46 protein-coding genes and 2 pseudogenes (2 of these 48 running past the window's edge) are annotated in these 57,671 nt (G+C 71.7%); 34 read left to right on the forward strand and 14 right to left on the reverse strand.

From position 1 onward, the window contains the following. Window positions 1-719: the 3' portion of a glycerophosphodiester phosphodiesterase family protein gene (locus ACVJ1F_RS09680; RefSeq protein WP_456885812.1), read on the forward strand. It extends 274 nt beyond the left edge of the window; 719 of the gene's 993 nt are visible here — the last part of the coding sequence; its start codon lies off the left edge, out of view; its stop codon occupies window positions 717-719. 80 nt (window positions 720-799) lie between these two features. Further along, complete coding sequence (locus ACVJ1F_RS09685; protein WP_456885814.1) at window positions 800-3,220, forward strand: ATP-dependent helicase; 2,421 nt, start codon at window positions 800-802, stop codon at window positions 3,218-3,220. Here ACVJ1F_RS09685 and ACVJ1F_RS09690 read toward each other — a convergent pair. Then, window positions 3,217-3,645: an FHA domain-containing protein gene (locus ACVJ1F_RS09690; RefSeq protein ID WP_456885816.1), complete on the reverse strand. Its 429-nt coding sequence runs from the start codon at window positions 3,643-3,645 to the stop codon at window positions 3,217-3,219. The genes ACVJ1F_RS09685 and ACVJ1F_RS09690 overlap by 4 nt on opposite strands. 501 nt (window positions 3,646-4,146) lie before the next feature. On the opposite strand from ACVJ1F_RS09690, the gene ACVJ1F_RS09695 reads away from it, so the two are divergent. From ACVJ1F_RS09695 to ACVJ1F_RS09720, 6 genes are all read left to right on the forward strand, one after another. Beyond that, the gene (locus ACVJ1F_RS09695; RefSeq protein ID WP_043594286.1) at window positions 4,147-4,440 is read left to right on the forward strand and encodes a WXG100 family type VII secretion target; all 294 of its coding nucleotides are present in this window, start codon (window positions 4,147-4,149) and stop codon (window positions 4,438-4,440) included. A gap of 80 nt (window positions 4,441-4,520) precedes the next feature. Then, complete coding sequence (locus ACVJ1F_RS09700; RefSeq protein ID WP_056043422.1) at window positions 4,521-4,817, forward strand: hypothetical protein; 297 nt, start codon at window positions 4,521-4,523, stop codon at window positions 4,815-4,817. Continuing rightward, entirely contained in the window at window positions 4,814-6,082 is a 1,269-nt protein-coding gene (locus ACVJ1F_RS09705; RefSeq protein WP_456885818.1) for a putative T7SS-secreted protein, read from the forward strand. The genes ACVJ1F_RS09700 and ACVJ1F_RS09705 overlap by 4 nt, the downstream gene beginning before the upstream one ends. A 571-nt stretch (window positions 6,083-6,653) precedes the next feature. Further along, window positions 6,654-7,397: a hypothetical protein gene (locus ACVJ1F_RS09710; RefSeq protein WP_456885820.1), complete on the forward strand. Its 744-nt coding sequence runs from the start codon at window positions 6,654-6,656 to the stop codon at window positions 7,395-7,397. A 34-nt stretch (window positions 7,398-7,431) separates the two neighbouring features. Beyond that, on the forward strand, window positions 7,432-8,034 hold the full coding sequence (locus tag ACVJ1F_RS09715; protein ID WP_456885822.1) for a hypothetical protein: 603 nt from the start codon (window positions 7,432-7,434) through the stop codon (window positions 8,032-8,034). Next, a complete protein-coding gene (locus ACVJ1F_RS09720; RefSeq protein WP_456885824.1) occupies window positions 8,031-12,464 on the forward strand; it encodes an FtsK/SpoIIIE domain-containing protein in 4,434 nt (1,477 codons plus the stop codon). Before ACVJ1F_RS09715 ends, ACVJ1F_RS09720 begins: the two co-directional genes overlap by 4 nt. Before the next feature lie 35 nt (window positions 12,465-12,499). Here the strand turns inward: ACVJ1F_RS09720 and ACVJ1F_RS09725 are convergent, their stop codons facing one another. The 3 genes from ACVJ1F_RS09725 to ACVJ1F_RS09735 form a co-directional block, all read right to left on the reverse strand. Beyond that, complete coding sequence (locus ACVJ1F_RS09725; RefSeq protein ID WP_456885826.1) at window positions 12,500-14,440, reverse strand: thioester domain-containing protein; 1,941 nt, start codon at window positions 14,438-14,440, stop codon at window positions 12,500-12,502. Between the two features lie 155 nt (window positions 14,441-14,595). Continuing rightward, window positions 14,596-14,829 carry a hypothetical protein gene (locus ACVJ1F_RS09730; protein WP_056043406.1) on the reverse strand — a complete coding sequence of 78 codons (234 nt, stop codon included), beginning with the start codon at window positions 14,827-14,829 and terminating at the stop codon, window positions 14,596-14,598. A gap of 43 nt (window positions 14,830-14,872) precedes the next feature. Further along, window positions 14,873-15,283, reverse strand: coding sequence for an ester cyclase (locus ACVJ1F_RS09735; RefSeq protein WP_056043403.1), 411 nt, complete (start codon window positions 15,281-15,283; stop codon window positions 14,873-14,875). Between the two features lie 212 nt (window positions 15,284-15,495). Here ACVJ1F_RS09735 and sucC point away from each other — a divergent pair, with 212 nt between their 5' ends. From sucC to ACVJ1F_RS09775, 8 genes are all read left to right on the forward strand, one after another. After that, the gene (gene sucC, locus ACVJ1F_RS09740) at window positions 15,496-16,659 is read left to right on the forward strand and encodes an ADP-forming succinate--CoA ligase subunit beta (protein WP_056043401.1); all 1,164 of its coding nucleotides are present in this window, start codon (window positions 15,496-15,498) and stop codon (window positions 16,657-16,659) included. A gap of 15 nt (window positions 16,660-16,674) precedes the next feature. Then, window positions 16,675-17,562 carry a succinate--CoA ligase subunit alpha gene (gene sucD, locus ACVJ1F_RS09745; RefSeq protein ID WP_043594275.1) on the forward strand — a complete coding sequence of 296 codons (888 nt, stop codon included), beginning with the start codon at window positions 16,675-16,677 and terminating at the stop codon, window positions 17,560-17,562. Window positions 17,563-17,739: 177 nt separating this feature from the next. Next, on the forward strand, window positions 17,740-19,113 hold the full coding sequence (locus ACVJ1F_RS09750; RefSeq protein ID WP_456885829.1) for a cell division protein PerM: 1,374 nt from the start codon (window positions 17,740-17,742) through the stop codon (window positions 19,111-19,113). Between the two features lie 67 nt (window positions 19,114-19,180). Next, on the forward strand, window positions 19,181-19,774 hold the full coding sequence (purN, locus tag ACVJ1F_RS09755) for a phosphoribosylglycinamide formyltransferase (protein ID WP_054147430.1): 594 nt from the start codon (window positions 19,181-19,183) through the stop codon (window positions 19,772-19,774). Then, entirely contained in the window at window positions 19,771-21,435 is a 1,665-nt protein-coding gene (gene purH, locus ACVJ1F_RS09760; protein WP_456885831.1) for a bifunctional phosphoribosylaminoimidazolecarboxamide formyltransferase/IMP cyclohydrolase, read from the forward strand. The genes purN and purH overlap by 4 nt, the downstream gene beginning before the upstream one ends. A gap of 430 nt (window positions 21,436-21,865) precedes the next feature. Continuing rightward, window positions 21,866-23,701, forward strand: a complete 1,836-nt coding sequence (locus tag ACVJ1F_RS09765; protein ID WP_456885833.1) for an ABC transporter ATP-binding protein — start codon at window positions 21,866-21,868, stop codon at window positions 23,699-23,701. Then, a complete protein-coding gene (locus tag ACVJ1F_RS09770) occupies window positions 23,698-25,623 on the forward strand; it encodes an ABC transporter ATP-binding protein (protein WP_456885835.1) in 1,926 nt (641 codons plus the stop codon). The genes ACVJ1F_RS09765 and ACVJ1F_RS09770 overlap by 4 nt, the downstream gene beginning before the upstream one ends. A gap of 57 nt (window positions 25,624-25,680) precedes the next feature. Beyond that, entirely contained in the window at window positions 25,681-26,469 is a 789-nt protein-coding gene (locus tag ACVJ1F_RS09775) for a GNAT family N-acetyltransferase (protein WP_456885837.1), read from the forward strand. A gap of 109 nt (window positions 26,470-26,578) precedes the next feature. Here ACVJ1F_RS09775 and ACVJ1F_RS09780 read toward each other — a convergent pair whose 3' ends face one another. Together ACVJ1F_RS09780 and ACVJ1F_RS09785 are read right to left on the reverse strand one after the other, a co-directional pair. Then, complete coding sequence (locus ACVJ1F_RS09780; protein ID WP_456885839.1) at window positions 26,579-26,977, reverse strand: MGMT family protein; 399 nt, start codon at window positions 26,975-26,977, stop codon at window positions 26,579-26,581. Window positions 26,978-27,002: 25 nt separating this feature from the next. Further along, a complete protein-coding gene (locus ACVJ1F_RS09785) occupies window positions 27,003-27,473 on the reverse strand; it encodes a GNAT family N-acetyltransferase (RefSeq protein ID WP_043594266.1) in 471 nt (156 codons plus the stop codon). A gap of 99 nt (window positions 27,474-27,572) precedes the next feature. Here ACVJ1F_RS09785 and ACVJ1F_RS09790 point away from each other — a divergent pair, with 99 nt between their 5' ends. From ACVJ1F_RS09790 to ACVJ1F_RS09810, 5 genes are all read left to right on the forward strand, one after another. After that, entirely contained in the window at window positions 27,573-28,847 is a 1,275-nt protein-coding gene (locus ACVJ1F_RS09790) for an ROK family transcriptional regulator (RefSeq protein ID WP_402752722.1), read from the forward strand. A gap of 216 nt (window positions 28,848-29,063) precedes the next feature. Continuing rightward, a complete protein-coding gene (locus ACVJ1F_RS09795; protein ID WP_456885842.1) occupies window positions 29,064-30,452 on the forward strand; it encodes an extracellular solute-binding protein in 1,389 nt (462 codons plus the stop codon). Between the two features lie 4 nt (window positions 30,453-30,456). Further along, entirely contained in the window at window positions 30,457-31,443 is a 987-nt protein-coding gene (locus ACVJ1F_RS09800) for a carbohydrate ABC transporter permease (protein ID WP_056043381.1), read from the forward strand. A gap of 2 nt (window positions 31,444-31,445) precedes the next feature. Beyond that, complete coding sequence (locus ACVJ1F_RS09805) at window positions 31,446-32,282, forward strand: carbohydrate ABC transporter permease (RefSeq protein WP_043594260.1); 837 nt, start codon at window positions 31,446-31,448, stop codon at window positions 32,280-32,282. Window positions 32,283-32,376: 94 nt separating this feature from the next. After that, entirely contained in the window at window positions 32,377-35,451 is a 3,075-nt protein-coding gene (locus ACVJ1F_RS09810; protein WP_456885844.1) for an alpha-mannosidase, read from the forward strand. Between the two features lie 145 nt (window positions 35,452-35,596). Here ACVJ1F_RS09810 and ACVJ1F_RS09815 read toward each other — a convergent pair whose 3' ends face one another. After that, window positions 35,597-36,523 (reverse strand): ROK family protein, encoded by a 927-nt coding sequence (locus tag ACVJ1F_RS09815; protein WP_159825065.1) that lies wholly within the window; start codon window positions 36,521-36,523, stop codon window positions 35,597-35,599. Between the two features lie 339 nt (window positions 36,524-36,862). On the opposite strand from ACVJ1F_RS09815, the gene ACVJ1F_RS09820 reads away from it, so the two are divergent. The 8 genes from ACVJ1F_RS09820 (at window position 36,863) to ACVJ1F_RS09855 (ending at window position 46,751) form a co-directional block, all read left to right on the forward strand. Next, window positions 36,863-38,095 (forward strand): ROK family protein, encoded by a 1,233-nt coding sequence (locus ACVJ1F_RS09820; protein ID WP_456885846.1) that lies wholly within the window; start codon window positions 36,863-36,865, stop codon window positions 38,093-38,095. A 201-nt stretch (window positions 38,096-38,296) separates the two neighbouring features. After that, a complete protein-coding gene (locus ACVJ1F_RS09825) occupies window positions 38,297-39,619 on the forward strand; it encodes an extracellular solute-binding protein (protein ID WP_456885848.1) in 1,323 nt (440 codons plus the stop codon). A 106-nt stretch (window positions 39,620-39,725) separates the two neighbouring features. Beyond that, entirely contained in the window at window positions 39,726-40,727 is a 1,002-nt protein-coding gene (locus ACVJ1F_RS09830) for a carbohydrate ABC transporter permease (protein ID WP_200412434.1), read from the forward strand. Next, window positions 40,724-41,677 (forward strand): carbohydrate ABC transporter permease, encoded by a 954-nt coding sequence (locus ACVJ1F_RS09835; protein ID WP_199736328.1) that lies wholly within the window; start codon window positions 40,724-40,726, stop codon window positions 41,675-41,677. Before ACVJ1F_RS09830 ends, ACVJ1F_RS09835 begins: the two co-directional genes overlap by 4 nt. Window positions 41,678-41,681: 4 nt before the next feature. Further along, window positions 41,682-43,403 carry a beta-N-acetylhexosaminidase gene (locus tag ACVJ1F_RS09840; RefSeq protein ID WP_456885851.1) on the forward strand — a complete coding sequence of 574 codons (1,722 nt, stop codon included), beginning with the start codon at window positions 41,682-41,684 and terminating at the stop codon, window positions 43,401-43,403. A 22-nt stretch (window positions 43,404-43,425) separates the two neighbouring features. Beyond that, a complete protein-coding gene (gene nagB, locus ACVJ1F_RS09845) occupies window positions 43,426-44,211 on the forward strand; it encodes a glucosamine-6-phosphate deaminase (protein WP_056043373.1) in 786 nt (261 codons plus the stop codon). Window positions 44,212-44,281: 70 nt separating this feature from the next. Beyond that, window positions 44,282-45,976, forward strand: a complete 1,695-nt coding sequence (locus ACVJ1F_RS09850) for an N-acyl-D-amino-acid deacylase family protein (protein ID WP_456885853.1) — start codon at window positions 44,282-44,284, stop codon at window positions 45,974-45,976. A gap of 148 nt (window positions 45,977-46,124) precedes the next feature. Next, a complete protein-coding gene (locus tag ACVJ1F_RS09855; protein WP_456885855.1) occupies window positions 46,125-46,751 on the forward strand; it encodes an NAD(P)-dependent oxidoreductase in 627 nt (208 codons plus the stop codon). 174 nt (window positions 46,752-46,925) lie between these two features. Here ACVJ1F_RS09855 and ACVJ1F_RS09860 read toward each other — a convergent pair whose 3' ends face one another. After that, complete coding sequence (locus ACVJ1F_RS09860) at window positions 46,926-47,330, reverse strand: RidA family protein (protein ID WP_056043363.1); 405 nt, start codon at window positions 47,328-47,330, stop codon at window positions 46,926-46,928. Between the two features lie 150 nt (window positions 47,331-47,480). Here ACVJ1F_RS09860 and ACVJ1F_RS09865 point away from each other — a divergent pair, with 150 nt between their 5' ends. After that, window positions 47,481-48,956, forward strand: coding sequence for an alanine racemase (locus ACVJ1F_RS09865; protein WP_456885858.1), 1,476 nt, complete (start codon window positions 47,481-47,483; stop codon window positions 48,954-48,956). A gap of 91 nt (window positions 48,957-49,047) precedes the next feature. Here ACVJ1F_RS09865 and ACVJ1F_RS09870 read toward each other — a convergent pair whose 3' ends face one another. Both ACVJ1F_RS09870 and ACVJ1F_RS09875 read right to left on the reverse strand, forming a co-directional pair. Then, on the reverse strand, window positions 49,048-49,929 hold the full coding sequence (locus ACVJ1F_RS09870; protein ID WP_456885860.1) for a hypothetical protein: 882 nt from the start codon (window positions 49,927-49,929) through the stop codon (window positions 49,048-49,050). A gap of 102 nt (window positions 49,930-50,031) precedes the next feature. Beyond that, window positions 50,032-51,543, reverse strand: a complete 1,512-nt coding sequence (locus tag ACVJ1F_RS09875; protein WP_456885861.1) for a hypothetical protein — start codon at window positions 51,541-51,543, stop codon at window positions 50,032-50,034. 171 nt (window positions 51,544-51,714) lie between these two features. Here ACVJ1F_RS09875 and ACVJ1F_RS09880 point away from each other — a divergent pair, with 171 nt between their 5' ends. After that, on the forward strand, window positions 51,715-51,963 hold the full coding sequence (locus ACVJ1F_RS09880) for a DUF4287 domain-containing protein (RefSeq protein ID WP_277959935.1): 249 nt from the start codon (window positions 51,715-51,717) through the stop codon (window positions 51,961-51,963). 45 nt (window positions 51,964-52,008) lie between these two features. Here the strand turns inward: ACVJ1F_RS09880 and ACVJ1F_RS09885 are convergent. Together ACVJ1F_RS09885 and ACVJ1F_RS09890 are read right to left on the reverse strand one after the other, a co-directional pair. Then, window positions 52,009-52,119: pseudogene (locus tag ACVJ1F_RS09885) on the reverse strand (DivIVA domain-containing protein); the annotation flags it as partial. A 45-nt stretch (window positions 52,120-52,164) separates the two neighbouring features. After that, window positions 52,165-52,395, reverse strand: a pseudogene (locus ACVJ1F_RS09890) (DivIVA domain-containing protein); the annotation flags it as partial. Between ACVJ1F_RS09890 and ACVJ1F_RS09895 the strand changes: the two are divergent. Further along, window positions 52,351-52,881: an SRPBCC family protein gene (locus ACVJ1F_RS09895; protein WP_456885864.1), complete on the forward strand. Its 531-nt coding sequence runs from the start codon at window positions 52,351-52,353 to the stop codon at window positions 52,879-52,881. The pseudogene ACVJ1F_RS09890 and the gene ACVJ1F_RS09895 overlap by 45 nt on opposite strands. A 69-nt stretch (window positions 52,882-52,950) precedes the next feature. Here the strand turns inward: ACVJ1F_RS09895 and ACVJ1F_RS09900 are convergent, their stop codons facing one another. Then, on the reverse strand, window positions 52,951-53,892 hold the full coding sequence (locus ACVJ1F_RS09900; protein ID WP_456885866.1) for a hypothetical protein: 942 nt from the start codon (window positions 53,890-53,892) through the stop codon (window positions 52,951-52,953). Window positions 53,893-54,023: 131 nt separating this feature from the next. Here ACVJ1F_RS09900 and ACVJ1F_RS09905 point away from each other — a divergent pair, with 131 nt between their 5' ends. Together ACVJ1F_RS09905 and ACVJ1F_RS09910 are read left to right on the forward strand one after the other, a co-directional pair. Further along, the gene (locus tag ACVJ1F_RS09905; protein WP_456885868.1) at window positions 54,024-54,692 is read left to right on the forward strand and encodes a response regulator transcription factor; all 669 of its coding nucleotides are present in this window, start codon (window positions 54,024-54,026) and stop codon (window positions 54,690-54,692) included. Next, the gene (locus tag ACVJ1F_RS09910) at window positions 54,689-56,419 is read left to right on the forward strand and encodes a sensor histidine kinase (protein ID WP_456885870.1); all 1,731 of its coding nucleotides are present in this window, start codon (window positions 54,689-54,691) and stop codon (window positions 56,417-56,419) included. Before ACVJ1F_RS09905 ends, ACVJ1F_RS09910 begins: the two co-directional genes overlap by 4 nt. Before the next feature lie 377 nt (window positions 56,420-56,796). Here ACVJ1F_RS09910 and ACVJ1F_RS09915 read toward each other — a convergent pair whose 3' ends face one another. Then, window positions 56,797-57,671, reverse strand: the 3' portion of a protein-coding gene (locus tag ACVJ1F_RS09915) for an NAD-dependent epimerase/dehydratase family protein (protein WP_456885872.1). Its footprint extends 106 nt past the window's final position; 875 of the gene's 981 nt are visible here — the last part of the coding sequence; its start codon lies off the right edge, out of view — the gene reads right to left on this strand; the stop codon is at window positions 56,797-56,799.

Consider the following 57,671-nt stretch of genomic DNA (forward strand, 5'->3'; position numbering starts at 1 on the left):
GGGACGAGCTCAGCACGCTGCGCATCCGCGAACGGCTGCCCGAGCTGCGGCCCGAGAGTGCGGCGCACGACGGCGAGGGGCGCATCCAGCGGCTGGGCGACCTGCTCGACCTGCTCGACGCCGCCGATCGCCCGGTCGGGCTCGTCGCCGAGGTCAAGCACGCGACCTACTTCGACTCCATCGGCCTGCCGCTCGGCGAGCTGCTCGCCGACGAGCTGCGGCAGCGGCGCTGGGTCGACGACCCGCGGCTGACCATCGAGTCGTTCGAGCAGACCGTGCTCGGTCGCCTGGCCGACCAGCGGCTCGGGGCCCGGCTCGTCTACCTGCTCGAGAAGGCGGGCGTGGCGGCCGACCTGGTCGCGGCGGGGCGGACCTCGGTGGGCTACCGCGACCAGCTGCACGCCGAGTCGCTCGAGTCGTTCGTCGACGCGGGGTTGCACGGCGTCAGCCTCGACAAGCACACGCTCGTCGACGCGCAGGGGGCGACCGACGGCCGGGTCGTCGACCGGGCGCACGCGGCCGGCCTCGACGTCTTCACCTGGACGCTCCGCGCCGAGAACGCCTTCCTGGCCAAGGCCCACCGCGGCCCCGGCGGCAAGGCGGCCTTCGGCGACTGGCAGGCCGAGTTCACCTCGCTCATGGCGCTCGGCGTCGACGGGGTCTTCGCCGACCAGCCCGAGCTCGCCGAGGAGGCGCGGGTCGCCTTCGCGTCCCGCTGACCCCGCGCGACGCCGCCTGCGACCGTGGTCGCCCCGCACCCTCTCGCCATGTCGGTGGTCGCGCTTAGACTCGACGGGCCATGACGATCGTGCTCGAGCCCTCTGACGCTGCCGGCGGTTCCGGCGACCCCCTGACCGCCGGTCTCAACCCCCAGCAGAAAGAGGCGGTCGAGTACCGCGGGCAGTCGCTGCTGATCGTGGCCGGTGCCGGCTCGGGCAAGACCAGCGTGCTGACCCGCCGCATCGCGGGCCTGCTGGCGACGCGTGAGGCGTGGCCCAGCCAGATCCTCGCCATCACCTTCACCAACAAGGCCGCAGCCGAGATGCGCGAGCGCGTGGCGCACCTCGTCGGTCAAGCAGGCGAGGGCATGTGGATCAGCACGTTCCACTCGGCGTGCGTGCGAATCCTCCGGCGCGAGGCCGAGCAGTTCGGCTTCACCAAGAGCTTCACGATCTACGACTCCGCCGACTCGAGGGCCCTGCTCAAGCGCATCCTGAAAGAGCTCGACGCCGATCAGCTCGGGCTGACGGTCAGCATGGCCTCGGGCAAGATCTCGAAGCTCAAGAACGAGCTCAGCGACGTCGAGTCGTACTCGCGCCAGATCAACATGAACGACCCGCAAGAGGTCATGTTCCTCGAGATCTTCCGGCAGTACACCCGCGAGCTGCAGCGGGCCAACGCCTTCGACTTCGACGACCTCATCGCCCAGACCGTGTACCTGTTCCGCGCCTTCCCGCACGTGGCCGCGCAGTACCAGCGGCGGTTCCGGCACATCCTCGTCGACGAGTACCAAGACACCAACCACGCGCAGTACTCGCTCATCCGCGAGCTGACCCGGCCGGTGCAGGCCGACCTCGTCGACGAGCTCGAGAGGGGTGGCCAGTTCGTCCAGTCGATGCGCGACGGCAGTGGCGGCATCCCCGGGGCGTCGCTCACCGTGGTGGGTGACTCCGACCAGTCGATCTACGCGTTCCGCGGCGCCGACATCCGCAACATCGTCGAGTTCGAGCGCGACTTCCCGAACTCGAAGGTCATCCTGCTCGAGCAGAACTACCGCTCGACCCAGAACATCCTCGACGCCGCCAACGCGGTCATCTCGAACAACTTCGACCGTCAGGCCAAGAACCTGTTCACCACGGTCGGCGCCGGCAGCAAGATCGTCGGGTTCACCGGCTACACCGGTCACGACGAGGCCCAGTTCGTCGCGGACGAGATCGCGGCGCTGCACGAGTCCGGCACCGACTACAAAGACATGGCCGTCTTCTACCGGACCAACTCGCAGACGCGTGCGCTCGAAGAGATCTTCATCCGCTCAGCGATCCCGTACCGCGTGCTCGGCGGCACGAAGTTCTACGAGCGTGCCGAGATTAAGGACGCCATGGCGTACCTGATCACCGTCGCCAACCCGGCCGACCCGCTCGCCCTGCGACGCATCATGAACGTGCCCAAGCGCGGCATCGGTCCGGCGACCGAGACCGCGATGCAGCGCTGGGCCGACACCAACGAGGCGCCGCTGCGTGACGCGATGCGCAACGCCGACCAGCTCGGCCTCGGGCCGAAGGTCACCGGTGCGATCACGGGCTTGGCGAAGCTGCTCGACGACGTGCAGGCCACGGCGGCGACCGCGCCCGTCCACGAGATCCTGTCGGCCCTGATCGCGGGCAGCGGCCTGGTCGAGGTGCTGCGGGCATCGCGCGACCCGCAAGACGAGGCCCGCGCCGAGAACATCGACGAACTCGTCGCGGTGACGAAGGAGTTCCAGAAGAACAACCCCGACGGCACGCTGCTCGACTTCCTCACCGAGGTCACGCTGGTCGCGGCCGCCGACGACCTCGACGACACGAGCGGCACCGTCTCGCTGATGACGCTGCACACCGCCAAGGGGCTCGAGTACGAGGCGGTGTTCCTCACCGGCGTCGAAGAAGACCTGTTGCCGCACCGCATGTCGGCGAACGAGCCCGGCGGTCCGTCCGAAGAGCGACGACTGTTCTACGTCGGCATCACGCGTGCGCGACAGCGGCTGTTCCTGTCGCTCGCGATGACGCGGGCGCAGTTCGGCGAGGTCAACGTGGCGATGCCGTCGCGGTACCTGCAAGAGATCCCCGTCGAGCTCATCGATTGGAAGCAGTCGCCCGGCATGGCCACCAGCCGCGGGGGCACTCAACCGCGGGCGCTCAACGCCCGTCGCGAGGGTGGCGACGGCAACCGCGGTGCGACGCCGCGAGCGTCGGGTGGCTATGGCTCGGGCAGTTACGACCGGGCCACGGCGGCGGCGAAGACGAAGCCGAAGACCGAGTGGGCGAACCGGGTCACGGGCACGGTCCGCGACAACGGCGACATGGAGCTCGAGGCCGGCGACCGCATCTCGCACGTCGACTTCGGCGAGGGCCGTGTCATGGCCGTCACCGGCATCGGCGCCCGCCGCATCGCCGAGGTGCTGTTCGACGGAGCCGGCCGCAAGAAGCTGCTGATCAAGGTCGCGCCGATCGAGAAGGTCTAGCGCCCTTCCGCGTTCTCGCGAGAGGTCGTGTCGTGTGTCCTGGAAGGCAGGAGGGCGTCGGTCATGTCGCTCTCGGGTCGGTGCCGGACGACCGTCACGCTGTGGTCGCCGATCGACAGCAGCGATCCGACCCGGGCGCGCGCCGGGGTGTAAGCCTCGAGTTCGGTGACCTCGCCGGTGGTCGCCACGAGGGTGGTGCCGTTTCCCGAGCCGAGATCGGTGACCCAGACGGCCGCGTCGGCCCCGATCGCGATCGAGACGTGATGGCGAGACAACGATCGGCCGGCGTCGTCGAGCGCCACGACATCCGCGTCGGTCGGAACGGGCAGGGGGCGGTCGGTGCGACGCCCGACGACGATCGCGCGCCGTGTGACGGGGACGACGCTCTCGTCCGGCAGCCGCAGGCCGTAGTGCCGAGGGCGCACCGTCGTCGCCTCGAGATCGGGAACGGGTGGCACCGCGTCACCGCCGGCCGGCTGATCGGGGGCTGACCGCCTCGGGGTGGTGGCGGCAAACCGCGGCGCGTGAGGGATCGCGGCGGCGAGGGGCGCGAGGGGTGCGACCGCGGACGGTGCCGTGCTCTCCGGAATGACGGGAGCGCGCTGCGCCGACTCGCTTCGACGCTCCTCGACGACGAACCCCGAGGAGGCGCTGGTCGGCGGGGGAGGGGACGTCACGATCGGCGCGGGCGGCTGGAGGGGCAGGGTGGTGACGCGCGAGAGCAGCCCTGCGGCACGCTGCTCACGAATCGTCTCGGCGGTGATCACCGGCGGTGGCGTCGGGTGTTGCTCGCGCCTCCTGGGCTTGTCCTTCTTGCGACGCATGTCGACTCCGATCTGTGGAGAACCGTTACGCAAACTATCAGGCATGACATATTGGTCGAGTCCGACCGACCGGTCGGCACCACCAACGAGAGGGACCACCTCATGGCCAATGTCACCGTCACCTACGACGACCTGCGCACGCAGGCCACCCAGCTGCGCAACGGGCAGCGTGCGATCGAAGACCAGCTGGGTCAGATGAAGTCGCAGATCGACAACCTCGTCGGCTCGGGCTACGTGACCGACAAGTCGTCGAAGGCATTCGACGCGACGTACACCGAGTTCACGACCGGGGCGTCGAAGACGATCTCGGCGGTCGAGAGCATGGCGACGTTCCTCGAGAACGCGGCCAGCACCCTCGAGGGCGCCGACCAGCAGCTCGCCAGCAGCCTGGGCTGACCGACCACACACAGGGACGGCCGGGGCGGGTCGCGGTGAGACGCGACGCGCTCCGGCTTCCGGCACGAGGGGAGGACCTCATGGCTCGAACGAGCCTCAACATCGACGGTGCGGGTCTCGAGGCGTTGCTCGCCGACCTGGCCACCGTGAAGACCGAGTTCGAGTCGAACGACTCCTCGGTGTCGGCCACGGCCGAGGCTTGCGGGCACGTCCGGCTGGCGGCGAAGGTCACGTCGTTCGCGACGAACTGGAACGACCGGCGGGCGAAGCTCGCCGAGCAGATCACCGAGCTGGGCACGGCGTTGTCGACGATCGACGAGACCTTCACCGAGGTCGACGGAGAACTCGAGGGCGTCTTGGTCGGGGGCGACAGATGACGGCCGGCACGCTCGCCGGTGTGGCGGCCGATTCGCTGGTGGGGGTGTCGGGCGACCCGGTGCTGTTGAACTCCATGGCGAGCCATTACGAGTCGGTGGCGGCCTCGATCCGAGGTGCGGCAGCGAAGCTGCGATCGCTCGAGACGGGGTCGTCGTCCAGCGACGCCCTGGATGCGTTCGTGGTCAAGGCCGAGGAGGTCTCCGCGAGTCTCGGCAAGGCCGAGGGACGATACGGAGAAACGGGGGCTGCGCTCAAGGCGTACGCGTCCGAATTGTCGCTGGCCCAAGAGGCAGCTGCGCCGGCCCTGGCGAACCACCGAGACGCCGTCGACGACCTCGCCGCAGCCGAGAAGCTGGTCGAGCGGTACGAGCACTTCGCGCTCGTGGCCGTCGACGACGTGACGAAGCAGGAGCACCTCGACCAGGCCGCGGCGCAGCGCACGAAAGCCGAGGAGGCGCGGGGCCGGGTCGCCCTCTACGCGCGCCGCCTCACCGACGCACACACGTCCGTCGAGACCGCCGCGACGGCTGCCATCGCGAGGATCGACGACGCCACCGACGACGGCCTCGCCGACACCCTCTGGGACGATCTCGGGGGCGCATGGGACGCCGGCTTCGCCGCCTTCCAGAAGTGGATGGAGGAGAACGACTCGTGGATCAGCGAGCTGATGAATGGGCTCACGATCGTCGGCGGATTACTAGCCGCTCTGGCCTTCATCGTTCCTGGTTTGAATATCGTCGCGGCAATTGTGGCCGTCCTGGCTTTCGCCATCACGGCAGCTCGAGCGAGCGCAGGCACAGCCACTCTTGGAGATGTCCTTCTGGCCGGGTTGTCCTTGGCGACCATGGGGATAGGAGGTGCTGCGGTCGCCTCGGCTCGCGCAGGGATCAAAGGCATCGCTGCCGCGCGAGCCGCGGGCCTCGTGTCCCACAGCGGAGTTTCTCGTAGATCTGCGATGGCGTGGGTTAGTAGGAGTTGGTCGAGAGCTCAACCTGGGTTGGGGGATTGGACCCTCGTGAAAGCGCTTGGCGACAGTGAAGTGGCAAGGATGTTGCACTTCCTTCGGACCAGCAGGCCGGGCGCATTCGCGGATGACGCCGATGAAGTCGCTCGCATCATGCGCAGGTTGAACGTCGCGCGCGCCGTCCAGGCGCTTGACCACGCTCTGACGGCACACGGACTTGCGGGGGTGGGAGTTTCCCGTGTGACATCTCGGGAATCGAACACTGCGACCTGGTCGACTGCTGCTGGGGGTGCCCTTTGAGCTCCGGCCGCCGCGCTGCTCCGGTTTCGTACCGATCCCTGGCTTTGAGGGGTCTTCCTCTCTTCGCTGGGATCGCCGGGATCGCATCGCCGCTTTACATGCAGTTGTCACGACTTGTCTTCGGATCTCTGGCTTTACCCAAGGGAGGGGGGTTTCGAACAAACCCTGCGGGTGATGTTCTCTTCCAAGCCAGTGAGGGGTGGCCCCCGTTCGTCTTGCCGTCCGGCATCTTTTGGTTGGTGAGCGCAGCGATGCTGACCTTGGTCGTGATCGTGTACCGAAAGAGAACGGAATCACTCGACTTCGCACTTCAACCTTGGGTGTTGGCGTTCTGGTGCGGACTAGCTGCTTTCTACGGCTGGCTTCATTCGCGGTTCTTCATCGAGCTCGCGGAGTGGCCGCGCGATTCGTTCGCTGCAGCGCTCGTGCTGGCGGCCGAGTGTCTCGCATTCTTCGCGTTAGGAGCCAAAAGGGCGGTCCGATCCATCGTCGTTCGGCGCGAACTCAAAGCTGCTCAGAGAGGTGACGGCCCCCGTCTTGCGAGGGCCGGGCTTCGCCCCGAGGACCAGTCATGAGCGGCCCGAGGCACGTGGGGCGGACGGCCGGGACGGTGGCGGCGTCGTATTCGATCGTCGTGCCTCCGGGGTTCGTCCGGGTGCCGGGTGGAATGGACGCGCCTGACGCAGCGGCGTTCGTCGCCGAGCAGCTGGGAGACGAGCCCGCACCCGGAACCGGGACGGCCCCCGACGACTGGCGGCTGCGGTTCGGGTCGGCACTCGGGCGTGCGCTCGCGGCCGACGTCAACGGCCGTGTGCTCGACTCCTACCTCAGTGCGGGCCCGCTGCCCGGCACCGACATCGTGTGCTCGATCGTCGTCGCGTCCGTGCCCGTCACCCGGTCCGCGCTTGCCGACCTCGACCGGCTGCTGCTGCGACGCGTCGCCACCCACGGGGCGGCTCCGATCGTCCTCGCCGGCGACCCGGCCGTTGTCTGGACCGACCTCGCAGCTGAAGCCCCGGCACAGGACGGCCATGCCGCACCCGACGAGGTCGCCGACCTCACGCCTCTCCGCCGTCGGACCGTCCTCACACGAGTCGCCGGTCATGACGACCGGCTGCTCACCCTCGCCCTCACCATCAGTTCAGCGACCGATGCGTCGGCCGCACCGGGCGACGCCGACGCCGACACCGGGTCCGACATCGACGCACGAACCCGCATCGTCGACGCCGTCAGCGACGTCTTCGACGCCATGCTCAGCACCTTCCGCTGGCGTGACGCCGAAGGGCGCCTCGTCACCGACCGGCCCCTCGCCTGAACCCCCTCGACCGCCACAGAAAGCGACCTGCGCCATGACCGAAACCGACACCGATGCCACCACCGACTTCGACATCCTCATCGGGCACGACCCCGAGACCTGGGTGGCCCTTCCGACCTCTTGGCCGCATGACGGTCACCGCGCGCCGCGATCGTGGATCAAGGCGACCGTGCGTACCGTGGCCGAGCGGTCCGAGGTGTCGACCCGCGCCTCCCGGTCCTGGCTGACGGAGGTGCTCTCGGCCCTCGCGCGCTGGTCGCCCGAGGACGAACGCCGGTACCTCTACCTTCCGGACATCGCGACCCCTCCGTCGCTGCTGCGCGTCCAGTACGGGTTCGTCGAAGGCGATCGTGATGTCGCCCTCCGGGCCATGGTCTTCGACAGCGACGTGGCCGCGGTCGAGCCTCCCGTCGTCGAGCAGGCCGAGGCGAGCGGTCTCGGGCAGGGGCTCCGAGGCGTGCGGTACGCGGCCGTCGACGGCGACGCCGGCCTCCACGCCACGCTCGTCTACGCCTTCCGGGCCGAGCCGTACGACCTCCGCGTCACCTGCCAGGTCGGCGGGCCGGAGGGCGTCCTCGGCATGATCGACGAAGTCGACGTGTTCGTGGACGACATCAGCGTGGTGCCCGCCGCGTGAGGCTGAGCGTCACCGTCCTGCACGTCCCGACGGGCCACCGGGCGGACCGCTCGGTCCTGGTCGATCCGGACACCACCGTCGACGCCGTGGCGCGGCACCTCGCGTCGTCACTGGGTCACTCGGGTCACGCCCCGCCCGCTGAGCCCCGGAGCATCACGGTCGACGGGGTGCCGGTCGACCCGACCGCGCGCATGAGTTCGGGAGTCCTGCTCGACGGCGCCGTCGTCGGCTTCGGCGGCCCGGCGACGCACCTCCGTTCGCCTGCCGATCTGCCCACCATCCGCATCATCGGAGGCCGCGGGGCAGGGACGATCCACGTCGTCGACGTCGGGCTCGTCCACCTCGGAAGCGGTCCCGACGCAGGCGTGAGGCTGGACGACGTGCGGGTGCCGCCGATCGTCGCGACGATCGAACTCGACGGCGCCGGGCGCTTCACGCTGACCCCCACGGCCGACGCCTTCCCCGAGTCCGACGACGAGGCTCGCGGGCCACTCGTGCTCGTCGACCGCGTTCCCGTCCGAGGTACGGCCGCCGTGGACGAACACTGCGTCATCACCGTCGGCGACACCCTCCTCGCCGTCGCGCCGGCCGGGCACCCGTCCGCCGCGATCACCGTGAGCGAGGGGGGAGGCACCCTCGACCACGCACGCCCACCGCGCCTCCTGCCGGAACCGCCGACCACGACGTTCCGGTTCCCCGCCGAACCCCAACAGGGTGCGAAGCGGCCCCTGCCGATCGTCGCGGCGCTGGCGCCGATGCTGATGGCCGTCGTCATGGTCAGCGTGTTCGGGAACGTCGCCTTCCTCGCCTTCGGGCTCATGTCGCCGGTGGTCATGATGGGCAACCACCTCTACGACAAGCGCAACGGGAAGGTCTCGCACCGGCAACGCCTCGCCGACCATCAGGCCACGAAGGAGGCGGTGGCGGCGGATGCCGAGAGCGCCGTGCGGCAGCTGCAGCGCGAGTTGCGACACCTCAGTCCCGACGCCGCCACCGTGCTCGACATCGCCGCCCGGCGTCGCTCACGGTTGTGGGAACGCCGTCGTGACGATCCGGACCACCTGCGCGTCAGGATCGGCACGGCGGATCTGCCCTCGGGTGTCACCATCGAGGACCCGGCCGAACTCGAGCACCGTCGGACCGTCGCTCGCCCCGCGGTCGACGTGCCCGTCACCGTCGATCTGGCCGACCACGGGGTCGTCGGGGTGGCAGGACGATCCGAACACGCCAGACCTCTCGTCGCGTGGATGCTGGCTCAGCTCGCCGTCGCACAGAGCCCCCGCGACGTGCGGTTGGTCGTCCTGACCGAACACGCTGCGGGCGACGACTGGTCCTGGCTGGCCCATGTCCCCCATGCCCGTCCCGAGAACGGTCGTCCAGCCGCCGCCTGGGTCGGCAACGACGCCGAGACCGTCGCCCGCCGCATCGCCGAGCTCGGGGCCGAGATCGACTCCCGCCGGCGGGCGGTGCGGGAGTCGCAGGGGACCCTCCGTGCGGCCACCGACATCGTCCTCGTCGTCGACGGTGCGCGGCGGTTGCGGGCACTGCCCGGGCTCGTCCGCGTCCTGCGGGACGGGCCCTCCGTCGGCGTGTACGCCGTGTGCGTCGACGCCGAACGCCGATCCCTTCCCGAGGAGTGCGTCGCCGTCGTCACCTGCGGCCTCGCGCGGCATTCCCTCGACGTGCACCGCACCGCCGACGTGCGCGAGGTCAAGGCCGACCTGCTGCCCGCCGGTTGGTTCGAGGCCGTCGCCCGGGCCGTCGCCCCGGTGGTCGACGTCGACGACGGCGGCGGAACGGGCGGGCTCCCGGCGCGTTCCCGGCTGCTCGACGTGCTGCAGCTCGAACCCCCCACCGCCGAGGCCGTACTCGACCGATGGGCTCGCACGGGCCCCACGACCGAGGTCGTCATCGGAGAGAGCCTCGACGGCCCGTTCGCGTTCGACCTCCGCAGGGACGGTCCGCACGGTCTCGTGGCCGGCACGACCGGCTCCGGCAAGTCCGAGTTGCTGCAGAGCATGGTCGCGTCGCTCGCCGCCGCGAACACCCCCGAGTCGATGACGTTCGTCCTCGTCGACTACAAGGGTGGTGCCGCGTTCCGGGACTTCGCGCCGCTGCCCCACACCGTCGGGATGGTCACCGACCTCGACACGCACCTCGTGGAGCGGGCGTTGCACTCGCTCGGGGCCGAGCTGCGACGCCGCGAGCACCTCCTCGCCGACGCCGGAGCGAAGGACCTCGAGGACTACGTGGAGGGCGCGGTCGGTGCCGATGCGAGGCCTCCGTTGCCACGCCTCCTGATCGTGATCGACGAGTTCGCCAGCATGGTCCGCGAGTTGCCGGACTTCGTGACCGGCCTCGTCAACATCGCCCAGCGCGGGCGTTCTCTCGGAATCCACCTCGTGCTCGCGACGCAGCGGCCGACGGGCGTCGTCACCGGCGACATCAGGGCGAACACGAACCTGAGGATCGCCCTTCGCGTGACCGATGCAGGTGAGAGCAGCGACGTCATCGACGCGGGTGACGCGGCCGGCATCTCCAAGTCGACACCGGGTCGCGCCTTCGTCCGATTGGGGGCCAGTGCACTCGTCCCGTTCCAGGCAGGCCGTGTCGGTGGCCGACGCCCCGGGGCGGTGGCCGAGGTCGTGCCCGAGGTGTGGTCGAGTCCGCTCGACTGGCGGGACCTCGGGCGGGTCGTGGCCGAGCCGCCGCCACGGACGACGACCGAGTCCGTCGGTCGCACCGACCTGGCCGAGCTCGTCGATGCGCTCGCCGCGGCCTGCACCCGTCTCGGGATTCCTCGCCCCCATCGTCCGTGGCTCGACGCCTTGCCCGACAGGCTCGTGCTCGACGACCTGGCAGGGTCCCGGACGGGCTCGGACGTCGACGCGTGCGTCCCCGGCGACGTGGCCGTGCTCCCCTTCGGTCGGCAGGACTTCCCGGCCGAACAGCACCAGGCCCCGGCCGCGCTCGACCTGCAGACCCTGGGGCATCTCTTCGTCGTCGGCGCCCCGCGGACGGGACGCTCGCAGGTGCTCCGCACGGTCGCGGCCTCCCTCGCCGACCGGACGAGCTGCGCCGACGTGCACCTCTACGGCATCGACTGCGGCAGCGGTGCCCTGTTGCCGCTCGAGAGCCTTCCGCACGTCGGAGCCGTCGTCCAGCGGACCCAGCTCGACCGGGTCCGGCGCCTGCTGACGAAGCTCGTCGACGAGACCTACCGGCGGCAACAGGTGCTCGCAGCGGGAGGACATGCGGGAGCGGTCGAGCAGCGACGAGCCTCTCCCGAGGGGGACCGCCTGCCGCACCTGGTCGTCATGATCGACCGGTGGGAAGGGTTCACGGGCAGCTTCGCCGAGATCGAGCACGGCAAGCTCGTCGACCAGGTGGGGGTGCTCTTGCGTGAGGGTGCCGCGGTCGGGCTCCACGTGCTCGTCACGGGTGACCGGCAGCTCGTCGCGGGCCGGCTCGCCGCCCTGGTCGACGACAAGCTGCTCCTGCGCCTGACCGACCGGGCCGACTACGCCCTCGCCGGACTGAACGCGCGGGCCCTGCCCGACGTCCTGCCCCCGGGGCGGGGCTTCACCGCCGAGACCTCGATCGAGACGCAGGTCGCCTTGATCGATGCCGAGGCCACGGGGCAGGCGCAGGCCGAGGCGCTGAGACGGCGGGCGGCGTCGGCGGCTCACCGTGACCGTGATGTCCCTACCGCCCGTCGGCCCTTCCACGTCGACGAACTGGCGGGCCCCATCTCGTTCGACGACGCCTGGTCCCGCCGGGGAGCGGCTGACCCGGCGAGCGTCTTCGCCTTGATCGGGGTCGGTGGCGACGACCTCGTTCCGTGGGGTCCCGACCTCGCCGACGGCCCGGGCAGCTATGTCGTGACGGGCCCCCCGAAGAGCGGGCGCAGCACCGTCCTGGTTGCCGTCGTCCGGTCGCTCACGGCCCAGCGCATCGGAGTGGTCGTCGTCGCCCCACGGCGATCGCCGCTGCGGGCGCTCGAGGGGTTGCCCGGCGTGGTCGCGGTGATCACGACCCGGACCGTCGAGGAGGCCCTCCTCGCGCCCTTCTTCGCAGACGCCGACGGCCCTCGCGTGCTCGTCATCGACGACGGCGAACACCTCAAGGACTGCCCCGCGGGCGAGTGGCTCGCGGAGTTCCTCAGGTCGTGCCCCGACACCGGTCGCGCACTCGTCGTGGCCGGGACGACCGGCGAGGTGTTGTCCGGGTGGGCCGGCTGGCAGGTCGACGTGAGGAACAACCGGTGCGGCGCCGTGCTCAGCCCACAGCTGCCCAACGAAGGTGACCAGGTGGGGCTCCGGCTGACGAAGTCCGACCTCGCCGACCGGCCGACGCCCGGGTTCGCCCTCGTGGACGACGGCAGCGGTCGAGCCGTCCGGGTGCAGGTGCCCTTCGACCGGGCCGGGTGAGCCCGGGCCGCTTCGGGGCACCTGCACCCGGGGGCTCATCGCGCCTCGCCCAGGCCGAACGACGACAGGGCGTCGGTCTCGACGGCACGGCAGGCAGTCTCCGAGCCCAGGTCCGGGCGGCGCCTCCGAAGGTGCAGCGCACCTGCCGCCGTCACGAGCATCAAGCCGGTACCCATGACGCCGAGGGCGAGGAGCAACGGTTGCCCTCCACCGGTCGAACCGGTGAAGGCCAGCCTCGCCGGAGGCGCGGGGGCATCGACCGGCACCGGTTGTCGGACGGTCGTCATCTCGCTCCGGTAGACGGTGGTGTCGGCGAAGGCCGGCACGATCCTGCTGCCGTCCTCGGCGGCCGCCGACCCCTCCGACGAGAACAGGAAGACGTACGTGCCAGGTCGCTCGAGCGTGACGCAGGGCGTGGCGTAGGTGCCGTCCTCGCTGGTGGCCACCGTCTCGCGGGCCACGATCAGGTCCGGGTCGAGGCGGCCGATCGGTCCGAGGTCGCTTCCCACCTCGGGGGCCTCGGCGAACGGTCCGACGAGCACCGACTCGACGTCGACCCCTCCGGGGACGTCGGGGTGGAGGTCGACGACGGTGAGTTCGTCGCTGACGCAGGCACCAGGGTCGATCTCGGCGTCGGACACCACGGTCGAGATCGTCGGCGTCCAGGGCACGAACGTCGTCTCGGTCGCCGTGCCGAAGGGAGAGCGCCAGGAACCCACCCGGTCACGCCCCGCTTCGACCGGAGTGTCCGCAGGATCGATGGTCTCGACCCACGTGTAGTAACCGCCGGCGGGCAGCTCGCAGCCCGGCGTCGAGTAGGTGCCAGGACCGTCGATTACCTCGAGGGCGACCTCGCAGACCAGCGGTGCGTCGTCCGGCCACGCGACGGCCTCGACCACCGGAGCGAGGAAGGGCCCCAGCAGGCGGCTCCGCACCGTGACCGGTACGGGACGCCAGCTACCCGCGTCGTCGTATCGACCCCACTCGGACAGGAGCCCGTCTCCGGGCCGCACGCCGAGCGTCACCTGGTCGGTGACGACCGTCCCGGTCTCGGCCACGGTGTCGCTGGTGACGGTCGACACCGTGGGCTGGAACGGCAGGGGCGACAGCTGCTCGACACTCGCGGCTTCGGAGGCGGAGGCCGCGGCCCCGCCCGAGAAGAGGATCATCTGTGAGCCCGCGGGACTGTTCCCCACCGTGGTCACCCGTCCGTACGGCAGGTCGACGAACTCGACCGAGGCGTTCACGGTGACGTGGGCAGCATCACCGGTGGCGACGACGGACACGCTCTCGCCGTTGCGGACGACGGCCGTGGTCGAGCCGTCCGCGAACACGGCGCCGTCCAGGGTGACCGTGCCTGCATGTGTCGGTTCGAGGCTCGTCGGCCCGCCCGCCACACGGTCGACCGTGAGGTCGGGGCGGATCAGCCCGGTGCCGTCGTCCGAGAGTTCGACGGTGATCGATGCCGCGACGGATTTCGACGCGGCCGACGAGGCCTCGGCGAGCATCTGGTTCGCGCGTTCGAGCACGATCGGCCACCGCTCGTTGGCACGGCCGGCGTAGTACCGCTGCGTGTGGCCGTTCAGGCCGGTGATGGTCCAGACCGCGAGCTGTCCCGCGGCGGCCGTGTCGGCGTCGGTCGTGCCGCCCCAGGTGCGGGCGATGTACGCGAGCCGCGCGTGGTCGTCGGTCGAGACGCCGATCACGTCACCACCCGTGGTCGTGTCGTAGTGGTTGCCGACGGGCGAGCTCTTGCCGGCTTCGAGGCAGAACGCCTGGGTGCCGTCGTCGAGTCGGTAGGTGCCGAGCCACGAGACGTCGTCGCCACGCCAGAGGTGGCCCGGGCCGAGTCCCGTGCCGGTCACGGCGGCGGCCGGAGCGTGGCCGAGCAGCCCGACGGCGACGGAGAACAACAGGGCGAGGGCGAGCGCGAGGCGCCGTCTGGGGGGCCGGAGGGCCTTTGTTGGTGATGTCATGCACCGACGATCGGGCAGCCACCCCGGCTGCCGAGGCCGGCACCGCGCCTCCTGTGCACGGTTCCCGCTCACGCAGGCCAGGGGAGGAGCCGTGACGCGACGACGCCCCCGCCGCGAGGTGCGGCGGGGGCGTCGTCAGACGGTGGTGACCGAGGTCACTCGGTCTCGTCGAGGTCGATCTCGTCGCCCTCGAGGTCGTTCGAGGCGTACTCGGGCGAGCCCTCGCGGGGCGCGCCACCGGTGGGGCCGTCGTTGCCCTCGCCGACGCCGGGGAAGACCGTCTCGCCGGCCACGGCGTCGTTCGTCGCGATCTGCTCGGACTCGGCGAACTCGTCGGCCTGGTCGTAGGGCTGCTCGCCCGATGCTGCGGGGGTGTTGGTGTCGCTCATGATGCGTCCTCTCGAGAATGGTGCGGGGTGGTGGGGGAGCGGCTCAGGCCAGACCGAGTTGCTGCTTCATGCCGGCCTCGTCGGTGGCGCCCCAGCGCTCGACGAGCAGGCCGTCCTCGTCGAACCGGCCGACCTGGATGCCGCGCACGGTGAACGACTTGCCCGTGGGCTCCGCGCCCTGGAACGTGCCGGTGTGCGTGCCCGAGATCGTGAAGACGGCGGTGACGTTCTCGTCGTCGGCGACGAGGGTCTCGACCGCGAGGTCGGCGTCGGGGAAGGCCGCGAAGAACTCGGTCCAGAAGGCCTGGATGCCGGCGAGGCCGGCGGGTGCGTCGGGGGCCGGGTCGTGGTCGACGACGTCGGCGTGGAAACCTTCGCCGAGGCGGTCGATCTCACGGGCGGTCAGGATCTCGCCGAGGCGCTCCTGCGTGGCGAGGTTCTTTTCTTTCGACATGCGTGTCTCCGTCTTCTGGTTCTGTCGGGGTGTCTCTCGTCTACTCCCCAGGCGGCAGCGGGCCCCCGATGCTCACAGCAGACGCCCCGCTCGGCGTACCCCTGGGGTCGCCCGCTAGGCTGACCGCGGCCCATATGTCTTCATGTCGAGATGGCTCGATGTCGAGACGGATCATGGTGAGACGACGCAGCGATGCGGATTGGAAGAACAGCGTGGATCTTTTCGAGTACCAGGCCAGAGACCTGTTCGAGCAGTACGGCGTGCCCGTGCTGCCGGGCATCGTGGCCGACACCCCCGAGGAGGCGCGAGCGGCGTCCGAGAAGCTGGGTGGCGTCACCGTCGTGAAGGCCCAGGTCAAGGTCGGCGGCCGGGGCAAGGCCGGCGGCGTCAAGGTGGCGAAGACCCCGGACGACGCCGAGGCCGCGGCGAAGGACATCCTCGGGCTCGACATCAAGGGCCACGTCGTCAAGCGCGTCATGATCGCCGGCGGCGCCCAGATCGCCCGCGAGTTCTACTTCTCGGTGCTGCTCGACCGTGCCAACCGTTCGTACCTGTCGCTCTGCAGCGTCGAGGGCGGCATGGAGATCGAGCAGCTCGCCGTCGAGAAGCCCGACGCGTTGGCGCGCATCGAGGTCGACCCCCGCGCGGGCATCGACCTCGCGAAGGCCACCGAGATCGCGAAGGCCGGCGGGTTCCCCGACGAGCTCGTCGAGAAGGTCGCCCCCGTCCTGGTGAAGCTCTACGCCGTCTACGAGGGCGAGGACGCGACCCTCGTCGAGGTCAACCCGCTCGTGCTCACCGAGCAGGGCGACATCGTCGCCCTCGACGGCAAGGTCTCCATCGACGAGAACGCCGAGTTCCGTCACCCCGGCCACGCCGAGCTCGAGGACGCCGACGCGGCCGACCCGCTCGAGGCGAAGGCCAAGGCCGCCGGCCTCAACTACGTGAAGCTCGACGGCGAGGTCGGCATCATCGGCAACGGTGCGGGTCTCGTCATGTCGACGCTCGACGTCGTCGCGTACGCCGGCGAGGCGCACGGCGGCGTCAAGCCCGCCAACTTCCTCGACATCGGCGGCGGAGCGAGCGCCGAGGTCATGGCGGCGGGGCTCGACGTGATCCTGGGCGACGCCCAGGTCAAGAGCGTCTTCGTCAACGTCTTCGGTGGCATCACCGCCTGTGACGCGGTCGCCAACGGCATCGTCGCCGCCCTCGGCATCCTCGGCGACGCGGCCACCAAGCCGCTCGTCGTGCGACTCGACGGCAACAACGTCGACGAGGGTCGACGCATCCTGGCGGAGGCGGCCCACCCGCTGGTCACCGTCGTCGCGACCATGGACGAGGCTGCCGACAAGGCCGCCGAGCTGGCTTCGAAGTAAGGACTGCACAGAACAATGTCGATCTTCCTCAACAAGGACAGCAAGGTCATCGTCCAGGGCATCACCGGCGGCGAGGGCACCAAGCACACCGCACTCATGCTCAAGGCGGGCACGCAGGTCGTGGGCGGCGTGAACGCCCGCAAGGCCGGTACGACCGTCACCCACGGTGACGTCGAGCTCCCCGTCTTCGGCACCGTCACCGAGGCCGTCGCCGAGACCGGCGCGGACGTCTCGATCGTCTTCGTGCCGCCGGCGTTCGCCAAGGACGCCGTCGTCGAGGCCATCGAGGCCGAGGTGCCGCTCGTCGTCGTCATCACCGAGGGCATCCCCGTGCAGGACAGCGCCGAGTTCTGGGCGCTCGCCAAGGCCAAGGGCGGGACGACCCGCATCATCGGCCCGAACTGCCCCGGCATCATCACGCCCGGCGAGTCGCTGGTGGGCATCACGCCCGCCTCGATCTCGGGCTCGGGGCCCATCGGCCTGGTCTCGAAGTCGGGCACCCTGACCTACCAGATGATGTTCGAGCTGCGCGACCTCGGCTTCTCGACCGCCATCGGCATCGGTGGCGACCCGGTCATCGGCACGACGCACATCGACGCCCTCGAGGCGTTCGAGGCCGACCCCGACACCAAGGCGATCGTCATGATCGGCGAGATCGGCGGCGACGCCGAAGAGCGTGCCGCCGACTACATCAAGGCACACGTCACCAAGCCCGTCGTCGGCTACGTCGCGGGCTTCACCGCCCCCGAGGGCAAGACGATGGGTCACGCCGGTGCGATCGTGTCCGGCTCGGCCGGCACCGCCCAGGCGAAGAAAGAGGCGCTCGAAGCCGCCGGCGTCAAGGTCGGCAAGACGCCGAGCGAGACCGCGGCGCTGCTCCGCGAGGTCTACGCCTCCCTGTAGGGGCCGACCCGCGCCTCCTCGACGGGCGTGTTCGTCACCGCCGGTCGTCCTCGGACGCCGGTCACGACGGACACGCCCGTCGTCGTGCGTGCGGGCCGGCGGGTGCGGAGCGGCGTCGTCGTCGCGGGCGGCGGGGCAGCAGGCCGGCCCCGGTCGGCACCGGTACAGTCGCTCGCGATGAACCGCCCAGTCACCGCTCTCTTCTCCGCGCTCGAAGCCCTGCTCGTCGTGGCCATCGGCGTCGGCATCCCCCTCGTCGTGCTGACCTCGCTCTGGGCGTTCCAGTACGGCCTGCAGATCGACTGGGTCGTCTTCTGGCGCGCAGCCGTCGACTCGTGGCTCGTCGGGCACGGCGCCGACCTGACCGTCCAGCTCAGCGCCGACGCGGCCGCGGCGACCGGCATCCCCGGGGCGGACGCTCCCATCGTCGTCTCTCTGGCCGCGCTCGGCTTCGCCCTGCTCACGGTGCTGATGGGCGTCCGCGCGGGCCGCGCCGCGGCCGAGACCGCGCACCGCCTGACGGGCGTGCTCGTGACCATCGGCACCTTCGCCCTGCTGTCCCTCGCCCTGGCGGCCTCCGCGCAGCACGAGCTCGCACGCCCGTCGTTGTGGCAGGGCACGCTCCTGCCCGCGCTCGTGTACGCCGTGCCCGTCGTGGCCATGGCGGAGGTCACGCGCCGGCGTCGGGGCGAGGCCGCCGACCCGGTCACCGGTGCCGTGATCGGGCTCCTGTCGCGACTGCCCCGACAGGTGACCGGCATCGCGGCCGCCGGACTGCGGCTCGGGACCGTGGCCGCATCCGCCGTCCTGGCCGTGTCGGCCCTGATCGTCTCGGTGCTCATCGTGACGAACTACGCCCAGATCATCACCCTGTACGAAGGCGCGCACGGCGGGTTCCTCGGAGGGCTCGCGTTGACGCTCGGTCAACTCGCCCTGCTCCCCGACGTCGTCGTGTGGGCGGCGTCGTGGCTGGTCGGCCCCGGCTTCGCCATCGGCACCGGGTCGTCGATCTCGCCCCTGGGCACCGCCGTCGGCCCGATGCCCGCGATCCCCTTCCTCGGCGCCCTGCCCACCGCCGACCTGACGTTCGGTTTCGTCGGGCTGCTGGTCCCGGTCGTCGCCGCGTACGTCTGCGCGACCCTCCTGAGGCCGCGGCTGCAACGGATGCTCGCCGGGTACGGGGTCGACGACCTGGTCCGTCGCATCGTCGTCGCGGTCGTCGGCGGGCTCGTCGGGGGAGCGCTGCTCGGTCTGCTCGCCTGGGCGGCCTCCGGCTCGGCCGGGCCCGGACGCCTGACCGACGTCGGACCCGACCCGCTGCTGGTCGGCGGGTTCGCGGCGCTCGAGTTCGCCGTCGCCGGCGTGCTCGCGATGGTCGTGACGCCACCGAGGTTCGCGGGTGATCGAGCCGAGACGACGCCGGACGGCTTCGGCGCGAAGCGGCACGACGACCCGGTCGTCGACGACACCACGCCGACGGGCCCTGTGCCCGTGACCACCCTGCGGCGCGACGGCGACGACACCGAGCGCATCGAGGGCATCACGCGCTGACGCCGTCGTCCGACGGACCGCCGACCGCCCCCCCCGGTGCGCGCGCCCGGGCCGCTAGGCTTGCCGGGTGCTCAAGCTCGTGGTGCTCATCTCCGGTGGCGGCTCGAACCTCCGGGCTCTGCTCGAGGCCGCGAGCGACGCCGAGTACCCCGCCCGGGTGGTCGCCGTCGGCGCCGACCGCGAGGCCGACGGCTTCGAGCACGCCGAGCACTTCGGGGTGCCGACCTTCTCAGTCGCCTTCTCGAACTTCGCCGACCGTGCCGCCTGGGGTGACGAGCTGCTGGCCCAGATCGAGCAGTGGCAGCCCGACCTCGTCGTGCTCAGCGGTTTCATGCGACTCGTGCCGCCACGGGTCGTCGCCGCCCTGGCACCGAACCTGATCAACACGCACCCCGCCTACCTGCCCGAGTTCCCCGGCGCGCACGGCGTGCGCGACGCGCTCGCGGCGGGCGTCGAGCAGACGGGCGCGAGCGTCATCGTCGTCGACGAGGGCGTCGACAGCGGCCCGATCCTCGCCCAGCGTCGCATCCCCGTCCTGCCCGGCGACGACGAGTCGTCGCTGCACGACCGCATCAAGGTCGTCGAGCGCGAACTGCTCGTCCAGACCGTGCTCGACATCGCCAACGGAACGACCACCCTCGAACAGGAGCCCACCGCATGAGCGGCCACGCCATCGACCCCAGCCTCTACCGCGACCGTGACGCCGTGACCGTGCGTCGTGCCCTGATCAGCGTCAGCGACAAGACCGGCCTGCTCGACCTGGCCGCCGCCCTCTCGGCCTCCGGCGTCGAGATCGTGTCGACCGGCTCGACCGCCCAGACCATCCGGGACGCCGGCCACGCCGTCACCGAGGTCAGCAGCGTCACCGGGTTCCCCGAGTCGCTGGACGGCCGCGTCAAGACGCTGCACCCCGCGGTGCACGCCGGCATCCTCGCCGACCTGCGGCTCGAGTCGCACGAGGTGCAGCTGGCCGAACTCGACATCGCCGCGTTCGAGCTCGTCGTCGTCAACCTCTACCCGTTCGTCGAGACCGTCGCCTCGGGTGCCGACGTGCCGACCGTCATCGAGAACGTCGACATCGGGGGGCCCGCGATGGTCCGGGCCGCCGCGAAGAACCACGCCAACGTCGCGATCGTCGTCTCGCCGACGAACTACCCGCAGATCGAGAAGGCGCTCACGCTGGGGGGCACGACCCTCGCCCAGCGTCAGCGCCTGGCCGGCGAGGCCTTCGCCCACACGGCCGCGTACGACACGGCAGTCGCGGCGTACTTCGCCGCACACGTGGGTGTGCGCGCCGAGGCCGACGCGTCCGCCGCGGCGACCGGCGCCTCCTCGTCCGTCGTCGACGAGCAGGAGGCGCGGGCCGGCTTCGAGCCCACGGTCACCGTCTCGGCCGAGCTGCAGGACACCCTCCGCTACGGCGAGAACTCCCACCAGGCCGCCGCGATCTACGCGACGCCCGGGGCGCACGGCATCGCGCAGGCGACGCAGCTGCACGGCAAGGCGATGTCGTACAACAACTACGTCGACGCGGACGCGGCCCTGCGCGCCGCCTACGACTTCGACGAGCCCGCCGTCGCGATCATCAAGCACGCGAACCCGTGCGGCATCGCCGTGGCCTCGCCCGACGCCGTCGACGCCATCGCCGACGCGCACCAGCGGGCGCACGCGTGCGACCCCGTCTCCGCGTTCGGCGGCGTCATCGCAGCCAACCGCCCGGTGACCCGCGCCATGGCCGAGACCGTCGCGGACATCTTCACCGAGGTCGTCATCGCCCCGGCGTTCGAGCCCGAGGCCGTCGAGATCCTCAGCGCGAAGAAGAACATCCGCCTGCTGACCCTGCCCGCCGACTTCACCCGCGACGCGCGCGAGGTCAAGCAGATCTCGGGTGGCCTGCTCGTCCAGGACGCCGACCGGTTCGACGCGTTCACGTCCGACGGCTGGACGCTGGTGGCGGGTGACGAGGCCGACGCCTCGACGAGAGCCGACCTCGAGTTCGCCTGGAAGGCCTCGCGCGCCGTCAAGTCGAACGCGATCCTGCTCGCCTCGGGCGGCGCGTCCGTCGGGGTGGGCATGGGCCAGGTCAACCGCGTCGACTCGTGCCACCTCGCGGTCGACCGCGCCGGTGCACGTGCCGCCGGGTCGGTCGCGGCGTCCGACGCGTTCTTCCCCTTCGCCGACGGCCTGCAGGTGCTGCTCGACGCCGGCGTGGCCGCGGTCGTCCAGCCCGGCGGGTCGATCCGCGACGACGAGGTCGTGGCCGCGGCGAAGGCTGCCGGCGTGACCATGTACTTCACGGGCGAGCGCCACTTCTTCCACTAGGCCTTCGTCGCCCGGGGCCCCGGAGGCGCGCGTCGCGTCGTCCACGATTCCGAACCGTTCCGTCTTGCGGCGGAGTCGACGGCACGCATATCCTGTAAGGCTGCTCACAGCCGGTCGGACACGACCGCACGGACGGATGACGACACTCAGGAGGACATGATGACGACGACGACACTGACCACGGTGGGCACGGCCACCGACGGTGCTCGCGTGGGTCGCGCCTCCTCGGCGTCTCCGAGCCCGGCGCCGATCGTCTAGACGAGACGGTCCGCCGCCCACCGGCACCCCTCCGACACACCGCCCGCCGACGTCTCCGGGCGCGACCGCGGGGACCGCGCGTCCTCCCCGGACGGTCGCCGCACCACCTTCTCCACCACGGGTCACCGCTCCGTTCGGTCGCCCGTGCCAGATCACGACACTTGGATCACCCATGTCTCAGAAGTCCTCGTCCGCACGCCCGCCCGACCCGGCGAAGCGCCCCTCGACGGTGCAGTCGCTCGTGCGGCTCCACCCCTACGTCAAGCCGGCCCTGCCCCGCATCGTGCTGGGCATGGTCGCGGCCCTGCTCGCCGCCGTCGTCGCCCTGCTGATCCCCCTCGTCCTGCAACTGCTCGTCGACGGCCCCCTGTCGAGCGGGGACCGATCGCAGGTCTGGCCCGCGTTCGCCGTCGTGCTGGGCCTCGGAGTGGCCGAGGCGATCCTGATCGGTGCCCGCCGTCGCCTGGTGCTCACACCGAGCACGCACGTCGAGGCGACCATGCGCAACGCCCTCTACGCCAAGCTGCAAGACCTGCCGGTGTCGTTCCACGACCGTTGGCAGAGCGGTCAGCTGCTCAGCCGGTCGGTCAGCGACCTGAGCCTCATCCGCCGCTGGCTCGCGTTCGGCGTCGTGCTGCTCGTGGTCAACGTGCTCACGATCGTCGTCGGCTTCGTCGTCCTGTTCTCGTACAGCTGGGTGCTCGGCCTCGTCTTCCTCGTGGCGTCGCTGCCCGTGTTCTTCGTCAGCTTCGCGTTCGAGAAGCGCTACTCGGTCGTCGCCCGCCGCAGCCAGGACCAGGTCGGCGACCTGGCGACCAGCGTCGAGGAGAGCGTCCACGGCATCCGCGTGCTCAAGGCCTTCGGTCGCGGCAAGCACTCGCTGCGCGAGTTCGCCAAGCAGGCCGAGGACCTCCGTGGGACCGAGATCGAGAAGGCGAAGGCCATCTCGAAGCTGTGGCTCTGGCTGCTGCTCGTCCCCGACGTGGCCTTCGCGCTCTGTCTGCTCGGCGGCGTCTGGTTGGCCGCCGACGGCCAGCTGACCGTCGGCCAGCTGTTCGCCTTCTTCGCGACGGCGACCGTGCTGCGCTGGCCGGTCGAGTCGATCGGCTTCCTCCTGTCGATGACCTTCGACACCCGCACGGCCGTCGACCGCTACTTCGAGGTGATGGACAGCGAGAACACGGTGACCGACCCCGAGGACCCGGCGACGATCGCCGAACCCCACGGTCGACTCGAGTTCAAGGGCACGCACTTCCGGTACCAGGACTCGCCGGCCCAGTTCTCCGACCTCGTCAACGGGGTCGACCTCGTCGTCGAGCCCGGCGAGACGATGGCCCTCGTCGGTCTCACCGGTTCGGGCAAGACGACGCTCCTGTCGCTCGTGTCCCGGCTATACGACGTCACCGGCGGGCAGGTCCTGATCGACGGTGTCGACGTCCGCGACCTCAGCCGTGAAGAGCTCCGCCGTCACATCGGCATGGCCTTCGAGGACGCGACGCTGTTCAGTGCGTCCGTCCGTGACAACGTCCTGCTCGGTCGCCCCGACCTCGCCGACGACGCCGACGAGGCCGACCGGGTGATGCGCGAGGCACTCGAGATCGCGCAGGCCGACTTCGTCGAGCGGCTGCCCGAGGGCGTCGACACCCGCGTGGGTGAAGAGGGCCTCAGCCTGTCCGGCGGCCAGCGTCAGCGCCTCGCGCTGGCACGTGCCATCGCCGCGCGCCCGGCCGTGCTGGTGCTCGACGACCCGTTGTCGGCCCTCGACGTCGACACCGAGGCGCGGGTCGAGGCCGGTCTGCGACGCGTGCTCGCGTCCACGACCTCGCTGATCGTCGCGCACCGGCCGTCGACGGTGACCCTGGCCGACCGGGTCGCGCTGCTCCAGAACGGCACGGTCACCGCGGTGGGCCGGCACTCCGACCTCATCGCGAGCAACGAGCACTACCGCTACGTCATCTCGTCGCTCGACGACGACTCCACCACCACCCGAGAGGAGGTGCTCGCATGACCGACACGACACTCGAGGACGACCGTCCCGATCGTCCGGCGGTCGCCGACGGCCCCGTCGAGCGCGAGGCGTTGGACGGCCGCACGCCGGCCGAGAAGCGCGCCGAGCAGGGCTCGACGACGCAGGGCGTCCGCGGCGAGGAGCGCGAGAACTTCACCAAGGACGAGAGCAAGAGGCTCCGCCGTCGGTCGCTGCGCCTCCTCGGCTCGCTCGTGCACCCGCTGCGCTGGCGACTCGCGTTGATGGGCGTCGTCGTCGTGATCAGCACGGCCTCGCAGGTCGCGGGGCCGGCCCTGATCGCGATCGGCATCGACACCGCCCTGCCGGCCCTGATGGACGACCAGGACTGGGCACCGGCGATCCTCGTCGTGGTCGCCTACCTGGTGACCGGCGTGATCGGTGCGGTGCTGATGGCGCAGTACACGGTGCTGTCGGCGCGCATCAGCCAGGCGATCCTGTTCGACCTGCGCAAGCGGCTGTTCCTGCACACGCAGCGGCTCAGCCTCGAGTTCCACGAGACGTACACGTCGGGCCGCATCATCTCGCGCCAGACGAGCGACCTGGACTCGATCCGCGAGCTGCTCGACTCGGGCATCAACCAGCTCGTGTCGGGCCTGCTGTACATGGTCTTCACCGCCATCGCCCTGGTCGCGCTCGACCCGCAGAGCGGCCTCGTCCTCGCCGTCGCCCTCGTGCCGCTCGTCGCGTTGACCCGGTGGTTCCAGGTGCGCTCGCAGAAGCTGTTCCGGGCGACGCGCGTCACGAGCGCCCGCGTCATCGTGCACTTCGTCGAGACGATGACGGGCATGCGTGCCGTGCAGGCCTTCCGCAAGGAGGCGCGCAACGAGAAGGAGTACGCCGGTCACGTCGAGGACTACCGGCAGGCCAACTCGAAGGTGTTCACGTTGTTCGGCACCTTCGACCCGGGCCTGGTGCTCATCGGCAACGCGACCCTCGCGGCGGTCGTGCTGTTCGGCGGCTTCCGGGTGATCGACGGCTCGCTCGAGATCGGTGCCCTGCTGGCGGTGGCGCTGTACGCGAAGCGGTTCTTCGACCCGGCCGAAGAGATGGCCATGTTCTACAACGGCTACCAGTCGGCGTCGGCCGCGCTCGAGAAGATCTCGGGCGTGCTCGAGGAGCAGCCGAGCGTGCCCGACCCGACGCGCCCGGTCGACCTGTGGAACGCCAAGGGGCAGGTGCACTTCGACGACGTCGAGTTCGCCTACAACGCCGACACGGTCGTGCTGCCCGGCTTCGACCTCCACGTGCCGGCGGGGCAGACCATCGCCCTCGTCGGGTCGACAGGGGCCGGCAAGTCGACGTTGGCGAAGCTCATCTCGCGCTTCTACGACCCGACGCGCGGTGCCGTGACGCTCGACGGCGTCGACCTGCGCGACCTGCACCCGAAGGACCTCCGCCGCGCCATCGTCATGGTGACGCAGGAGGCGTACCTCTTCTCGGGTTCGGTGGCCGACAACATCTCGCTCGGCAAGCCCGACGCGACGCGCGACGAGATCGTGCGGGCGGCGAAGGCGGTCGGGGCGCACGAGTTCATCGAGGCCCTGCCCGACGGGTACGACACCGACGTGAACAAGCGCGGCGGCCGGGTGTCGGCCGGGCAACGCCAGTTGCTGTCGTTCGCCCGGGCGTTCATCGCGAACCCGAGCGTGCTGATCCTCGACGAGGCGACCGCGTCGCTCGACATCCCGTCCGAGCGCATGGTGCAAGAGGCCCTGCAGACGCTGCTCGCCGACCGCACCGCCGTCATCATCGCGCACCGCCTGTCGACGGTCGCGATCGCCGACCGGGTGCTCGTGATGGAGCACGGCAAGATCGTGGAGGACGGCACCCCCGACGACCTGATCGCGGGCACCGGCCGCTTCGCGCAGCTCCACGCCGCGTGGCGCGACTCGCTCGTGTGAGGCGGGGCCCGGACGGCGGGCCCCGCCCGCCGTCCGGGCTCGGCTAGCGTGGCCTCGATGACCGACGCGACGAGCTACCTGCAGGCCTACGACGAGCAACTCCGCACCGACGCCGAGACGCCGAGCGCGATCGCGGTCACCCGCCACGGTCCGTTGCGGCTCGTCACCTTCGCCGGTGGTCGCGGGTTCGTCACCTACAGCGACCTCGGCGACGCGGACGCCGACGCGGTGCGCGCGCTGGTGGCGGCCGCCGTCGAGCACTTCGACGCCGACGACGAGATCACCCGGATCGAGTGGAAGACCCGGGGGCACGACCGTGCCCCCGGGCTGCACGACGCACTCATGGCCTCGGGTTTCGAACCCGGCGAGCCCGAGTCGATCATGATCGGGCCGCTCGCCGCACTCGCGGGCCTCGGCGAGGTGCCCGAGGGCGTGACGGTGCGTCGGGTCGCCACCGAGGCGGACGTGCGGGCGATGAGTGCGATGGTCGACGAGGCGTTCGGCGAGGCGGTCGACGCGCGGATGGCCGACGCGCTGCTGTCCCGGTTGGGCCGTGGCGACGGCATGGAGCTCTGGGTCGCCGAGGTCGACGGCCGGATGGTCAGCGGAGGCCGGCTCGAACCCGTCCCCGGCACGGACTTCGTCGGCATCTGGGGCGGCGCCACGCTCGAGGCGTACCGCCACCGGGGCATCTACCGGGCGTTGACCGCGGCGCGCGCGCGTTCTGCCCTCGCGCAGGGCAAGACCCTCGTGCACAGCGACTCGACCGACGACTCGCGTCCGATCCTCGAGCGGTCGGGTCTGGTCGCCGTGTCGACGACGACCCCCTACGACCGGACGCGCTGAGGCGACCCGGGCGACGGCGGGCGGCGCCGGGGAAGGCGGGCGGTCGTGGACGACCGCCTCCGACGAACACGCCCGTCCCGGTGATGCCGGTGGTTCGTGGCGCAGTCGCTCAGGGACGGTGGGAGGCGCGCTCCAGATCGACGCGGAAGGTGCCCGACCGGCTCCACAGCAGAGGCGTGCCCTCGACGCGGTACTGCTCGAGGGCGCGCTGCTCGTGGTCGCGCGGGGCGTGGCCCGAGGCGCGGATCACCCGCCACCAGGGCAGGTCGGCCCCGGCGTACGCCATCACCTGGCCGACGGCACGGGAGGCCCGCGACCCGAGGGCGGCGGCGACCGACCCGTAGGTCATCACGCGGCCCGGCGGGATCGACTCGACGACGGCGACGACCTGCGAGACGAAGTCGTCGGGGGCGGGCGCGGGGCCGGGGGCCAGGTCGGGGTCGGGGTCGGGGTCGGGGCCGGGGTGCGGCGCGGGCTCGCCGCCGCGGGCGGAGGCGCCCGGGGTCACGACGTCGACCTCACGCGGTGCCGGCTCAGACCTGTGACGACGCCAGGGTCAGTCCCGCGACGTGCTCGCCGTAGGGCGTCTCGCCGATGACCTCGAAGCCGATGTGGTGGAAGAAGTCCTCGGGCCCGTCGTCACCCGGCTCGTAGATGACGGTGACCCGGTCGAAGCCGCGGCTGCGGGCCTCGTCGGCGAGGGCGTGCACGGCGAACCGGCCGATGCCCCGGCCCTGGGCGTCGGCCTCGACGTTGATGCGCCAGATGCAGCTGCGCAGCGCCTCGTCGTCGGCCTCGGCGTCGAAGTTGCCCATGATGAAGCCGACCACCGTGTCGTCGTCGTCGACCACGACGCGGGGCCAGGCGGTGGTCGGGTTGACGTACGCCTCGGCGATCGAGTGCGAGACGGGGGCGACGAACTGCTCTTGCCCCGGCTTGAGGGTGAGGTTGTTGGCCGCGACGACGGTGGCGGCGGACAGTTCTTCGAGGCGCAGTCCAGACATGCGTTCAGGGTAACGGGGCGTCCCGACGGGCACCACCGTCGGGCGGATGACCGGCGGTGGTGCGCGCGCGACCCCCCGACGTCGTGGATGATGACGAGAATGAACCGCGGGACGAACCTGCCGGCGATCGGCGGCTACAACCGGTCGGTCGTGCTCGACGCCATCCGGCGGGAGAGCGCGGGCCTCAGCCGGACCGAGATCGCCGGACGCACCGGACTCAGCCCCCAGGCCGTGACCAACGTCTCGCGCCGATTGATCGAGGCGGGGCTCATCCGCGAGAGCGGTACCGTCATCAGCGGTCCCGGCAAGCCCCGCACCATGCTGCAGCTCGAGTCCCGCGGGCGGTTCGCCGTGGGCGTGCACATCGACCCGGCCGTGCTGACGTTCGTCCTGCTCGACCTCGTCGGCACGGTCGTCGCCCACGCCCGAGAGTTGACGCCCTCCGCCAGCGAACCCGACGAGGTGGTGGCCCTGATGGCACGGGCCATCGACGGGCTGGTCGTCACGAGCGGCGTCGACCGCGACCTGCTGCTGGGGGTCGGCATCGCCTCGCCCGGCCCGGTCGACATCGAGCCGGGTCTCGTGCTCGACCCCCCGATGATGCCCCTCTGGCGGCACGTGCCGTTGCGTCGGGCGCTCAGCGAGGCGACCGGTCTGCCGGTGCTGCTCGAGAAGGACGTCACGGCCTGCGCGGTCGCCGAGCTCTGGCTCAGCGACGGAGGCGCGGGTGAGCGCAGCGACTTCGCCTTCGTCTACTACGGCACCGGTTACGGCACCGGGCTCGTGCTCGGCGGCGACGTGCTGCGCGGGGCCAGCGCGAACGCGGGGGACTCGGGGCACGTGATGGTCGACGACCACGGCCACCGATGCACCTGCGGGCGCATCGGCTGCGTCGGGGAGCTCATCACGCCGCACGCCCTCGTGCGGGAGGCCGCGGCCACGGGAGTGCTGCTCGAGGGGGACGTCTCGGACGAGGCGCTCGCCGAGGCGGCTCGCAGCGGGGACGACGTCGACATGCGCCGCATCGACGAGGCGTTCGGCGCCCTGGTCGGCAAGGCCGACCTGGGAGACGCGGGCGCCCTCGGGGTGCTGCACGGCGCGGGCCGACACCTCGCGCGCGCCCTCGTGACCATCGTCAACCTGCTCGACCTCGACGAGGTCGTCTTCGGCGGCCCGTTCTGGGCGCCGCTGTCGCGGCACGTCCTCGCGGTGCTGCCGGCCGCGCTCCGCGACGACCCGGCGCTGATCCCGAAGCACCCGATCCGGCTCGTCGAGTCGTCGATCGGCATCGACGTCGCGGCCGTCGGAGCCGCCTGCCTCGTGCTCGACCAGACGTTCTCGCCGCGACCCTCCGCCCTGCTGATCCGCGCCTGACGGGGCCGACCCGCGCCTCCTCGGGTCCCGACCCGCGCCTCCTGCGGTCGCGACCCGCGCCTCGCGGGGGCCCGACCCGCGCCTCCTCGGCTCGGGCGCCGTTACCGGACCGATGCGGGCCGACGTCTTGACACGAGTTACTCCATACGATGTAGTAATCGCATCGCGGTCGGGCAGAGCAGCCCGGCGCCGACGCGACTGGAGCAAAGGAGCACCATGTCACGCACGTTCACCTCGGTCCGGGGGCGCAAGCGCGCACTGGCCGTCGCCGCCGCAGCGGTCGCCACGGCCCTGCTGGCCTCGGGTTGCTCGGGGGGCGCCGGCAGCGGCGACTCCGACACCATCAAGGTCGCGTACCAGAAGTTCGGGACGTTCACGCAGATGGACGCCCACATGAAGGAGACCGCGAAGACCTTCGAGGCGGCCAACCCCGGCATGAAGGTCGAGTTCGTACCCATCGCGGCGCAGAACGACGACTACTTCACCAAGCTCGCGCTGATGAACCGGTCGGCGGCCACCGCGCCCGACGTCATGTACGAGGACACCTTCAAGGTCAAGAGCGACGCAGCCGCCGGCTACCTGCTGCCGCTCGACGAGTACACCGACGCGTGGGAGGACTGGGACGCGTTCTACGACAACGCCAAGGAGGCCGGCGTCGGCGAGGACGGCAAGACCTACGGCATCCCGATGGGCACCGACACCCGGGCGCTCTGGTACAACGAGGACCTCTTCGCGCAGGCCGGCCTGCCCGTGCCGTGGGAGCCGAAGACCTGGCAGGACGTGCTCGACGCGGCCGAGACGGTCAAGGCGAAGGTGCCCGACGTCGTCCCGCTCAACGTGTACTCGGGCAAGCCGCAGGGCGAGGGCGCGACCATGCAGGGCTTCGAGATGCTGCTGTACGGCACGCCGACCGGCACCCTGTACGACGACGAGACCGGCAAGTGGCTCACCGACTCGCAGGGCTTCGTCGACTCGCTCGGCTTCATCGAGGACGTCTACCAGGGCGGCATCGGACCGAAACCCGAGGAGGCGCTGGACACCAACATCGCCACCATCGTCGGAGGGGAATGGCTTCCGCAGGGCAAGCTCGCGATCGCCCTCGACGGCTCGTGGATGAGCGGCACCTGGCTGGAGACCGGCACCAACCCGTGGCCCGAGTGGAACGACGTGATGGGCCAGGCGCCGATGCCCACCCAGGACGGTGCGAAGCCGGGTGCGACGAGCATGTCGGGCGGCTGGACGCTGGCCGTCGGCTCGAAGACCAAGAACCCCGACAAGGCGTTCGAGTTCATCGCCGACGCCCTCGACAAGGACGGTTCGCAGAGCTACGACATCGCCGCCAGCCAGATCGCGGTGCGCAGCGACGTCGCCGAGGACCCCGAGTACGTCGGCAGCAACCCGACCTTCGAGTTCTTCTCGTCGATCGTGCCGGTGACGCACTTCCGTCCGGCGACCACCGACTACAGCCGCATCTCGAACGAGATCACCGTCGCGATGGAGGCCGTCATGACGGGCCAGCAGAGCCCCGAGGAGGCGGCCGCCGCCTTCGACGACCAGCTGGTCGGCATCGTCGGTGAGGACCAGACGCAGAAGGCGGGGGACTAGCCACATGGCGACCATCGCCCCCACCCCGGTCGGCCGTGAGAGCGGCCGACCGGGGGCCTCCGGGCCCGGCCCCGGGCCCCACGGCGAGAAGCCGGGTCGCCGGGCGGGGGCGTCGAAGGCGCGCGCCCTGCGCACCGGCGCCCGCACCCTGCCGCTCGTCCCGGCCTTCGTCCTGCTGGCCCTGTTCCTGCTGGGGCCCGTCATCTCGAGCTTCTACGGCTCGTTCACCGACGCGTCGCTGACCGGCTACGCCGCCGGCGGCTCGGAGTTCATCGGGTTCCGCAACTACACCGAGCTGTTCGCCGACCCGGACTTCCCGAAGTCGGTGCTGCTGACGCTCGCCTTCGTCTTCTTCTCGGCCGTGGTGGGCCAGAACGTCGTCGGCCTGGGGCTCGCGCTACTGATGCGGAACGGCCACAAGGTCGTGCGCTCGATCGTCGGCACGTTCGTCATCGCCGCGTGGGTGCTGCCCGAGATCGTCGCCGCCTTCGCGGCGTACGCGTTCTTCAACGACGCGGGCACGCTCAACACGGTCCTGTCGTGGTTCGGCATCACGGGCGCCAACTGGCTCTACGCGATGCCGATGCTCTCGGTGATCCTCGCCAACATCTGGCGTGGTGCCGCGTTCTCGATGCTCGTCTACTCGGCGGCGGTGCAGGAGGTGCCCCCCGAGATCACCGAGTCGGCGGAGGTCGACGGCGCCACCGGTTGGCAACGCCTGGTCTTCATCACGCTGCCGGTCATCCGACGGAGCATCTCGACCAACCTCATGCTGACCACGTTGCAGACGCTCTCGGTGTTCACCTTGATCTACGTGATGACCGGCGGCGGGCCCGGCGTCAACAGCACGACCCTGCCGATCCTGGCCTACCAGGAGGCGTTCCAGTTCTCGCAGCTCGGCTTCGGGACCGCCATCGCCACGATCATGCTGCTCGTCGGCGCGGTCTTCTCGATCATCTACATCAGAGCCCTCAAACCGGAGGTCGACTGACCATGGCCATGACCTCACCCAGCGGCCGCAGCATGAAGGCCGTCTCGAACGCCGTGCTGATCGTCATCGCGATCTGCTTCGCCGTCCCGCTCGCCTGGCTGCTGCTGGCCTCGTTCGACCCGTCGGCCACGCTGTCGGCGAAGGTGCCGTCGCAGTTCACGCTCGACAACTTCACCGCCGTGCTGACGCCCGAGATCTCGTTCGTCCCGCTCGCCAACAGCCTCATCGTGTCGGGCGGCTGCGCCCTGGTGACCGTCGTCGTGGCGATCCTCGCGGCGTACCCGCTCTCGCGGTACCGGATGCGAATCAACAAGCCGTTCCTCTACGGCATCCTCTTCGGCACCGGCCTGCCCATCACCGCGATGATGGTCCCCGTCTACAGCCTGTTCGTCTCGCTGAACCTGATCGACTCGATCGGCGGCACGGTGTTCTTCCTGGCCGCGACCAGCCTGCCGATGGCGATCTGGATGGCGAAGAACTTCATGGACTCGGTGCCGATCTCGCTCGAAGAGGCCGCGTGGACCGACGGGGCCTCGATGTTCTCGACCCTGACGCGCATCGTGGTGCCGCTCATGCGGCCGGGCATCGCCGTGGTGTTCATCTTCGTGTTCATCCAGGCCTGGGGGAACTTCTTCGTGCCGTTCGTCCTGCTTCTCAGCCCCGACAAGCAGCCGGCGGCCGTGAGCATCTTCAACTTCTTCGGGCAGTACGGCTCGGTGGCGTACGGCCAGCTGGCGGCGTTCTCGATCGTCTACTCGGTGCCCGTCATCGCGTTGTACGTCCTCGTCTCGCGGACCCTCGGCGGCTCGAACGCGCTGGCCGGCGCCGTGAAGGGGTGAGGCGCCTCCCCACCAGTGCCCCCGCCGCCCTCCCGGTCCACAGAACGACCCGCCCCACCGTGCGCCCCGGCGCGCCCGTCAGGAGACTGATCCCATGCACGACAACACCGTCCTCGTCGAGGCCCGCATCGACCGCTTCGTCCGCGACCGCATCACCCCGGCGGTCTACCGCCGGGCCGTCCCGCTGACGATCACGGCCTGGGAGGCGCCGGGTGAGCCGGTCCCCTTCGCCGAGGCCGTCTCGCAGACGTTCGAGCCGTTCGTCGTCGGCTCGCCGTGGAGCAGGCCGTGGGGCACCACGTGGTTCCACGTCACGGGGACGGTCCCCGACGACCTCGGCACCGACCCGGCGACCGCCCTCGAACTCGTCGTCGACCTGGGCTTCAGCATCAGGCAGCCCGGGTTCCAGGCCGAGGGCCTCGTCTGGCGACCCGACGGCACGATCGTCAAGGCCATCGAGCCGTACAACGGCTACGTGCCGCTGACGGCGATCGGCGCGGGCGTCACCCCGGGCAGCACGATCGACGTCTACGTCGAGGCCGCGTCGAACCCCGACATCGGTGGCGACGACTTCCACGGCGAGACACCGCTCGGCGACCCCGAGACCGCGGGCGTCGCCCCGATCTACGCCCTGCGCAGCATCGTGCTCGCCGAACGCGACGAGGTGGTCGCCGAACTCGACCGCGACGTCTGGACCCTCGTCGGGCTGATGCGCACCCTCGCGCTCACGTCGCCGCGACGGCACGAGATCCTGCGGGCGCTCGACCGGATGTGCGACGTCGTCGACCACGCGGACGTCGCGGGGACCGCGGCAGCCGGGCGTGCCGCGCTCGCCGACGTGCTCGCGGCACCGGCGAACGCGAGCGCGCACCGGGTCGTCGCGACCGGCCACGCGCACATCGACTCGGCCTGGCTCTGGCCCGTCCGCGAGACCCAGCGCAAGGTCGCCCGCACCTTCTCGAACGTCGTCGCCCTGATGGACGACGACCCCGAGTTCGTCTTCGCCGCGTCGAGCGCGCAGCAGTACGCCTGGCTGAAGGAGCGCTACCCCGAGCTCTACGCGCGGGTGCGCGAGAAGGTCGCCGAGGGGCGGTTCGTGCCCGTCGGCGGCATGTGGGTCGAGTCCGACACGAACATGCCCGGCGGCGAGGCCCTCGCCCGGCAGTTCGTCGCGGGCAAGGGATTCTTCCTCCGGGAGTTCGGCATCGACAACGACGAGGTGTGGCTGCCCGACTCGTTCGGCTACACCGGGGCGATGCCTCAGATCGCCCGAGCGGCCGGCGCCAGCTCGTTCTTCACCCAGAAGGAGTCCTGGAACGAGACCAACCGCATGCCGCACCACACGTTCCTCTGGGAGGGGATCGACGGCAGCCGCGTCTTCACGCACTTCCCGCCCGTCGACACGTACAACTCCGACCTCTCGCCGGCCGAGCTCGCCCACGCCGAGAGCGGCTACGCCGAGAAGGGGTTCTCGAACGTCTCGATCGTCCCGTTCGGCTGGGGTGACGGCGGCGGCGGCCCGACCCGCGAGATGATGGCGGCCGCGCGCCGGGCCGGCGACCTCGAGGGCTCGCCCCGCGTGACCGTCGGCACCCCCGCCTCCTTCTTCGCGCAGGCACGGGCCGAGCTGGCCGACCCGGCCGTGTGGTCGGGCGAGATGTACCTCGAGTTCCACCGCGGCACCTACACGTCGCAGGCCCGCACCAAGCAGGGCAACCGTCGCAGCGAACACCTGCTGCGCGAGGCCGAGCTGTGGAGCGCCACGGCGACCGCACGCGGCCTGCTCGACTACCCCTACGACGAGCTCGAAGAGATCTGGCACGTCGTGCTGCTCCAGCAGTTCCACGACATCCTGCCCGGGTCGTCGATCGCGTGGGTGCACCATGAGGCCGAGCGGCACTACGCGCGGGTCGCCGAGCAGCTCGAGGCGGTCATCGGTTCGGCCCAGCGGGCGCTGGCGGGGACGGGGTCGGCGACGACCACGTTCAACGCCGGGCCGGTCCCGTCGGCCGGGGTCGACGCCGCGGCCGGGTCGGCCGCGGGCCGGGCCCAGGAGGCGGGGGTCGGGTCGGTGGGACCGGTCGCCTCCGACGGCGGCTGGGTGCTCGACAACGGGTTCGTGCGTGCGGTGTTCGACGGTGACGGCCTGGTCGCCTCGCTCGTCGACGCCACGTCGGGACGCGACCTCGTCGCCCCGGGCGCACGGCTCGGGCTGCTGCAGCTCTTCCGCGACACCCCCAACCAGTGGGACGCCTGGGACGTCGACCAGGCGTACAAGAACGTCCGCACCGACCTGGTCGAGGCCGAGTCGGTCGTCGTCGACGGCGGCGCGCTCGTCGTCACCCGCCGCATCGGCGACTCGACCATCGTGCAGCGCTGGTGGCTCGACGACGACGAGGGCGAACTGCACGTGCAGACCGAGGTCGACTGGCACGAACGGCAGAAGCTGCTCAAGCTGGCGTTCCCGCTCGACGTGCACGCCGACCGGGCGGCCTCCGAGGTGCAGTTCGGTCACGTGCAGCGCCCGACCCACCAGAACACGTCGTGGGACTTCGCCCGGTTCGAGACCGTCGCGCACCGCTGGGTGCACGTCGCCGAGCCCGGCTTCGGCGTGGCCGTGGCGAACGATGCGACGTACGGCCACGACATCACGCGGAGCACCCGCGACACGGCCGAGGGCGGCGACGGCGGCACGACGACGCTCGTGCGCCAGTCGCTGCTGCGGGCACCGACGTTCCCCGACCCGCACGCCGACCAGGGGCGGCACGTGCTGCGCTCGTCCGTGCGGGTCGCGCCCGACGTGCTCGACGCCGCGACCGCGGGCTACCGCATGAACCTGCCCGTCCGACGGGTCGAGGGGTCGTCGGGCGCCAGGGTCGCTCCGCTGGTGTCGTCGTCGTCGCCGGCCGTGCTGGTCGAGGCGGTCAAGCTGGCCGAGGACCGGTCAGGCGACCTGATCGTGCGGCTCTACGAGGCTCGCGGTGCTCGGGCGGCCACCACCGTCACGGTCGACGCCGACAGCGGGTTCGGCGAGGCGTGGCGCACCGACCTCATCGAGCGCGAGTTGGCGTCGGGCACGGCCGGGGCCGGTCGGTGGGCGTCGGGCTCCGCGGTCGAGTTGACGCTGCGCCCGTTCGAGATCGTGACGCTGCGGGTGGCCCGGGCGTAGCGCAGCACCTGCGGGCACTGCACCGCGAGATGGTCACAGCGCCAGGTTCTCTCCTGGAGCTGTCACCATCTCGTGGCCGTGCGGCGCTGCGGCGCTGCGGCGGTACGGCGCTGCGGCGGCGTGGCGGGCAGGGCCGTGGTGGCGGTCAGAGGGCGGCGGCGACGGCCGTCGCGGGTCCGCGGGCGCCGATCGTCGCGGCACCGACGGCCGCCACCGGGAACCCCGGCGGCAGCAGCTCGATGCGCGACGACAGCTCGAGCGAGGCGAGGAACGGCGACCCCGCCGCCCACCGGTCGAGCACCCCGGCGACGTCGTCGAGCAGGGGGCGACCCAGGTTGCTGAGCCCGCCGCCGATCACGACGGAGTCCACGTCGGTCGTCAGGACGAGGAGGCGCACCGCGGCCGCCACCCCTGCCGCGAGGTCGGCACGCACGCGGACGGCCTCGGGGTCGCCGGCGTCGGCCGCCGCGAACAGCGCCACGGCCGGGTACGCCCCCTCGGTCGGCCAGTGACGGGACACCGCGGCGCCGGCCGCGACGGTCTCGAGGCAGCCGCGCTGCCCGCAGGGGCAGAGCTCGCCCCCGGGGTCGACGGGGACGTGACCGATCTCGCCCGAGACGCCCCGCGAGCCGCGCCAGAGTTCGCCGTCGACGACGAGGCCCGCAGCGAGGCCGGTGCCGAGGTTGAGGTAGCCGACGGACCCCGACAGCGACATGGCGAGGTACGCGCCGAGCGCGGCCGCGTTGACGTCGTTCTCGACCCGGACCGGGACCCCGAGCCGGGCGCTCAGCGTCGGCCCCACGGCGACGTCGTCGAAGCCGATGTTCACGGCGTGCCGCACGCGACCCGTCGTGCCGTCGACGAGGCCGGGGATGCCGACGCCGACCGACTCGAAGGCCTCGACGGCGACGCCGGAGCGGTCCGCCAACGAGGCGACCGCCGTGGCCGCGTTCGTCAGCACGGCATCGGGGCCGAACCCCGTGGGCAGGCGGAGGCGATGGACGGGGGCTCCGGACCCGTCGACGACGACCGCGTCGATCTTGGTGCCGCCGATGTCGAGGCCGACCCTCACGGCCACTCCGTCGACCCGGCTGCGGACGGTCCCGCCGGCGCACCGCCGACGGCGCCGTGAGGCGCGGCGACGGACACGGTGGCGAGCGTGGACATGTTTGTTAGTAAAGCTTACGAACCTGGTCGCGGCAAGGGGGCGCGGCCCGTGGGTCGCCGTGTTTCGGGTGTTGACCGCCGGTGTTTCGTGTGCGTAAACTCGCCGCCACGCACCTTGACACGTGTTTGTAAGGCCCATTTACTAACGGCACGCCACCACGGCGGCGCCATCCGGCACCGCTGCCGACGGGCCCTCTCACCGGGTCCGAGGTCGGCGACGACGCCGAGACGAGAGGACGCGCCCGTGACCAGCACGACGATCACCCGGCAGCAGCAGCCGCCGGTCCGCGCCCACAACCGGTCCCTCCTCCTGCAGGCCCTGTACCGCGACGGCTCCATGAGTCGAGCCGACCTCGCGCGTCGCTCGGGTCTGACGCGCCCCACCGTCTCCGCCCTCGTCGCCGAACTCATCGACGACGGCATCGCCCGCGAGCTCGGCGTCCGTGACGACGCGCGGGTCGGCAAGCCGGCGACGCTCGTCGGCATCGAGTCGGACGCCTTCCACATCGTCACGGTCGACCTGTCGAGTGCCGAGCGTTTCGTCGGGGCCGTCGTCGACCTGCGGGGCGGGGTCGTCGAGCGCGCCGGGGTCGAACTCGACGGGGCCGTCGGCGAGGCCGCCGTGAGCCTGGTCGAGCGGCTCGTCGACGACCTCGCCTCGCGGACGACCCGCCGGCTGCTCGGGGTCGGCGTCGCGACCCCCGGCATCGTCGACCACGACGGCGTCGTGCGCACGGCCGTCCACCTCGGTTGGTACGACCTCCCGCTGCGGTCCCGACTGTCGGCCCGCACCGGTCTGCCCGTCCACGTGGGCAACGACTCCAACGCCGCGGCGATGGGCATCCGCACCTTCGGCGAAGAGGTCGGGAACGATGTGACCGGGCGGGGCGTGACCGGGCGGGGCGCGACCGGGCGGGGCGCGACCGGACCGGGCGCGACCGGACCGGCTGCAGCCGGGCAGAGCGGCGACGGGCGATCCCCGGCGGGCCAGAGCCTCATCGTCGTCACGATCGACCACGGTGTCGGGGTCGGACTGATCGTCGCCGGTGCGCTCGTCGAGGGCGACCAGTTCTCGGCCGGCGAGATCGGGCACGTGACGGTCGACGAGAACGGCGACGTGTGCGCGTGCGGTCGACGCGGCTGCCTCGAGGAGGCCATCGCCGCCCCGCAGCTGAGGGCGCGCCTCCGACAGCACGACGAGGGATCGCGCGGCGCCGTCCTCCACGAGGCCGGTCGCGCGCTCGGCCTGGTGCTCGCCCCCATCGTCAGCGCGCTCAACATCGACGAGGTCGTGCTGTCGGGCCCGGCCGACCTGGTCGAGGGCGCGATGCTGCGCGCAGCCCGCGAGACCGTCCGGCAGCGCACGCTGTCCGCCGTCAGCAACGGCCTGACGATGCGGATCGCGGGCAGCGGCACCGACCTCGCCCTGCGAGGCGCCGCGTCGTTCGTGCTGCAGGCCGAACTGGGGCTGACGTGAGCCCGGCGTCGGCCCGCCCGGCGTCGACCCGCCCGGTGCCCGGCTCGCCCGGGGCGACCGCCCCACCACAGACCTCGGGGGTCCACCCCCGGAGGCGGCGAGGGCCTCGGCCCGTGCCGCATTCCCGACCCGACGCTTGTGCGAGCGCGGGCCGGGACCACAGCGATGCGGCATCCCCGCTTCGAGAACGAGGAGATGAAATTGCGAATCCAACGCTACACGGCGGTCGGGGCCCTGGGGCTGGCCGCGGCACTCGCCCTGTCCGCCTGCTCGAGCTCGGGCACGGGCGGCAGCTCGTCCGACGAACCCCAGGCCGTGCCCACCACCAAGGGTGACGGCAAGACCCTGACGGTCTGGGTGATGACGGGCGACTACACGCCCGAGACCATCGATGCCGTCAACGAGGAGTTCACGAAGCAGACGGGCGCCGACGTCGACGTCCAGATCCAGCAGTGGGATGGCATCACCACCAAGATCAGCACGGCACTCGCCACGAGCACCCCACCCGACGTGCTCGACCTCGGCAACACGCAGGTCGCCAGCTACGCGGCCAACGGTGCACTCCTCGACCTGACGGCGTACCGCGACGACCTCGAGCAGGGTCAGACCTGGTTGACGGGTCTCGAGGAGCCCGCGACCGTCGACGACTCGCTCTACGCCGTGCCCGGCTTCGCCGGTGCCCGCGCCGTCATCTACAACAAGACGATGTGGGCCGAGGCCGGCGTGACCGAGGCGCCCACCACCTACGACGAGCTCACCGCCGACCTCGACAAGGTGAAGGCCGCGAACACGGCGTCCGACTTCTCGGCGTTCTACCTGCCCGGCCAGTACTGGTACGCGGGCATGCAGTTCGTCTGGGACGCCGGCGGAGAGATCGCCACGTCGAGCGACGGCACCTGGAAGGCGGGCCTGGCGAGCGACGAGGCGCAGCAGGGACTGGCCGACTTCACCGAGTTCCAGAACGCCTACTCGTCGCCCGCCTCGCAGACCCTCGACACCGACGCCCCCGACCAGACGCAGGTCTTCGCGGACGGCAAGACGGCGACGATCCTGCACACCAACGGCTCGATCGACCTGATCCAGAAGGCCAACCCCGCCCTGACCGACGACGACTTCGGAACGTTCCCGATGCCGGGCAAGTCGGGCGAGACGCAGCCGGTCATGCTCGGCGGCTCGGACTGGGGAATCGCGGCCAAGAGCCAGAACTCCGACCTGGCCCTGCAGTGGACCAAGATCGCCACGAGCCCGGACATCCAGAGCGAGTGGGTCGTGGGCAACGACGGCTGGATCCCGAACAGCGAGGAGGGCATCGAGGCGGCCGGCAGCGTGGTGACGCCGATCCAGAAGGGCTTCTTCGATGCCGCGCTCAACTCGAAGGCCACCCCCGCCAGCGCGAACTGGGCGGCCCTCGAGGGCGACAAGAGCATCAACCAGCTCTTCTCCTCGGTGGTCTCGGGCTCGAAGTCGCCCGAGGCGGCCGCGAAGTCCTTCGACGAGGCCACCGACGAGGCGCTGAACGACTAGCACCGAGCCCTCGGCAGCACCCCGGGGGCGTCACGCGACCACCTGATCGCGCGACGCTCCCGCCCCCTCGACCCGCACCTCCTGGACTCGAACCGAAAGAGGAACCGTGGCCCTCTCGATCGCCCCCGGTCTCACCGAGACCCCGCCCGGCGCGGCACCCGACCAGAAGGGCGGCCGGCGCCCGAAGGCCGGACGGAAGGCCCCGGTGCGCCCCGGCGGGAAGCGCCAGCTCGCTCCGCTCTGGCTGCTGTCGCCCGCGGGCATCGTGTTGCTCGCCGTGACCGTCGCGCCCATCGTGTTCCTGGTCTTCACGTCGTTCACCGACTACGACCAACGCTCGCTCTTCACCGGCGCGTACGACTCGGTCGGCGTGCAGCAGTACGCGACCCTGCTGGCCGACACCGACTTCTGGTGGTCGCTCGTCCGCACCCTGGTCTTCACGGCCGCGATGGTCGGCGGCAGCGTCCTGATCGGCACGGGCGTCTCGCACCTGCTGACCCGGCTCGGCACGCCGATGCGCTACACGGTGACCGTCGTGCTGATCCTCGCCTGGGCGATGCCCAACGTGGCGTCGTCGATCGTCTGGAAGTGGCTGTTCCAGCCCGGCTACGGCGTCGTGAACTGGCTGTTGACCCGGACCGGCCTGGTGGGCGACATGACCAACGTCGACTGGTCGAACGACGCGGCCCTCGCCTACACGAGCATCTGGCTGCTGATCGTGTGGCAGGCCGTGCCCTTCATCGCGCTGACCATGTACGCCGCCGAGACGCAGATCCCGCTCGAGTACAAAGAGGCCGCGCGGCTCGACGGGGCGAGCGAGTGGCGCGTGTACCGCACCGTCACCCTGGTCTTCCTCAAGCCGACGCTACTGCTGATCACGATCCTGTCGATCATCTGGGACTTCAACGTCTTCAACCAGATCTGGCTCGTCTCGGCCGGCGGCCCCGACGACGCCACCTCGACCCTCGGCGTCTTCACCTACGTCACCGCGTTCGTCGGCTTCGACATCGGGCAGGGTGCCGCCATCTCGGTGGTCACCACCCTGCTGCTCGTCGTGTTGACCGCGTTCTACGTCCGCAACCTCGTCCGATCCGGAGAAGACCTGTGACCACGACCGCACCCGCCGGCGTCGGCACCACGACGACCGAGACCGTCGCGCGCGACGAGAGAAGCAAGGAGGCGCGCTCGGGCCACGGCACCGGCCGCCCGTCGCCCGCCCGCCCGACCCGTCGCCGCCGGAAGCCCCGCTGGGTCAGCAACGCGATCGCGATCGTCTTCAGCCTCGTGTGGCTGTTCCCCGTCTACTGGATGGTCAACACGGCGTTCAAGCCACGCCCCGAGGTGATGACGGCCACCCCGCTGTTCTGGCCGCAGAACCCGACCCTCGACAACTTCGTCGTCGCGGTGACGCAGTCCGACTTCTTCACGAACCTGCGCAACAGCGTGATCGTCGTGGTCGGGGCCGTCGTCTTCTCGATCGTGCTCGGACTGTTCGCCTCGGCCGCCCTGTCGCGGTTCCGGTTCCGGGGGCGGCGCACGATCATGGTGTTCATCCTGATCGTCCAGATGCTGCCGGCCACGGCCCTGTTGATCCCGCAGTTCCTGATCTTTAACAGCCTCGGGCTGCTCGGCACCTACGGCGGGCTCATCCTGGCGTACGTCGCGTCGACGCTGCCCTTCTCGATCTGGGTGATGCGCGGGTTCTTCCTGGCGATCCCGGTCGAGGTCGAGGAGGCCGCGCAACTCGACGGCGCGAGCACCTGGCAGGTGCTGACGCGGATCATGTTCCCGCTCGTGCTGCCCGGCATGATCGCGACGAGCATCTTCGCCTTCATCGCGGCGTGGAACGACTACCTCGTGGCCTACACGTTCATGAAGGACCAGTCGATGTACACGCTGCCGGTCTGGCTGGCCTCGTTCAGCACGCCGACCAGCGGCACCGACTTCGGCGGACAGATGGCGGCCTCGGTGCTGTTCTCCCTGCCGGTCGTCGTCTTCTTCATGATCATCCAACGCAACCTGGTGACCGGCATGTCCGCCGGCGCCGTGAAGGGCTGACCCCGTGACGACCGACTCCTCGACCCCCTCGACCACCATGCGGGCCGGCACCGCGACCCCCGAGACCGCACCGGTCGCGATCGTGCCGCGTCCTGCCCGGTTGACCCGCGCCTCCGGGGCGTTCCGGCTCGACTCCGCGACGCGCGTCTCGGCGCCCGACGAGTTGGCCGGCGTCGTCGCCTGGCTGCAGCAGGCGCTGCGCCCCGCGACCGGCCTGCCGCTCCGCGAGGGCAGCGCCGACGGGACCGGCATCTCGTTCGACCTGGACGCCTCGCTCGGTGCCGAGGCCTACCGGCTGGAGGCGCGACCCGCGGGGGTGCGCATCACCGGTGGCGACGCGGCCGGCGCGTTCCACGGGGCGCAGGTGCTGCGACAGCTGCTGCCCGCGGCCGCGTACCGGACGGCCCTCGTGCCCGGGGTCGACTGGGTCGTGCCCGCCGTCGACGTCGAGGACCGACCACGCTTCGGCTGGCGCGGCACGCACCTCGACGTCGCCCGGCACTTCCTGCCCAAGCGCGACGTCCTGCGGTTCGTCGACCTCATGGCCCTGCACCGGCTCAACACGCTGCACTGGCACCTCACCGAGGACCAGGGCTGGCGCATCGAGATCACGAAGTACCCGCGCCTGACCTCGGTCGGCGCGTGGCGGGGGTCGTCGCAGGTGGGGGCGGGGCCGGACGCGACCCAGGACGGCCGACCGCACGGCGGCTTCTACACGCAGGACGACATCCGCGAGGTGGTCGCCTACGCCGCGGCCCGCCACATCACGGTCGTGCCCGAGGTCGACGTGCCCGGCCACTCGATGGCGGCGATCACGGCGTACCCGCACCTCGGCGTCGGCGCCGTCGAGGTCGGCGGGACGCCCGTGGCGGCGCCCCGGCAGATCGCCGTGGGGACCCAGTGGGGCATCTTCGAGGACGTCCTCAACACCGAGCAGACGACCGTCGACTTCTACACCGACGTGCTCGACGAGGTGATGGAGCTCTTCCCGGGCACCTGGATCGGCATCGGCGGCGACGAGTGCCCCAAGGCGCAGTGGCGGGCCGACCCGCGCACGCAGGAGCTCATGCGGGACCGCGGCCTCGCCGACGAGGAGGAGCTGCAGGCGTGGTTCATCGGGCGGCTCGACGCGCACCTCACCGCGGCCGGGCGCCGCACCTTCGGGTGGGACGAGATCCTCGAGGGGAACGCCACGATGTCACCCGGCGCGACGGTCGCGTCGTGGCGGGGCATGACCGGCGCGATCACGGCGGCACGACGCGGCTACGACGTCGTGGCGTGTCCCGACGACCAGGTCTACCTCGACTACCGGCAGTCGGACGGGCCCGACGAGCCGATCCCGGTGTCGATCCCGCTCACCCTGGCCGACGTGTTCGCGTTCGAACCGGTGCCCGCGCAGCTCACCGAGGACGAGGCCCGTCACGTGCTCGGAGGCCAGGCCAACATCTGGACCGAGCACATGGACTCGCCCCGCACCGTCGACTTCTTCGCGTTCCCCCGGTTGTGCGCCGTCGCCGAGGCGCTGTGGACGACCGAACCGCGGGACTTCGACGACTTCTCCACACGGCTGGCCGTGCACCTCGGACGCCTCGACGCCCTCGGCGTCGAGTACCGGCGGGAGTCGGGGCCGCTACCGTGGCAGCAGCGTCCGGGCGTGCCCGGACGGCCGGCCTCACGCGAAGAACGCGAGGCGTACATCGCGTCGGTCGTGGCCAACATCGTCTGACGCCTCGGCAGCAAGGAGCCCCATGGAGATCGTCATCGTCCGCGACGCCGACGAGGTCGGCCGTGTCGCCGCCCTCAAGATCGCGTCCGTCGTCCAGCGCGACCCCGAGGCCGTGCTGGGCCTCGCGACCGGGTCGTCGCCCACCGGCATCTACGCGTCGCTCGCGGCCCGGGTCGCGGCGGGCGAGCTCGACTTCGGCCGCGCCTCCGGGTTCGCGCTCGACGAGTACGTCGGCATCCCGCTCGAGCACCCCGAGAGCTACGCCTCGGTGATCGAGCGCGACGTCGTCGTGCCCCTGGGCATGGACGCGTCGAAGGTCCACGTGCCCGACGGGCGGGCGTCCGACGTCGAGGCCGCGGTCGTCGAGTACGAGCGGGCCATCGCCGACGCGGGCGGCATCGACATCCAGATCCTCGGCATCGGGGCGAACGGGCACATCGGCTTCAACGAGCCCACCTCGTCCTTCGCGTCGCGCACCCGCATCAAGACGCTCGCCCCGCAGACCCGGGCCGACAACGCCCGGTTCTTCGACGACCCGTCGCAGGTGCCCACGCACTGCCTGACGCAGGGGCTCGGCACCATCCTCGACGCGCACGAGGTCGTGCTCGTGGCGCAGGGGTCGTCGAAGGCGTCGGCGGTCGCGGGCATGGTCGAGGGGCCGCTCGGCGCGATGTGCCCCGGCAGCGCGTTGCAGTTGCACCGGCACGCCACGATCGTCGTCGACGAAGCCGCGGCGTCGCTGCTGCAGCTGGCGGACTACTACCGCTACACCTACGCGAACAAGCCCGTGTGGCAGCGCTTCGAGTAGCGCACCCGTCCTGGCGACGACCGCGGTGCTCCCGTGACGGCGGCGGCGTCAGCGTGACGACGGCGTCCTAGTGGCGACGCTGGTGCTCGCGGGCGGGACGGTCTGGGACGGGTCCGGAGGCGCGGGTCGCGTCGCGGACGTCGTCGTGCGCGACGGCGTGGTCGCGGCCGTGGGGCCCGGGGCCGCGGCGTCCGTGGGCGACGGTCGCCGCGCCTGCTCGTCCGGGGTGCCGGCCGGGGTCGAGGTGGTCGACGCGAGCGGACTCGACGTGCTGCCGGGGTTCGTCGACGTGCACGCGCACGACGACGCCGCGTTGTTCCGCCCGGGAGGGGTCGCGCCCAAGACCGGGCAGGGCGTGACGACCACGATCGTCGGCAACTGCGGCCAGGGCGCCGCACCGTCGCCGTCCGACGCGCGGGACCGATCGCTCGAGGACTACTCGCGGCCGGTGCTCGGCGGGTTCCCTGCGCGACGATGGGCGACGTTCGCCGACTACGTGCGGACGCTGGCCGAGGGCGACGCCGACGGGACGTTCGGCCTGCACGCCGCGACCCTCGTCCCGCACGCCCCGCTGCGGGCGGGCGTGCTCGGCTTCGACCGCCGACCGGCCGACGGCGCCCAGCGGTCGCTCATCGCGGCGTCGGTGGGCGAGGCGCTCGACGCCGGGGCGCTCGGCGTCTCGCTCGGCCTCATGTACGCGCCCGGTGACGCCGCCGACCGGCCCGAACTCGTCGCGCTGGCCCGGGAGTGCGCGGTGCGGGGCAAGCTGCTGGTCGCCCACGTCCGCAACGAGGCCGACGGACTCCGCGACTCGATCGACGAGCTGGCGTCGCTGGGGCGCGAGACCAGGGCCGCCGTCCACGTCAGCCACCTCAAGGTGACCGGGCCGCGGAACGTCGGCGGCATGCCCGCGATCGTCGAGCACCTCGACGCCCTGCGCGACGACGGTGTCGACGTCAGCGCCGACGTCTACCCCTACGACGCGGGCAGCACGACGGTCGCGTCGCTGTTCCCGCCGGCCACGGCCGACCACGGGGTCGAGAGCCTGCTCGAGGCGCTCCGACCCGGCACGCGCTCGCGGCGGCAGGTGCTCGACGGGTTGCTCGAACCCTGGGCCGGCTCGACGCTCGAGAACCAGTACGCCGCGATCGGCCCCGAGCGGATCTCGGTGGCGGGGTTCACGCGACCCGAGCACACGGGCTTCGAGGGGCGGCCGCTCGCCGAGATCGCCGAGGCGGTCGGTGCCGATCCGCGCGAGGTGCTCGCCGACCTCGTCCTCGCCGAACGGGGCGCCTTGACCGTCATCGTGTTCCACACCGACCTCGAGGGCATGCGGACGGCCCTGGCGTGGCCGCACACCCTGGTCGGCTCGGACGGGCTGCCGCGCGAGACCGGCACCGTGCATCCCCGCCTGTACGGGACGTTCTCGCGCGTGCTCGACGAGTACGCCGGGTCGGGGCCGCAGGCCGTGTTGTCGCGGGGCGAGGCGATCGCGCGCATGTCGACCCGCGCCTCCTCGAGGTTCGGGCTGGGGGGCACGGGTGCCCGCGCGGGCGGGGGCGCGGGCGGCATCGCCGGCGGCGGCGGGGTCGGCGCTGTGGGTGGTGGCCGGGCAGGAGGCGCGCTCGGCATCGCCGCCGGGGCCGTCGCCGACCTCCAGCTGGTCGACCCCGGGGCGTACGCCGACCGGGCCACCTACGCGACGCCCCGCCTCGGCCCCTCGGGGCTGGTCGGTCTCTGGGCCGCGGGCCGTCGCCTCCGCTGAGCGTGCCTCTGGTGACCCCGACTCGGCCGACCTGCATCGGCTGACCCGACCCACCCTGTTCCGACCCGACCTGCCCCGACCCTGCGCAAGCGTTCTCGGCCCGCTCTTGGTCGGACGGTGTTCGCTTCGATGAACGACAGGAGGCGCGATGAAGGTTCTGGTGTTGGGAGCGACCGGGGGCACGGGCTCCCACATCCTGCGGGTCGCCCTGTCGGCGGGGCACGACGTGACGGTGCTCGTTCGCGACGCCTCGTCCCTCGACGTGACGGAGGGCGTCCGGGTGCTCACCGGGGACGCGACCTCGGCCGAGGACGTCCGTGCCGCCGTCGCCGGCCAGGACGCCGTGCTGAACGCGATCGGCTCGCGGAACATGCGGCACCCGGTCGAGGTCGAGGTCGGGCGGGCCCTGCTGTCGGCGATGCACGACGCTGGCGTCGACCGACTCGTCGTCTGTTCGGCGTTCGGCGTCGGCGAGAGTCAGACCGACGCGAACACCTTCCAGAAGATGTTCTTCCACACCGTGCTCGGCAAGGTCTACGCCGCCAAGGACGTCGCCGACGCCGAGGTGCGCGAGAGCGGACTCGACTGGACGCTCGTCTACCCGACGCGCCTCACCGACGACCCGGCGACCGGGTCGCTCGCCACGGGGGAGCGGTTGCCCCAGGGGGCAGGCAACCACGTGACCCGTGCCGACGTGGCGCGTTTCATGCTCGCCCAGCTGACCGACGCGACGTGGTCACGGAAGATCGTGGTCGTGACGGGCGCGACCGACTGACCTGCGCCTCCTGCGGTGGTGCCGCCTGGTCGCCGCACGACCCCGAACACGGGCGTGTCCGGGGTGGGCGGGCGATCGTGCCGACCCGGAAAGTACGAACTCACCCGCTGTCGACGAGCGGCAGGGCGGCAGAGCCGCAAGCCGCAGGCCGCAGGCCCGGAGAGCCGCAGCGCGTCAGCTGAGGATGGCGAGCGCGTCGATCTCGACGAGCATGGCCTCGTTCGGCAGCTCGACGAAGACCGTCGTGCGGGTGGGGAACACCCCGCTCGGGACGTTCTGCAGCAGGTAGGTCTCGTACGCGGCGTTCATCTCGGCGAAGTCGTCGCGCGTGGTGAGGAACACGCGCAGCGACACGACGTCGTCGAACGTCCCGCCGGCGCCCTCGACGATCGCCTTGACGTTGTCGAGCGTGCGGACGGTCTGCGACGTCAGGTCGCCGGGGTGCAGGTACTCGCTCGTGGCGGGGTCTTGCGGACCCTGGCCCGACACGCTGAGGAACCCGTTCTTGAGCACGCCCTGCGAGAAGGTCGAGATGGGGGTGGGGGCGCCGCCGGTGCGGACTTCGGTCTTCTCGCTCACAGGTCTGCTCTTCTCTGGTGGATGGTCGGTGGGCCCGACGTGAGGTGTCGCCCGTCGGGGGTGGCTGCAAAACTACCGTCAGGTACCGACACACGGCCTGACCGCAGCACCACTCCGCCCACCCCCGAACCGCACCCGTCGGAAGGCACCATGACCACGTCGTCCTCGACCCCGTCCGCCCCCGTCCCCACCAAGGTGGGCTTCGGCCGCGAGCCCCGGCCGGTCCCGCTGATCGACCTCGCGACCCCGTTGCTCACGATCGACCTCGACGCCCTCACCCACAACGTCGAGACCATGGCCGCCTGGTGTCGCGAGGCCGGGGTCGACCTGGCGCCGCACGGCAAGACGACGATGGCACCCGAGATCTGGCGCCGGCAGCTCGAGGCCGGCGCGTGGGGCATCACGCTCGCGACGGCGTTCCAGGTCGCCGTCGCGCGCGAGGCCGGGGTGCCGAACGTCGTCCTGGCGGGCACCGCGTTCGCGCCCGCGACCCTTGCGGCGCTCGCCGCGCCCGGCGTCGACGTGCTCATGTGGGTCGACTCGGTCGAGACGGTGCGCCTCGTCGACGCCGCCCTGGCGCGGGCCGAGGGCGAGCGTCCGCTCGCCGTGCTGGTCGAGTTCGGGTCGCCGCTCGGCCGGACCGGCGCGCGGTCCGTGCGCGAGGCGCTGCTCGTCGCCGAGGCCGTGGCGGCGGCACCGCACCTCGTCCTGGCCGGGGTGGCCGGGTACGAGGGCGCCCTCACGCACGACGTCGACGCGGCCGGCATCGCCGTGGTCGACGACTACCTGCGGGGGCTCCTCGAGGTGCTCGACGGCATCGGTGCGCCGGCCTTCGACCCGTGGCTGTCGTCCGGTCACGACGTGGTGGTGACCGCCGGCGGCAGCGTCTACTTCGACCGGGTCGTCGCCGTGCTCGGCGACCGGCACGACCCCTCGGGGTTGCAGGGGCCGCGCACGCGCGTCGTGCTGCGGTCGGGTTCGTACGTCGCCCACGACCACGACCTCTATCGCCGGCTGACCCCGTTCGCCCGCGACACGATGCCGTCGACCCGCCACGCCGTGCCGTCGACCGCAGGAGGCGCGGCCGGCGTCGACGCCGACGTCACGGTCGTCGTCGGCGACGGTTCGGCGGGGTCGCAGGCCGACCGCGAGATGGGCGGGCCGACCGACGGCGAACTCACCGGGTTCGACGGCGCGGCCGAGGGGTTCGACGCCGAACAGGCCGAGGGGTCGACGGCCGAGCCCTCTTTCCTGCCGACCCTCGAGCTCTGGGCGTCCGTGGTGTCCCGTCCCGAGCCCGGGCTCGCCCTGCTCAACGTCGGACGGCGCGACACGTCGGACGACGAGGGGTTCCCGGTGCCGCTCGAGGCGTGGCGTCCGCAGGCGGCCGACCGGCGCCTCCCGGGGGTGCTCGACGGGTCGCACGTGTCGGCCCTCAACGACCAGCACGCCTTCCTGCGACTCGACCCGGCGTCCGGGCTGCGGGTCGGCGACCTGGTACGGCTCGGCGTCTCGCACCCCTGCACCACGATCGACAAGTGGAACGAGATCGCCACGGTGCGGGGCTCGGCCGACCGCCGCGGTGTGCCACCCGTCGTCGAGGGCAGCATCACCACGCGGTTCTGACGGAGCCTGCTGTTCTGACGGAGCCTGCTGTGCTGACCGGTGCCGACGCTTTCGAGCGGCCGACGCCCTGGCGGCCGGTGCGGCCGGCGCCCTACGAGCCCGAGCCCTCGTCGGTGCCGGGGGTGGGCGTCGGCGCGTCCGTGGGAGGGGTGGGCGCGTCGGTCGGCGGGGTGGGGCGGTCGGAGTAGTCCTCGGTGTCGCCGGAGTCCGTCTTCGGGCCGCCCTTCTCGCCGGGGCCGTGGCCCGGGCCACCCTGCGGTCCGCCAGCCATCGGGCCACCGGCGGCGGGGCCGCCCTCCGGTGCCTCGGGCAGGGCCTTCCCGTCGGGGCCGGTGCCGGGGGTCGGCATGGCCTTCCCGTCGGGCCCGGTGCCGGGGGTCGGCAGGGCTTCGCCGTCGGGGCCGACGCCCGGGGTCGGCAGGGCCTCGCCGTCGGGCCCGGTGCCCTCGGCCGGAGTGCTCTCGTCCGAGTCGCCGCCCGCAGCAGGCGGGGTCGGCGCGTCGGTGGGTGCACCGGTGGCGTCGTCGGAGCCTCGTTCTCCCGGCCCCTGGCGTGAGCCGTCGGCCTGGTCCGTCGCGTCGTCCCGTCCCGGCGTCGCGCTCGAGGAGGCGCTGGTCGAGCTCCCGGCGTTCGACACCGCGACGGCGGTGCTGGTCCCGACCAGGGCGAGGCCGGCCGCCGCGATGCCGATGCCGACGAGCAGGCCCTTCCTCGGGCGCCGTCGCGGGGTCGACTCGGCTCGGAACGCGCTGCCGTCCGTGGGTAGTTCGCGGGTGCGCTGGTCGTCCGCGACGATCGGGGTGGTCGGGGCCGTGGGCTGGCCCGACGGCCGGGTCGGCAGCTCGGTCGTCGCCCGGGCGTCCTGGTCCTCGTCTTCCCGACGCAGTCGCTCGGCCCGCGCATCGTCCTGCGTGGGGGTGTTCTCGTCGCGACGGTCGTCGTCGCGGCCGTCGGGGGTGGTGTCCTTCGCCATGGTGTCTCCAGATGTCGGGTGCCGGGCGAGCCGCGGTGCGGCTGGCGGTCGGGGCGTTCCCTCCGGCAGACACCACTCTCGGAACCGAATCTGAAGCGGGGCTTAAGTGCGGGCGGTGGCTTCCACAGACCCCGGCGATGCAGCTGGCACGCGTCGAAGTCGCTCTGGAGCGAGCCGCTCGACGGCCGCGACCGTCGCGGCGACCAACGATTCACCCCGGAACCAACCATCCCGCTCGATCCGCAACCGCCGGCCGTCACCCATCACCAGGACGACTTCCTCGTCTGAGGCGACGGCGACGGCGACATCGCCCAGGCCGACGGCCCAACCGCGGTCGCCGGACCTCACGACCAAGCGGTCGTCGACGATGCCTACCCGGTCCGACGCCAGAATCGGTACGACCGAATTGCGCCACGTCCGGTGCCCTCGCATGGCCCGCGTCGCCTCAGATGCTCGCAGCTCGATCGAGGGTGTCAGATCGTCGAAGGGCATGCCGAGCGCCCTCGCGAACTCCTCGGGGTCACCGAGGTCCGTGTCTTCGTCGACCATCACGACCGCCGTTGCCAGGGCCGACGACCACGCTGTTCGGAGGTCTTCGCCGTCGACATGTGATGCCTCGGAGAGATCGACCGCCGCGTCGGTCGCGGGGTCGCCGAGCAAGAGGGAACGAACGGCGTCCCGGGCGTCCAGCTCGACCCGGGCGTCTTCGTCGGCCATCGTCAACGTGGCTGAGAGTCGAGCGCGGTCGATCGCGATCGAGGAGAACCCCTCATGGCCGAGGCGTCGCGCCAAGCCGACCAGGGCCACGGCGGCTTCGCGGGCACGATCCGTACCGGCACCGACGACGACGTCCAGTTGGACGGTGTCGGCGTCGATGCGTTCGGTCATGACCTCGACCTGATAAGCCAGGCCTCGGTCGTGGCGCAGCTGCAGGAAGAACTCCAGCTCAGCGGCATGGCCGAGTGAGGGGGCCATCGTGACCGGCACGACGAGCGAGAGCGCCGCCCCACCGAGGGAGGTGGGTACAGCGACTGGGGTCTCGATGCTCGTTGGCGCGACGGGCCGGCGTCGGCGATCCGACGGCGGGCCCGGGAGCTCGAGTCCGGGCTCGGCGTCGTCGTCCCAGGGGCCGGTCAGAACGACGGCGGCGTGGTCGCCGGTGAACCACCGCCGGACCCAGCTCACGACGTCGTCCCTCGTGAGGGTGGGCAGGGTTGAGCAGCCGGCACCGTACATGCCTGCGCCGCTGAAACCCCATCTGATGGTCGACAGTGAAGGAATCGTCTCGTGGAATCTCAAGGGGTCTTCACGCTCGACGATGGAGAGTTCCAGAGCGACCTCGTCGTCGGTCAGCTGATCGACCTCGGCGATCGCGGCGCTGATGCGTCGAGCGAAGTCGAGGCAGCCTGAGGCCGTGCCCGTCGTGCTGAAGACCACCGTCGACAGGCCTGTCTCGCCGTCCTTGAACGTGGCGTCGCTACCGGCGAGACGGATGAGTAGATGCTCGGCGAGGTGGGTGATCCCCGCCAGGTACGGAGGTTCGTCACGCTGACCGACCGCAAGGACGAGATCGATCTGATGTGGTCCTCGGCGGCGCGCGCGGATGACGGGCACGGGGAGGCGGCGGACGGGGAGTGTCCCGTCGGCGGGGGACGAGGGCGCAGCAGGGTCAGACACGGGCACCGACCTAGAGTGCCAGGGGCGTCCTGCTCGGCGACATGCCCCGTTCGGGAAGGTCGTGGACGTCGATCGCGATACGCCGCCACACACTGCTACCGTCACGGCATGTCCGAGCGACGCGTCCTGGCACCCGAACCGCCCGCCGACGGCCAGACCGTCAAAGGGCCGGCGTCGTACTTCCCGAGCATCGAGCGCACCTACGGGCGGCCGGTCCAGGAGTGGCTCGACCTGGTCGACGAGCGTCTCGACGAGCACGCGCACATGCAGGTGGTGTCGTGGCTCAAATCCGAACACGGCCTGGGCCACGGGCACGCCAACGCGATCGTCGCGTACGTGCGCCACGCCCGCGGCTGACGCGTCATCGGGACGCGGTCAGCGACCCCCGGCCGACTGGCGTCCCCTGAGCTCGACGACGACCTGGTCCAGGAAGTCGTCGACCTCGTCCTGGTCGTAGCCTTCCCTGAACCTCGTCGGTCGGAACCGGGCGGCCACGACGTCGACGTCCGCCAGGAGGCCGACGGTGGTCCCCTGCTCGTAGGCCGCGAGGGTGGCCCGGATGCGCTCGAGGAACGGGTCCACGTCCTCCATCGCGTAGCCGTCGCGGAAGCGGGTCGGGGTGAATCTCTTCTCGGTCACGTCTCGTGCGAGCACGTCGCTCCTCGGGGTCGGGTGTCGACAGGTCTGTCCTGATCTTTCCACGCCGGTGATCGCCCGGACGTCCGGAGGTGCGACGATGAGCCCATGCCCGTCGTCGAGTCCCGGTGTGTCGTTCCTGTCGACCTCCACGTCGCCTTCGCGGTGTCGCAGACCCAGGGGGAGGCGCGCAAGCGGTGGGACCCCTTCATCCGACGGCAGTACCTGGTGGGCGGGGCGACCCGGGCCGCCAAGGGGGTCCGGACGTTCACCGTGCAGCGTTTCGGGTTCCGGATGGAGAGCGAGTACGTCTCGTACAACCCACCGACGAACGTCGGCATGAAGATGACGAAGGGGTCGTGGTTCTTCGCGCGCATGGGCGGGGGATGGCGGTTCAGCGAGGTCGACGGCGACCCGAGCTCGACCGAGGCCGTCTGGCGCTACAACTTCTCGTGCAAGCCGGCGTGGCTGGCGCCCGTGGCCGAGCGCATCGGCGCCGTCCTCCTGCAGCGCGACATCGACCGACGCATCCGCGGTTTCGCCCGGGGCTGCGTCGACCCGTTCGTCCTCGCCCACCTCGACCCCGACCTCGGCAGCGCCGGTGACCCGGCCCGCACCGTGCCTCCGGCCCTTCCGTAGAACCCGGTCACCGACGGTCCAGCGGCGCCTCCCCGCATCGATCCGTCTCGGTGGTTCGGCACGGACGAGTCAGGTGTCGGTGGGACCGAATGCCGGTGCCGGGTCGGACTCGTGCGCGTGCCGCAGGACGTCGCGAAGGCGTCGCGTCAGCTCGCCGCCTGCAAGGCGCGCCTCGCGCCCGTCTTCACCGCCACCCTCGCCGCTGCCGCCGAGTCGGTGGACGGCGGCGAGGTCGAGGTCGATGAGCCCCTCGACCACTTCCTGGAGCGAGTTGGTCACGGCCTGGAGCTGGTCGAAGGGCACGACGAACCACGGATCGCGTCGGGCACCGACCTGGGCGTCCTGCCCGAGGGCCCAGGCCGTCCAGCCGATCCGGCGTGCTCCGACACCAGAGGCCCGAATCGGGTCGAACCGCGGACCCGGCGCGTCGCGAGCGGCGCGGGCTGCGCGACGCGACCACGCGAGGGCCTCGTCGTGCGAGAAGCCGGAGTCCCACGGTGAGGCGAGGGCGTAGTCGGCGGCGGAGTTCAGGACAGCCGACATCATCAGCAGGTCCTGGGTCGAGAGGGCGATGACGATCTCCCTCGACCCTCCGATGGGCCCTTCGCCTCGATCGTCGGCGAGCAGGAGTTCGAGGGCGCCGTCGGCATCGACGCGTCGCAGTACGGGGATGCTGCGCGGTCGCCAGATGAGAGGGAGCCAGTCCGTGTCGCTTGCGACGGTCTCTCGTGGAGGGATCGGAGGCTGCCGCCGCTGGAACGGCCACCAGCCCGGGGAACTCGGACGGGTCGGGAGGGTCGGGGCACCAGAGGGCGGCCCCTCACGCTCGGCGATGACGAGGAGGAACAACCACAGGGCGACCAGGAAGAGCCCGAACGCCGCCAACCCCACGGTCAGGTAGGCCGACGGCCACCGGGCCGAGATCGGCCCTCCGAGCCAGAACGCGAGCAGCGACAGCCCCAGCAGGACGCCGCCCGCGACGAGTTGCCGTCGTCGGCGCTGTCTCCCCATGCGCCGACCTTAGCGGCAGGCCGAGCCCGTCGGCGGTCCACCCCTGGTGGCAGTCCGTGCCCACGCGACCCACACCGCACCCCCAGCCCGTCCATAGCCTCCGCCCACCGACCGGCCCTACCGTTCGGAGGATGCTCAGCCCCGCCCGCGTCCTCGTGATCGACGACGACGAGACCATCCGCACCGCCGTCGTCACCGCACTGGGCGCCGAGGGCTTCGCCGTGCACGGTCTCGCGGACGGCTCCGACCTGTCCGAACAGCTGAAGGCGTTCGTGCCCGACCTCGTCGTGGTCGACTGGATGCTGCCCGGGGCGAGCGGCATCCGGCTCGCGAGCACGATCCGCACCTCGTCCGACGCGGCGGTCGTCATGCTGACCGCCCGCGACGAGGTCGACGACCGGCTGCGCGGTTTCTCCGAGGGCGTCGACGACTACGTGGTCAAGCCCTTCGCCGTCGCCGAACTGATCGCGCGCGTCACGGCCGTCCTCCGCCGCCGCGGCCGCATCCCGTCGGTGATCGAGATCGGCGACCTCGTGCTCGACCCCGAGGCGGCCCGCATCACGCGCGGCGGCGAACCGCTCGACCTCACCGCGACCGAGTTCCGCCTGCTCGGCTTCCTCGCCGAGAGCCGCGGACGCACCGTCTCGAAGACTCAGATCCTCACCCAGGTCTGGGGCTACGACGACTACGACCCCAACCTCGTCGAGGTGCACCTCAGCGCCCTGCGCCGCAAGATGGAGACCCGCGGCCCCCGCCTGATCCACACCGTCCGCGGCCTCGGCTACCGGATGAGCGCGTGAGGCGCCCCGGCCGTCCCGCCGCGCTCTCGACGGGACACCACCCCCGAGGAGGCGCGGTGCCGGCCCCCGAGGACGCCGCCCCCGGGCTGCGCACCGGTTCGTTGCGCGTCCGCACGGTCGTCGCCGTGCTGCTGCTGCTGGCCGTCCTGCTGGCGGCGCTCGCCGTGACGGTCGAGCTCACGCTCGGCCAGCGGCTCCGCGCCCAGGTCGTCGACCGGCTGTCGGACCGCGCCGCGGCCGCCGCGGCCCTGGTCGGCACGGTGGACGGCGACGAGCTCGCCGACCGGCTCTCGGCCCAGGGGCTCTCGGTCGTCATCCGCGACGCCGACGGCGACGCCATCGTCGCCGGCCCGAGCCCCGACCAGCTGCGCGAGGGCCCGCCCTCGCTCGGCGACGGCCCCGGACGCGGCGGCCCGGCCTCGGGGCTCGACGACGGACCAGGAGGCGCGGGCGCCGGCAGCCCGGACGGCACCGGCAACGGTACCGATGAGGCCGGCACCGACTCCCCGGGCGGCACCGACGCCGGGGACGCGACCGGCACCTCCTCGTCCGACGCGGTCACGGTCACCTCGTCCGAGGTGCGGAGCGACGACGAGGTGACCACGCTCGTCTCGCAGCTCAGCGACGGGTCGACGATCACCCTGACCACGGACTCGCGGTCGGTGGGCGAGACCCTGGTGCAGCTGCGCTGGGTGATGATCGGCGCCTCCGTGGCGTTCCTGCTGATCGCGGCGATCGGCCTCGCCCTCGTGGTGCGGGCCACCCTGCGGCCGCTCGACCGGATGACCGGCGTCGCCCGGTCGATCGCACACGGCGACCGGGGACGACGCCTGCGGCCGGCCCGCCGCGACACCGAGATCGGCCGGGTCGCCGTCGCCTTCGACGAGATGCTCGACGGCGTCGAAGGGGCCGAGCGGGCCGCGCTCGACGCCGAGACGCGGGTGCGCGCGTTCGTGTCGGACGCCGCCCACGAACTGCGCACCCCCGTCGCCGGGATGCGCGCCGCGGCCGACACCCTCGTGCGGTCGCCCGGCACGGCCGACGAACGCGAGCGGCTGGCGACGCACGTGGTGCGCGAGGCCGAGCGCGCCTCCCGGTTGATCGACGACATGCTGCTGATGGCCCGCGTCGACCAGGGCATCTCGCTGGACGTCGCACCCGTCGACCTCGGGGCGTCATTGCTCGCCGACGTCGAGCGTCAGCGGCTGCGACGGCCGTCGCTCGACCTGCGCGTCCTACTGCCCGACGGCCCGGTCGTGGTGGCGGCCGACGCGGGTCGGGTCTCGCAGATCGTCGGCAACCTGGTCGACAACGCCGCTCGGGCGACGGGGGGCTCGGGGCGGGTGACGATCTGGCTCGACGCGTCGCGTGCCGACGAGGTCGCGGTGCTCGTGTCCGACGACGGCCCGGGCGTGCCCGAGCGCGACCGCGAGCGGGTGTTCGACCGGCTGGTGCGGCTGGACGAGGCCCGACGGTCCGGGGACGGAGGCGCGGGCCTGGGGCTGCCCATCGCCCGCGGCCTCGCGCGCGCCCACGGCGGCGACCTGGTCTGCGAGCCTCCCGGGGTCGGCCGGCCCGGCGCGGTGTTCCGGTTGACGCTGCCCGTCGCCGTGCGTGCTGTCCGGGCCGGAGCGGAGGCGGCTGCGGCGTCTGCGGCGGCTGCGGCGGCTGGCGCCCCGACGGCCGCAGCCGCGCCCGCGCCCGCGCTGCGTCGCACCGCCCACTGAACGTCGCACCGCCCACATCGGCGGTGCGACGTTCAGCCAGCGGTGCGACGGCGGGCCGGTGGCCCGGCTCGGTGGCCCCGTGGCCCGGCCCGGTGGCCCGGCCCGGGGCCGAGGTCGCACCACGCCCGGGTCGTGGAACCACGCCCCCGGGTGGTTCGACGACGCGACGGTGGTGCGACGTCGAGCTGGCGGTGCGTCGGCGGGTCGGTGGCCGGGCCCGGGGCCGAGGTCGCACCACGCCCGGGTCGTGGAACCACGCCCCCGGGTGGATCGACGACGCGACGGTGGTGCGACGTCGACCCGAAGCTCCCACGGGCCGGGGCCGGGGCCGGGGGCCGGGGCCGGGGGCCGGGCCGGGGCCGGGACCCGAGCCCGGGCTAGAGCGCGACGAGCCGCTCGTAGGCGTCGTCGACCCAGGGGTCGACCGTGCGCCGGGAGGCGTAGGCGTCGTGCCACGCGACGATCTGGCGGGCTCCCTCGGCGAAGGGGACCCGCGCCTCCCACCCGGGCACCAGCGCGCGGATCTTCGACGTGTCGAACACGGCGGGGTGGCTGCGGTCGCCGCAGAGGTCGGCCGTCCACTCGGGCACCTCGTCGGTCAGGACCTGCGTCGTGCGGTGGACGACGTGCAGCGACGCCCCCGCGGCGTCGGCGAGGTCGCGGGCGATCATGTTCCAGGTGAGCAGCTCGGGCGACATGATGTGGAACGCCTCGCCCAGGGCGCCGGGGTGCCCGAGCAAACCGACGAACGCGCGGGCGAAGTCGCTCGAGTGGGTCAGCGCCCAGAGCGAGGTGCCGTCGCCGTGCAGCACGACCGCGTCCCCGCGGCGCATGCGCTCGATCGGGGTCCAGCCGCCGAGCAGCGGCACGTGCGTCTCGTCGTAGGTGTGTGACGGCCGGACCACGGTCGCCTGCACGCGCCCGGCGAGGTGCTCGTCGCGCAGCAGTCGCTCGCAGGCGATCTTGTCGCGCGAGTACGACCACCACGGGTTGAAGAGCGGCGTCGCCTCGGTGATCGGCAGCGTCACCGGGGGCTTCTGGTAGGCCGACGCCGAACCGATGAAGACGTACTGGTCGGTGAGCGGGGCCACCACGCGCAGCATCGAGGCGAGCTGGTCGGGCGTGAAGGTCAGGAAGTCGGCCACCGAGTCGAAGCGACGCCCGTCCAGGGCGGCGACCAGCGCCTCCTCGTCCCGGACGTCGGCGACGAGCTGCTCGACGCCCGCGGGCACGGGCCGGATCGTGGTGCTTC

This window comes from Frigoribacterium sp. 2355 (genome assembly GCF_054060695.1).

Coding starts and splice junctions, on each gene's coding strand:
- ACVJ1F_RS09775 (WP_456885837.1), top strand. CDS start 25,681: ATGACCGACGCGACGAGCTACCTGCAGGCCTACGACGAGCAACTCCGC.
- ACVJ1F_RS09900 (WP_456885866.1), bottom strand. CDS start 53,892: ATGGGGAGACAGCGCCGACGACGGCAACTCGTCGCGGGCGGCGTCCTG.
- ACVJ1F_RS09765 (WP_456885833.1), top strand. CDS start 21,866: ATGTCTCAGAAGTCCTCGTCCGCACGCCCGCCCGACCCGGCGAAGCGC.
- ACVJ1F_RS09895 (WP_456885864.1), top strand. CDS start 52,351: ATGCCCGTCGTCGAGTCCCGGTGTGTCGTTCCTGTCGACCTCCACGTC.
- ACVJ1F_RS09810 (WP_456885844.1), top strand. CDS start 32,377: ATGCACGACAACACCGTCCTCGTCGAGGCCCGCATCGACCGCTTCGTC.
- ACVJ1F_RS09865 (WP_456885858.1), top strand. CDS start 47,481: ATGACCACGTCGTCCTCGACCCCGTCCGCCCCCGTCCCCACCAAGGTG.
- ACVJ1F_RS09730 (WP_056043406.1), bottom strand. CDS start 14,829: ATGAGCGACACCAACACCCCCGCAGCATCGGGCGAGCAGCCCTACGAC.
- ACVJ1F_RS09710 (WP_456885820.1), top strand. CDS start 6,654: ATGAGCGGCCCGAGGCACGTGGGGCGGACGGCCGGGACGGTGGCGGCG.
- sucD (WP_043594275.1), top strand. CDS start 16,675: ATGTCGATCTTCCTCAACAAGGACAGCAAGGTCATCGTCCAGGGCATC.
- ACVJ1F_RS09800 (WP_056043381.1), top strand. CDS start 30,457: ATGGCGACCATCGCCCCCACCCCGGTCGGCCGTGAGAGCGGCCGACCG.
- purH (WP_456885831.1), top strand. CDS start 19,771: ATGAGCGGCCACGCCATCGACCCCAGCCTCTACCGCGACCGTGACGCC.
- ACVJ1F_RS09725 (WP_456885826.1), bottom strand. CDS start 14,440: ATGACATCACCAACAAAGGCCCTCCGGCCCCCCAGACGGCGCCTCGCG.
- ACVJ1F_RS09855 (WP_456885855.1), top strand. CDS start 46,125: ATGAAGGTTCTGGTGTTGGGAGCGACCGGGGGCACGGGCTCCCACATC.
- ACVJ1F_RS09805 (WP_043594260.1), top strand. CDS start 31,446: ATGGCCATGACCTCACCCAGCGGCCGCAGCATGAAGGCCGTCTCGAAC.
- ACVJ1F_RS09790 (WP_402752722.1), top strand. CDS start 27,573: ATGAACCGCGGGACGAACCTGCCGGCGATCGGCGGCTACAACCGGTCG.
- ACVJ1F_RS09905 (WP_456885868.1), top strand. CDS start 54,024: ATGCTCAGCCCCGCCCGCGTCCTCGTGATCGACGACGACGAGACCATC.
- ACVJ1F_RS09685 (WP_456885814.1), top strand. CDS start 800: ATGACGATCGTGCTCGAGCCCTCTGACGCTGCCGGCGGTTCCGGCGAC.
- ACVJ1F_RS09715 (WP_456885822.1), top strand. CDS start 7,432: ATGACCGAAACCGACACCGATGCCACCACCGACTTCGACATCCTCATC.
- ACVJ1F_RS09700 (WP_056043422.1), top strand. CDS start 4,521: ATGGCTCGAACGAGCCTCAACATCGACGGTGCGGGTCTCGAGGCGTTG.
- ACVJ1F_RS09785 (WP_043594266.1), bottom strand. CDS start 27,473: ATGTCTGGACTGCGCCTCGAAGAACTGTCCGCCGCCACCGTCGTCGCG.
- ACVJ1F_RS09880 (WP_277959935.1), top strand. CDS start 51,715: ATGTCCGAGCGACGCGTCCTGGCACCCGAACCGCCCGCCGACGGCCAG.
- ACVJ1F_RS09870 (WP_456885860.1), bottom strand. CDS start 49,929: ATGGCGAAGGACACCACCCCCGACGGCCGCGACGACGACCGTCGCGAC.
- ACVJ1F_RS09770 (WP_456885835.1), top strand. CDS start 23,698: ATGACCGACACGACACTCGAGGACGACCGTCCCGATCGTCCGGCGGTC.
- ACVJ1F_RS09750 (WP_456885829.1), top strand. CDS start 17,740: ATGAACCGCCCAGTCACCGCTCTCTTCTCCGCGCTCGAAGCCCTGCTC.
- ACVJ1F_RS09795 (WP_456885842.1), top strand. CDS start 29,064: ATGTCACGCACGTTCACCTCGGTCCGGGGGCGCAAGCGCGCACTGGCC.
- ACVJ1F_RS09705 (WP_456885818.1), top strand. CDS start 4,814: ATGACGGCCGGCACGCTCGCCGGTGTGGCGGCCGATTCGCTGGTGGGG.
- ACVJ1F_RS09695 (WP_043594286.1), top strand. CDS start 4,147: ATGGCCAATGTCACCGTCACCTACGACGACCTGCGCACGCAGGCCACC.
- nagB (WP_056043373.1), top strand. CDS start 43,426: ATGGAGATCGTCATCGTCCGCGACGCCGACGAGGTCGGCCGTGTCGCC.
- ACVJ1F_RS09735 (WP_056043403.1), bottom strand. CDS start 15,283: ATGTCGAAAGAAAAGAACCTCGCCACGCAGGAGCGCCTCGGCGAGATC.